Raw genomic sequence first — 57,671 nt, 5'->3', positions numbered from 1 at the left:
GCTTCTTTGCGTATAGATTTGTGTTTAAACCCGTGATGATTGTATTACTACTGACGTCGTCTGCGGCAATGTACGCCATGCTAAAATATAACGTCATGTTTGATTACGGCATGATTGAAAATATTTTCGAGACCAATTCAGGCGAAGCATGGTCATATGTCAGTCTCCCTTCCGTTGGCTATGTGTTGCTGCTAGGTATTTTGCCATCTATTTTGCTTTATCGCGCTAAATTAACCAGTGGCCCATCATTCGTTAAAGCCATCTTGCAGCGTGTTGGATTTACGCTAGTGAGCTTGGCAATAATCGGAGTTATGGTGCTGTTTTTCTACAAAGATTACGCATCGGTAGGGCGTAATAATAAATATCTTAATAAGATGATTATTCCGGCACATATTTTTAATACAGTTAAGTATTTAAATAACCGTTATTTTACTGAAAAATTAACCTTTAATCCTATTGGTCAAGATGCACACTTGCTGGCTAACAGTAATAACAAGCCGACGTTGATGGTCTTAGTTGTTGGTGAAACAGCCCGCGCGCAAAATATGGCTTATAACGGTTATCAACGTGATACCAATCCTTACACCCAAAATTTAGGGATTATTGCGCTGCAAAATGCGTTTTCTTGCGGGACTGCAACTGCCTACTCTTTACCTTGTATGTTTTCACGGTTGACTCACGATAATTACAACCGTGAAGCTGCTGATGCGCAAAATAATGTCCTAGATGTGATAAAGAATGCCGGTGTTGAAGTCACTTGGTTTGATAGTGATGGCGGTGATAAAGAAGTCGCAGCCCGCTTGACCAAGATTGATATTGCGCCTAACGATGATCCTATATTATGTGATGGTTCAAGTTGTTATGACCAAGTGTTAGTCAATAAGCTTAGTGCTAAGTTGAAGCAAGATGTTGAAAACCAAACTTCTTCAGGCAAAAACAGCTTAAATAATCAGATGATTGCTTTGCATACTATGGGGAGCCACGGCCCGACCTATTGGAAGCGATATCCTGAAAATATGCAGCGATTTTCACCAGCATGCAGTCGCAGTGATATTGAAAACTGTACTGATGAGGAGATCGTCAATGTATATGACAATACCCTAGCATATACCGACTATATATTAGCCGAAACCATTAAAGTACTGCAGCAATACCAAGATAAATATAATGTCAGCTTAGTGTATCTTTCTGATCATGGAGAGTCTCTGGGTGAAAACGGCATGTATTTACATGGCACACCTTATGCCTTTGCACCTAAGGAGCAAACTCATATTCCTTGGTTTATGTGGTTACCACAAGATTACACTCAAGCGAAAGGAATGGATCGTCAATGTTTGGTTAATTTAGCTCAAACAGGGACTTTTTCCCATGACAATTTGTTCCACTCATTGCTAGGGCTTTATGGGGTTGCAACTTCGGTACATGATCCAAAGTTAGACATCACCACAGCGTGTAAAACTAATTAAAGTGGCCGGATAAATGACCTCATCAATTTCAAATTCATCTTCTAGCCAGCGCAATGACGAGAGTATCAACATGGAAAAAATAGTGGTTAAACGTACCGGTATAATGCGTTTACTTTATACCTGTAAAAATACCTTTAATGGCTTAAAGTGGATGTGTCGCAATGAAGCAGCATTCCAACAAGAGTTACTGCTGTTTATCCCATTAACGATATTTGCTTGTATGGCCAATATTAGCGCACCACAATCGGCTATATTAGTGTTGGCATTACTGTTTGTGTTGTTTGCAGAGCTGGTTAACACCGCCATAGAGGTAGTGGTTGATCGTATTGGCTTAGAGTTTCATACCTTGTCCGGTTTAGCCAAAGATATTGCCTCGGCCTTTGTGTTTATTAGTATGTTAATGGCTGTCGTTGTATGGTGGGTTATTTTGTCGGCATAGCTGACTTAACCCTAGTTGCTAGCTTGTTATGCAAAATAGTTGCAATAAAGACTCATAATCGTTTTAGGTAATGGTTCTTTTTGCAACATTAATCGCGATGTGGATAAAGGCGTAATTATGATAAAGGACACTCAATGAAAGTGCTGTTAATTGAAGACTCAGAAGCCTTGCGTCGCGGCATTAGAGTTGGCTTAGATCATTTAGGCTATACCGTTGATGAAACCGGTGATGGTTCTGAGGGATTAAGCATGGCGCTGACTAACCAGTACGACTTTATTATTTTAGATTTAATGTTACCTAACGTCGATGGTATCAGTTTACTCAAAAGCATCCGTAAACTGGGTAATCAGGCTAAAGTCATTATTTTATCAGCTAAATCTCAAGCTGAAGATCGAGTCAATGGACTATTATCGGGGGCCGATGATTACCTGACTAAACCTTTTTCGTTTGACGAATTACAAGCCAGATTAATCACTCTTGGGCGACGGGGTGTACTTAATCAGCAAGTTAAATCGATTTGCATTGCTGACTTTGTTCTCGATACCAGTAATAAGTCTCTGCATGTAAACGGTCACTATATCGACCTGACTAAAAACGAATTTAAAATCGTTGAGTATTTATTTAACAACCCTAAGCAAGTGCTTAATCCTGAACAAATTAGCGAAGCCGTCGTAGGCTCTTTTAACCATTTGTCGAAAAATACTATTGAAGCGCATTTGTCGTCGGTGCGTAAAAAGGTCAAAGCCGTTGGATCAACGCTACCCATTAAAAATAAGCGCGGTTTTGGTTATTTTGTGGGTGATCACGAATGAAATCGTTAACCACAAATTTAGCCAACACCATGACCTATGTGGTATCGGCTATTTTGATTTTAGTTTTTTTTGCTATTGATATCAGTATAGATAATTGGGTTGATGCTGAATTTGATAATGCGTTAACCGACAAGTCTAATTATCTAAAGACCTTAGTTAAAGTCACTCCAAAAGGTACTGAATTTGATTTTTCTGGCGAATTTATGCCTGAATTTGGCTCATCAACCAAAGCGAGTTTCTTTCAATTATGGCAAGGCTCGAACGTATTCGAGCGCTCTGAATCGTTAACTCAATACAGCGATGCAAATTTACTCAAAAAAGACATACCACTTAACAGTGCGGTTTTTGCTGATGTCGTGTTGCCCGATGGGCGAGATGGTCGAGCAATGGTGTCCTACTTTGAGCCGCAAATTCCCAAAGCAAACCGCGCAATGATAAGCAAAGTCGAACCCATGTGGTTAACGATAGCCATTACAACGGAAGACTTAAGTCAAATTTCAGTGATTATTGATTCTACCTTAGGCATTGGTTTATTGCTGGTTATTGTGCTGATACGCTGGGCCGTCATTAAGGTTATTTATCGTGGTTTAACACCGCTAAACGAATTAAATATGTCATTAAAGACGGTCAATGTTAATGAAAAACATATTCCGTTGTCTTCCGACTCTGAGCGCTATCTTGAGATTGAACCCATACGCACAGAGCTCAATAAGTTTGTCAAAATTAGCCAACAATACTTACAAACTGAAAAGCGTATTACTGCTGATATTGCCCATGAGCTGAAAACACCTATCAGTGAATTGATCAGTTTGAGTGAAATTTACATTCGTTATCCAGACGATGAGCGCATTGGGGGAAGTTACAAACAAGATGTACTTAGTATTAGCTTACGGATGAAAACGATAGTTAATAATTTATTATTATTGCAACAAGCCTCATCTGAAAGCATTAATCTGCACTGCCAACCTATCAATATTAATGATCTGATGAGCCGCGTTATCGATGAGCTGGCCTTTAAGTATTCAGCCATTCATGCTCGTTTAATCATTGATAATCGTGCTGCGGATAAAAATTATCTTATTGATGAGTTTTCTTTACATCTTATTTTAACCAATCTGTTTGATAATGCGCTGTACTACAGTCCAGCAAAATCAATGATTCCAATACGATTAACGTCAAATAGCCAAGGGTTAGTGATTAGTATTGAAAACCAATTACTCACTTGTATTAATGCCAATGATTTAGAACGACTCACGTTACCTTTATTTCAAGCGGAACAATCACGTTCAAATAGCGATCGCCATGGGTTAGGTTTAGCCATTGTGGAAAATGTTGCCAAATTGAACGGGTTTACATTTAGCTTTGAGTTAGTGTCGACAGATAAGATTATGTTTACTTTACATATTCCAGTAAAAGCTGACCGTGAGACAGGATTATGTTAAGTCAGATCACATTGAAGAGATAAACGATTGAGCTGAATCGTTAATAAAAGGTTAGTATAGCCGCCCTTATCAGTGAACTTTGATAATGAATCAGAGTCTTAGACTAAGATAGTTTTAGATCCAATGATCCCTGTCTTTATGATTTTTCATTAATATATTGATAAGTAAGAGAATAAAATATTTAATTTGATTGAATAGATCAAATTATTAAGGCCTTATTCATCAGCATAATACGGGTAAAAATACCAACATTAGTCTGTTGTAAATAACAATCATGTTACGTTTGGCTCGTCTTGTTGCATCTAAATTGCGCATGTAGCAAAAAATAACAAAATATCGGAGCAATAAATGGCTGTAAATTCCTTTAGGTATAACGCACGTTCTGCGCTGCCTTCTTCATCACAACATTCGCGAAGCTTACTCCAAGCCATTATTATATTCAGTGTTATGTCACTTATTATCTTGAGCTTGAGTCGCCTAGGTTTGTCTTTGTGGCAGGCCGATCGCGTCAGTGATGCGCAAGGTTGGGGTTATATCTTTATTCAAGGTTTACGAGTTGATTTTGCTTCTATGTGTTGGTTATGGGGCATTGCAGCCTTAGGCACAGTCGTATTTTCGGGTGAGCATTTAGTTGGCCGAGTTTGGGTCACAATATTACGAGTGTGGCTAACGCTGGGCTTATGGGTGATCATTTTCCTTGAAGCATCATCGCCGTCATTTATTGCCGAATATGGTTTTAGACCTAATCGCTTGTATGTTGAATATCTGGTTTATCCAAAAGAAGTATTATCGATGTTATGGGCAGGGCGTAAAGCCGAGCTTATTTTGTCGGCAGTGATAACCATTGCGACCTTATGGGGTGGCTGGTGGTTTACTGGTAAGCTTACGCAGAATATTCGTTATCCTAAATGGTACTGGCGTCCTGTGCTTGCTGTGATTGTGATTGCTGTGACTATATTAGGTGCGCGTTCATCGTTAGGGCATAGACCACTTAATCCCTCATTAGTGGCTTTTTCTGACGATCCTTTAGTTAATTCTCTGGTACTTAATTCATCTTTTTCATTAGTTTTTGCGATTAAACAAATGGGTAACGAAGAAGATGCATCGAAAGTGTATGGCAAGCTAGCTGACCAAAAAGTGATTGATATTGTGCGCCGTGAAAGTGGCAGACCACTGAGTGCATTTACATCATCCGCCATTCCAACCTTGTCGTTCAATCAAGCTAGTTATACTGGCAAACCAAGGAATCTGGTGATCATTTTACAAGAAAGTCTTGGTGCGCGTTTTGTCGGCAGTTTAGGTGGTTTACCGCTAACACCTAATATTGATGAGTTATCTCAACAAGGGTGGTTTTTTGAAAACCTATACGCTACAGGCACACGCTCGGTAAGAGGCATTGAGGCGGTGACAACTGGCTTTACGCCTACACCAGCTCGTGCAGTGGTTAAGCTGGGTAAGAGTCAAACTGGCTTTTTTACCATTGCTGATTTATTAAAACAACATGGCTATACCACACAGTTTATTTATGGTGGAGAAAGTCACTTTGATAATATGCGCAGCTTCTTTTTAGGCAATGGTTTTACCGATATTGTTGATCAAGGTGATTATAAAGATCCTGCATTTGTCGCATCTTGGGGCGTGTCTGATGAGGACTTATTGTTCCGTGCTGATGAAGAGTTTTCACGCATGCATAAAGAGGGCAAACCATTCTTCAGTTTAGTGTTTAGCTCAAGTAATCATGATCCATATGAGTTCCCTGATGACCGTATTGAGCTGTATGAGCAACCACAATACACCATGCATAACGCGGTAAAATATGCCGACTATGCCGTGGGTGAGTTTTTCAAGAAAGCCAAAAAATCAGAATATTGGAAAGACACTGTATTTTTGATTGTGGCCGATCATGACAGTCGTGTTGGTGGTGCTGCACTAATACCTGTTTCTCGTTTCCGTATCCCAGGGCTTATTTTAGGTGACGGAATTGCGGTGAAGCACGATCCACGGGTGGTGAGCCAAATTGATATGTCGCCGACGTTAGTTTCGTTACTGGGTATTTCAGATAGTTATCCAATGCTAGGCCGTGATTTAACCAAAGAACCTGATTCTTGGCCTGGCCGGGCGATGATGCAATATGATAAAAACTTTGGCTTATTAGAAGGGAATAAAATGACTATTTTACAACCTGAATTACCGCCTGAAAGTGTGACTTATGATTTTGCGACTGAAAAGCTAACGCCAACCAAATTAGATGATGCACAAGCAGAAGCGGCATTAGGTTGGGCATTGTGGGGCAGCCTTGCCTATAACAAAATGTTGTATCGCTCAGAAAATACACAAGCAAAGCCGACGATCACTGATCTGGCTACTCCCGCAGTATCACGCTAAGATTTTTAACTGAGATTCAATATTTGGAGCGGATTGTTGTTGATAGAATTGACCAATCCGCTGACCAAATTGTTGGTATGCCGCACTTGATAAGCCAGAGTCTATCAACTGGCGTTGTTTGGGTTCTGCTGTTGCTTTAGGGTTATTTGGTTGGGTCTTTAACTGAATATCTTTACGTTGCAGCGCTGGAGTCTGACTAGCAATAATTCTGATGGTCTGAGGCCGAGCCATAGGTGAAGCGGGTATTTTAGATTCAACTGACTGCTGAGCGACATTTTGTTGTTGACGTTTAGTTTGTTCTTGCTGTTTTTTCTCTGCAACAATATACGCGTTAGCACGCTCATTTTGCGGATTTAATTGGCGTTCTTCATGGCCTTTGGTGGGTTCTTGTGGTGGAATAACCGGCGGTTTTTGTTGATTGTCCACACGAGCAAGATCCGTCGCAACATTTGAAGTTGCTAGCGGTATCTGCGGATAATGAGTGGTAATAATCATCTAGACCTTGTCCATAAGATGTGCTGGCTAAATTATAGTCAATATTTCACTAAGGCTAAAGTGTTATTAGGTTATTTTTGGCTGTATTTTATGATCCAGGGTAATAAATGGCTTAAAAATAGCTCTGGATGTGAAATAAAGGGCGCATGGGATGCTTTATGCAGTACGACGTCTTCAATGCTGTCACTTTGCGGTAATGCGCTGATGATCTTTCTCGGTACCAAACTGTCTAACTTACCCCAAATTCGTAACCACGGCTGTTGTATTTGAGCCATTCTTGTACGCAAATCTACTTGCGCTAACATATCCAATCCTTGGGATAATCCTTGTTGTGTCGGCAATGGTTTGCTTAACACTAAGCTTTTTATTTGTTGGATATCCGCTTTGGAATTATCACTTCCCATGGCTTGAATCGCCAGAAATCGTTCAACGGTACGAGATAAGTCACGGCTTAATTGGCTTGAAAATTGTGCCAATACATCTGGCTGGATACCAGGCCAAGTTGGATTAAGCTCATTTGCTTCCCGGCCCATAAAGCAGGGCGATGAGGCAATCGTCACTAATGCAGCTACAGACTCTGGATAATCAATGGCAATTTGACTCGCAATTAAGCCGCCTAATGACCAGCCAATCCAAATTGCCTGCTGTGGAAGTTGCGCTGCAAGTGCTTGTGACCATTGCGTTATGTCACCATCAATGTTGCCACTGAGGCCAAACCCCGGCAAATCCACATAATGCACTCTATACTGGTGCAAGGCGCTTTTTAACGGACTAAAGACTTGGTTATTCACGCCCCAACCGTGTAATAGCACTATGTCTTGGCCTTGTGAGCCTAGGGTATCAATATGCAATGCAGGAAAACTCACGGTTAACACCTCTTTTGAGTCTATTTAATGGAATGAATAGCCAATGCCGTCAATCAATAATTCAATCAACATCACCCACATATTACGTTTATGCGTCAAGCGCATTCAGCGTGCTAGGGTTATTTTACTAGGCAGTTTACCCAACCGTTGCTTGCTGTGCCAGCAAAGGATAGATCAAATGGATTATGAACAATTGTTTGCTAATCAAGTGCTCACTGGTGTATGCCAGGTGTGTTTAGCGGCAAGTTTGTACCAACATGAAGTGTGTTTAGGTTGTGGCCGTGAAATCGCACTGTTGCAAGCATATTGTGGTAAATGCCTTAAACATACGCCCAATGTTGTGGTGGCACCTTGCAGTTATCATCAAGGACTAGGCCCTCTGATTGCCGCGATAAAATACCAACAACAATGTGCACCGCTTAACGCGATAACTCAGCAATTAGCTTGTCGAATTGCCTTACTGATTAAACATGGCATCATTAGGCGACCACAGGTGTTGATCCCTGTGCCTCTGCATCCAAATCGTTTACGACAGCGAGGCTTTAACCAAGCTTGGTTAATTGCGAAACAACTTAGCCGATTAACGGGTATTCCGCTAGACGACAGTTGCTTAACTCGGGTGGTTGATACTGCGCCGCAAACAGGCTTAGCGGGTAAACAGCGGCGCAAGAACTGCCATGGCGCATTCCAGTTACAAGCGGAGATTCCTTATCAGCGTGTTGCGTTAATTGATGATGTGGTGACAACCGGTACAACCGTAGATGAAATAAGCCGATTATTTAGTGCACAATTTGTTCATGTACAAACATGGTGCCTTGCGCGGGCTGAGGCACCGGGATTATTAGATTAGCTCTATTGTAGGTTAGATTAATTCGACTTGAGTAATAACAATATTTTTTATAAATAAAAACAATTAGCTAATACCTGCTGCAAGCCCTGTTATAGTGCGTTTTGCATTTTTTGTGAGCTTAAAAAACGTTGAACTAGATCATTTTTTTACGATCAAATCTCATGGACACTACAAAGCTAATGCAACACAGAGTATCATAGGTCTAATTCTTACTAATTTACTCAGGTACTCCCTGACGGAGCAGGTTTTTATGATCACCATTTCCGATACAGCTCAGGCCCATTTCGTCAAACTATTGGCCGATCAACCTGAAGGCACTCACATTCGTGTGTTTGTTATCAGTCCTGGTACTGCACAAGCAGAGTGTGGTGTGTCTTATTGTCCACCAGATGCTGCTGAAGCTGATGATGTTGAACTGCCTTTTAATGGCTTTAGCGCCATGGTTGATGAAAAAAGCGCGCCATTTTTAGATGATGCTAGCATTGATTTCGTAACTGATCAGCTTGGTTCGCAGTTAACCTTAAAAGCACCTAACGCTAAAATGCGTAAAGTGTCTGGCGATGCACCTCTTGTTGAACGTATTGAATACGTTATTCAGTCAGAAATTAATCCACAACTTGCCAGCCATGGCGGTAACATCATGCTGGTAGAAATTACCGACGCGGGTGTTGCAGTATTGCAGTTTGGTGGTGGGTGTAACGGTTGTTCTCAAGTTGATATCACTTTAAAAGATGGTATCGAGAAGCAGTTACTAGACATGTTCCCTACAGAATTGACTGGGGTGCGTGACGTGACAGAACACCAACACGGTGATCATTCTTACGCGTAAGCATAACGAATTGCACACTACAAAAACGCGACCTCACCGGTCGCGTTTTCGTTTGTTACACTGATATATTCATGTCAATTAGTCGTCTCGAGTGAGCACTTCAAGTAATTCTATATCAAAGAATAAATCAGAGTTTGCTGGAATACGATCACCCATTTGACGCTCACCATAGGCTAAATGTGCCGGTACTGATAATTGTCTTTTACCGCCAACATTCATACCGATAATACCTTGGTCCCAACCTTTAATCACTCTGCCTGTGCCGATAACACATTGAAATGCATCTGACGCATCAAACTGAGTGCCATCGGCTAAACGTCCACTGTAGCGAGTGGTAATTAATGCCCCTTTTACTGCCGCTTTACCCTTGCCGATCTCAAGGTCAGTAATAATCAATTGTTCGGTCATGCTGTTCTCATTGTGACTAATTAGATAATAGTTAAACACTAAATTGGCTTTATTGTACTCCAAGATTAGCTGCTAAAAAGCGTTCTATTTCAATAAATGTAGTAAGACGGTGTTGGTTATTACTTAAGTAATGATCGCCATTTTCTAATTCGATATACTTTACTGGCTTCTGTAAATCCTTAAGCGCATCATACATTTTTTCACTTTGCTCTACGCGCACCACACGATCTTTCGTACCGTGGATTAATAACACTGGTACCTTAATACTGGCCACTTTGCTAATCGGTGATCGCTGATATAAATCGTCGTAATCATCACCAATTTGTTTTTTAACAATTTTACTATTGTCGTATCCACGCGATGATTTAACTAATTTTTCAAGGTCTGTCACGCCCGCAACACTAATGGCACATTGATACAGATCAGGTGTGATAGCCACACCCATTAATGCGGCATAACCGCCGTAACTCGCACCAACAATACACATGCGCTTAGGATCGCTAATACCTTGGCCTATCAGCCAGTGAGCACCATCCTCAATGTCGGTTTGCATCTCTAGGCCCCAGTTTTTAAGACCCGAGCTCATAAAGTTGAAGCCATAACCTGCCGAGCCACGAAAGTTCATTTGCAGTACCGCATAACCGCGGTTAGCTAAAAACTGCGCCCAATAATCAAAGGTGGTTGAGTCATAGCTAATTGGCCCGCCATGAGGAAAGATAATGGTCGGTAAGTTTTTGGCGATAGCGTCTTTTGGGGTGGTTAAAAAGGCTTCAATGGCTAAACCATCGCGAGCCTGGTAATTAACTGTTTTAGGTGTTGATAATAGCTCTGGTGGCAATTGGCTGTATCGATAAGCCACAGGGTAAAGTGCATTTTGATCTCTATTGCCAAAGTAATACGCCCCAGATTCAATTGGGCCAGTTGCATAAACGATGTAACGACGTTCATCATCACTGAACTGGGTGATGGCATTGTGTGACTCGGGTAATGCTGCCGTTAGACCATTATTTAACTTGATATAGTCTTGATCCCAGAACAGATATTCACCTTCAATGTCGGTGCTTAAACCAATCACTTTTTGCTTTAGTTCAGAATAAACTAACCAGCCTTCAACATCGTAATTTTCATTGTGAAACACCAGCTCTTTAGTCAATGTTGGGTCAGTTAAGTTGACTTTAAAGATGGCTTTTAGACCTTGATGATAGGCGCTGATATACAAGATATTAGGATCATGGTCGAAACCGATAGGCCAGATGACGTCTTCTGCTAGCGCTTCGAACTCCCATAATATACGCAGATCTTCACCCGCTGCTTTTTGCTCGTAAATACGGTAGCTTGTGTCATCGCGATAAATACCAATACGCACGTTGTGCTGCCTATCGGTTAACCAGTCTCCAATATGCATACGTGCCGGTTGTAATGTCTTGATAGCGCCGGTTTTTAAACTGACTTTAATGACGCTTTCATATTGTGGTTTAGAACCTAAGCCTTGAATTTGCATTAGGATATGACCGGGATCATTGTCAAGGTAGTCAATAACCGATGCTTGTAATTGCGGTAACCCATACCCGTAAAAGCGCGATAGCGAGTGATTAGAAAAGACACTTGTGGTTTTGTTGTCGCTCAGTGTGTATTTCATTAAGCGGGTTTCGGTTGTGGGTATGCCTCGACGAATAGAAGGATATTTAGATTCGATTAAGATGACATCATCATTTGCCCAGGTTAACGATAAGATGACAAATTTTTGGTTGTCAGTCTGTAATGGGAAAATATCTTTATTGGTTTTAATGTCGCGAATAGAGAGTACTTGACCTTCAAGCTCATTAGTACTGACTCGAATGAGTGATGCTATTTTTTTTCCGTCAGGTGATAAGCTAACAAAGCGGACATCTGGGATGCTGGCGAAGGCTTCTACAGGCAGGGGGTTGGCAAAAGAGCTATGCGAAAATAGACATAAACTAACAACAAGCCATAAAATCCGTTTCATTAAAGATCCGTTTGAAGAGCGATAAAATGTTGTTAGGATGTTACATTTTTATAGAGAGGTCTTCAATATATTATACGCTCACCAGTTGATACCTGAGTTTATAATAATAGTGCCAGCCGAGTGTTACACTTCGACATAGCATGAATATCGACATCGCAGCCCAAAGGCTGTGGTTGCCCCAAGCTTGCAACAGGTACCAACTCGGAAAGTAAACTGCAAAGGTTGCGATTATCATGCTATTTCGCATGATTTGTCCTTGTGCCGCGCCAATATATACCCCATCAAATAAATAGCAGCCAAACGCCAATATAGGCATAAAAATGAGCCAGATTAAGTAATTATTGGCAGTATCTTGCACCGCTTCTATGTTGGTTAATAGCTGAATTATCCACGGCCCTGCCAACCAAAATAGTAGGCTAAATAATCCTGCCACTATTGCCGACCAGCAAAAAGCTAACACTACGCTGTCATGGAGTAAGGTTGGATTTTTTTGCCCAAATGCGCGGCCCACTTCTGCTTCGGCGTAATAGGCTATGCCGTCTAATGCATAAGAGATCAGCATCAGTAAATTAAGCAGCACGGCATTAGCGGCAATAATATTGTCACCTAAGCCGGCACCATAAAAAGTCATAAAGCTAAACGCGGCTTGTAAGCATAAACTGCGAATAAAAATATCACGATTTAAGGTGAGTAAACGAGCATAACCGCGCCAAGATAAATGCGCGATAACCTGGCTAAATTTGAGTCCACCCATATCAATAAGTTGGCGTTTAACCATGACTAATGCCACTGAAAAAGCACAGATGTCAGCAATAACCGATGCCAATGCCGCGCCTTGCACATTCCATTTAAATACCATGACAAATACAATATCGAGAATAATATTGACGCTGTTGGCGATAATCAGCTGCCACATAGCCGCTTTGGGCTTTTGGCGCCCAAGCAACCAACCCAGTAGCACTAAATTGGTTAGGGCAAAAGGCAAGGACCAGATTCGAATCGACACATACTGGCGGCAATAGAGCATGACTTGCTCACTGGCATCACTGAGACTGAGCGCTAAATTGAGCAGAGGAGATTGCAGCATGACGCCAACGAAACCTAAGGTTAATGCTAAGCTGCAACCTTGTATCAGTAATTGTTGCTGAGTTGAGGTATCATTAGCCCCGAAGGCTTGCGCGACAAGTCCGGTGGTGGACATACGTAAAAAACCAAGCAACCATATCATCAAGGTGATGATGGTACTTCCTAAGGCTACGCCACCAAGATAATAAGCGTGTCCTAGATGCCCAATCACAGCTGTATCAACTAATCCTAAGAGCGGAATGGTAATATTAGACAGGATCATGGGTGTTGCTAATGCCAATAATTGACGATTTTTTTGGCGATTTAACAGTAGTGTACTAACTGACATAGGTATGAATAATCATGGTTAAGAAAATAGCGTTATGGTTGGCATTGCTCAGTTTGAGTTTATTGCATTTAGATGCCAATGCAGTGGTTATTTTACAGTATCATCATGTGTCTGAAAACACGCCTAAAAGTACCAGTGTGACCCCGAGTCAGTTTGCTGAGCAAATGCAGTATTTAGCTGATAATGATTTTACGGTTATTTCTTTAAGCGATGCTGTTGATAGTATTAAGCATAACACGACCTTAAATCATAAAAGTATTGTGATTACCTTTGATGATGGCTATGACAGCATTATTCAAAATGCGGCACCTATTTTAGCCACACACAAGTTTCCCTATACGGTATTTATTTCTGTTGCTCCGATTGAAGCCGGTTACCAAGGGATGATGAGCTGGCAAGATATTAACACTTTGTCAGAGCAAGGGGTGACAATAGCGAATCACAGTTGGGGGCATGAACATTTAATTCGTCGCCAAGGTAAAGAAACCCAAGACCAATGGCAAGCACGAGTTGAAGACAATATTCTTGCAACGGAAGCCGAGATCTTAAAACGTACCGGCCAAAGCGTAAAAATGTTTGCTTATCCATACGGCGAATACACTAGCAAGTTAGAAGCTATTTTGACTAAACACGGCTTTGTTGGTTTTGGTCAGCAATCGGGGGCCGCTGGAGAGTATGCTTCATTAACGGCGTTACCGCGTTTCCCTGTGGCCAATGCTTACGCTGATTTGGCGAGTTTAAAGGTTAAATTTTCCAGTTTACCTATGCCTGTAACTAAGCAAAATATAAGCGACCCTCTACTTGTATCCGGCCAATGGCGACCTAAGTTGATATTAACCCTCGATACTGAGGATATTTATCCACATCAGGTGATGTGTTTTATTCAAGGGCAAGGCCCTAAAAAGCCCATTTGGTTAAGTAAAAATCGCTTATCGATTCAGGCATCATCAGATTTAGCCCCAGGACGTTCGCGTTATAATTGTACGGCACCGAGCAAAACAAAAACCGGTTATTATTGGTTTTCACAAGCGTGGATCCGCCCACAAGATAATGGGCAGTGGCTCGAAGAATAATGTTATCTCAGTTAGTTAAAGTTGTGGTTAATGAGTCTGCGCTATTGCCTGGATTTTACTATTTTCTCAAAGTCAGCAATCAGTTCTGCATTAAGAATTTGCGCTAATTGGCCGGGTTGAGGTTTTGGTTTAAATACCGCAATCTTTTCTACTCGGGGCGAAACTAATACATAAGATGCGCTATGGTCTACCTGATAATCGCTACCGTCTCCAACCATAGCGTATACAAAGCCTAAGTCACGACTGAAGGGAAACAAATCAGCGTGTTGTGCAGTGACCGCTATAAAGTCTTGATTAAAAAAATTGATGTAATCCAAACGTTTCGCTTGAGTGTCGCGTTTAGGATCTGCCGACACAAACACCACTTGTATATTCTTGGCTATTTTTTGTAGCTGTGGATAAGCCGCGGCGAGTTTATTCAAGGTAGTAGGGCATACATCAGGGCAAGCAGTGTAACCAATAAAAAATAAGCTCCATTTACCTTGCAATGATTGGTTATTGAAGGTGTTGCCGTACTGGTCTGCTAATGTAAATGGTGCTAATGCCCGCTGTTGTTCAAATACATAACTGGTTGCCAGTACCATAGGTTCTGTTTGCATCTTTTGGTAAGCAACACCTCCGCCTATGGCTAATAATATCAGCCCTAATGCTATGATTATTTTCAATATATTTCCTTTTCTAGGTTAAGTGTTTACCCAAAAATAATGGTCTACTAATAGAACAATAAATAACACCATTAAATGATAAATTGAGAATTTAAACACCTGCATCGACAGTTCTGGATAATCATGAAACTTTAACTGCCACGCTTTATAGATAAAGCCACAACTGAGTAGGGTAGAGCCGACCAAATATATTGGACCACACATACCGACTAAAACAGGCAGTAAACAGGCAATGGCGAGTAAAATAGTGTAAAGCAAAATACAGGTTTTGGTAAATTCTACCCCGTGCGTTACAGGGAGCATTGGAATATCAACTTTGGCATATTCTTTACGGCGGTGAATCGCTAACGCCCAAAAATGCGGTGGGGTCCAAGTGAAGATAATAATCACAAGTAATAGGGCGTAACCATGCATTTCATTGGTTATCGCGGTCCAGCCAAGTAATGGTGGCATAGCGCCTGCTAATCCGCCGATAACGATATTTTGTGAAGTTGCTCGTTTAAGGTAAGCGGTATACACCAAGGCGTAGCCGATTAAACTGGCAAACGTCAGCCAAGCGGTTAGGGGATTGACTAAGGCATACAGTACCACAAAGCCTAGGGCTCCGAGAGACACAGCAAATGCAGCCGCTTTGGTTGTCGATATTTTACCTTTGGGTAACGGTCGGTTATAAGTGCGGGCCATCAAGCCATCAATTTTGCGATCGATTAAATGATTAAATGCTGCCGCTGCCCCCGCCATCATTGCAATGCCTGCCATACCAGCAACTAAAGGTTGCAGCGGCACTATGCCCGGTACCGATAAACACATGCCAACCAATACGGTAAGTAGCATAAGTGCAACTACTTTTGGTTTGGTCATTTCAAAATAAGCGCGCCATTGTAGGGTTAATTTAGGTTGAACCTGACTAATAGTAAGAGGTTTTGTCATGGTCGATCCTCGCTTATGCTTTACGCCACAGGGCGTAATTAATAAAGACTAAGGTAAGCAGCAATAAGGCTGCACCTGCATTGTGTGATACCGCGATGCCCAAAGGTAAATTCATCACCACATTGCTAATACCCAGTCCGACTTGGGTGATTACCAATAACAGTAATAAGTAACCACTGTTTCGCATTACATGTGATTGTGCATAACGTAATTTTAGCGCTAGTAGGATCAATGTTATGGCAGTAACAACGGCCCAAACTCTATGACTGACATGAATGGTCATTCGAGTTGCATAGTCTAATACCCCAAATTCAAAACTTGGATGATCGCCTTGGAACGGTGAAAAAGCATCGGCAATACGTAAGTTATCGACCCAGTTACCTTCGCAAATGGGTAACGAAGTACAGGCGAGAGCCGCGTAATTTGATGAGGTCCAGCCGCCGAGTACAATTTGAATGACTAATACTCCTAGACTGACTAAAGCTAACGGAACCAGTTTGCGGGCATAAGTATCACCTCCTGGGATCCGTAATGGCTTAAGCCTAAGGTACAGCAGTAGTAACAAGGCAAATAGACTAAAACCGCCAATAAGATGTGCCATTACCACAATAGGCATTAGTTTCATTGTGACAGTCCACATGCCAAGCGCTGCTTGAAATACAATTAAGACGGCTATAAAACTGGGGAGTTTTTTCGGTGCATGAGGTTGTTTAAGGCACAATACAAGGATAGCTAATACCATTAATCCTAATGCACCGGCTATGTAGCGATGGATCATTTCAAGCCATGCTTTTTCTGGCTCTATGGTCATTTGTGGAAAATGCGTTTCGATTTTTGCTAAGTCATGGCTTGCACTGGGTACCGCTAAATGGCCATAACATCCAGGCCAATCAGGGCAACCCAGTCCGGCATCAGATAAGCGTGTGTAAGCCCCCATTAAAATGACCGCTAAGGTAAATACCAAGGTAAATTTTATCAGCCGATTAATGGTCATTAGCCCACCCTCGATAATTTAAGCATTTTGCGTAAATCAGCAATCATGGCTTTACCTTGGGCAATATTGGCGTCGTGGCCAATCACATTGTCATATTGCATCACCAGGCTGCCAAGAGGATCGACAATGATCAGCTGTTGTTCAGTCAACAATGTTGCAAGTGCATCATTGGCATTGACTTGATCAAAGCCGATATTCAATTGTTTGAGTATCTTGGTGTCGCTGTGATTATTCACCACTATGATCGGGATAACGCGATCTCTATCTTTGCCTAGTGCGATATAGCTCTGGTGTAAAATATATAGACGTTCTTGACACTGCTCGTTACACTGCTCGGGGAGAAAAAAAAGTACCTGCCAAATATGTGGTTTAGGGTTTTCCATGGCTAAGTTGGCATAACTCACTTCGGGAGTGATCAGTGCCCCCTTGTTCGTCGCCGCACCATTATAGAGTTCTAGGCTTAGCACTAACTTGGCTATTGCAACCGGTAAAATAAACACCAGCAGTAATACTATTAGCGCTTTATTGCTCTTTTTCGGTAGGGAGTTCATTCCATCTCCTCTTTATCATATTGATATTATTGTTAAGTTATTTATTCACGACGAGAGTTAACGTCGATATTGTCGATATGCTATCCAGCTCATTAATCCTAAAAATACTCCTGCCATAGTGAACCATTGCAAGGCATAACCTTGATGCTTCTGCGCCGATAATGGGATCGGCACCCAAGGTTGCGGTAAGTTGTAACGCGGGACATTTTCAGGTTGTAGCACTACAGGTATTAGCGAATGTTCTAACATGTCAGCTAATGCTGCAGTGTTGATGTTTTGAAAACGTATTGGCGCATCGGCGCGTTGTTCAGCATCTAACTGATCACTAAATGGATTGGTTTGTTTTTGATATACCCGTCCATAGAGGGTGTAGTAGCGTATTTCTAGTGGTTCAAGTTGAGGCAATATTCGACGGTCTTTGTTGGCAGCAACAAAACCTAATTCAACGAGTATCCAAGGCTGCTCTGGGGTTATTTCAAACACTTGGTAAGCTAAATATCCCACTTGCCCCTGATACACCTGATTGTCTAACAGCATTATTGTGTTATTAACGGGTTTTGCCAAAATCGATAAGCGGTAACCTGTGAGCAATGCCGCCTCTGACTCAGACCCAGTGGGTAACTTTGATAAATTAACCAGTGCTAACATTGCCTCATAATTGAGTGCATGCTGCTGTTGGCGCACAAGTAATGTGCTTTGCCACTCTTGTTTAAACGCTGCCCGTGATAATTGCCATAATCCTAACTTGACCAATAAGCCAAACACGACCAAAGTAATCATTACAAATAACACCCGAGACACACCCACACTCCTAAAAGGATTGCCTGTGACAACACCTTTCATTGTTAAGTTAGTTTTAGTCTCGTTGCTTGTATTCATATTATTTAACTTAGCTAGAGCCTTATTTATTATGGTCAAAGGGCAGCATCAACAATCAATGAGCCATTATCTTGGTCGTAGAGTGTTATTTTCTGTTGTCGTGATTGTGGTGCTGCTGGTGGCCTTAGGGCTAGGCTACATTCAACCTAACCCCAGACCTTATTAGTGCTGATTTACAGCACATAAACAAAAATGAATAAGCATAACCAAACCACATCAACGAAGTGCCAATACCAACTACCCGCTTGAAATGCGAAATGTTTATCGGGGGTAAAGTGACCCTTGATAATTCTGAGTAATAAAATAATCAAGAACAGGGTACCAATCGTCACGTGCATGCCGTGAAAACCGGTTAATAAAAAGAAGGTGTTACCGTACACTCCTGAAGATAGGGTTAGGCCCATTTCTTGATAGGCATGGCTGTATTCTTCGACCTGTAAACTGAGAAACGCAATCCCCAAAATCACCGTTAACGCTAACCAGATTATCAACGGTTTACGATTGGCCTTTTCGAGATTGATATGGGAAAAATGCAAGGTAACCGATGAGGTTAACAGGATGATGGTGTTGATTAATGGCAAACCCGTCCATGGCATCGCCTCGGTTGCACTCCCATCAGGTGTTTTCACCAAAGGCCAAATTGCTTCAAAGGCAGGCCACAGTACCTCATGAGTCATGGCATTGTTCGATGCGCCACCAAGCCAAGGTACTGAAATCATACGTGCATAAAATAATGCGCCAAAAAAAGCCCCAAAAAACATAATCTCTGAAAAAATAAACCAGCTCATTCCTTGCCTAAATGAACGATCCATTTGTGGTGAGTAAAGTCCTGCCATTGATTCATCAATAACGGTTTTAAACCAACCAAAAATCATAAAGATAATCACGGCAAAACCAGTGATTAATATGTAACTTCCTGAGGTTTTTTCAGTGGCTAATTGTTGTACATAAGTGCCTGCGCCAAATGCAATTAAAAATAAGCCTATAGCACCGATTATCGGCCAAGCACTTTGGTTTGGCACATAATAAGTTTGATACTTTGTGGTCATTTTGCTGCTCCTTGCTCTACGACGATCGTCTGTTTATCGGTGATGTCATAGAGGGTATAAGAGAGAGTCAATGTATTAATAGACGCGGGTAAATCCGGGTCCACGTAGAAAATCAATGGTAATTCTGCTGTTGCTGATGCGGCCAATGGTTGTTGGTTAAAGCAAAAACATTCCGTTTTATTGAAGTACGCCGCTCCTTGTCCAGGTGATACTGAAGGGATTGCTTGGCCTACTGTGTCGTGTGCAGACAGGTTTTTAACCAAAAATTGTGCGTGAGTGAGCTCACCAGGATGCACGCTTATTTGGTTAACTTTAGGGCTAAATTCCCACGACATATCTGACTGAACTTGGGTCACAAATTCAATGGTAACGGTACGGCTTTTATCAACCACTACCGCTTCATAGCTACTGGCGCTATTTTGGGTTTTGCCATTAATACCCAATGTATCGCAGAGCACGTCATAAAGCGGTACCAATGCAAAACCAAACCCAAACATACCAATTGATCCAGCAATCAGCATGATTAATAACTTACGATTTGATTTTGTTGGCTGTGTCATCTCATTTTATCTCCGGCGGAGTGGTAAACGAGTGATATGGCGCTGGACTGGCAATGGTCCATTCCAAACCTTCTGCAGCTTCCCAAGGGTTATCGCCAGCCGGTTTGCCACCTTTGATACATTTGAGCACCACAGCGAGAAAAATAAACTGCGATAAACCAAATGCAAATCCACCAATCGAAACAATTTGATTCACATCGGCAAACTGTACTGCGTAATCTGGGATTCGACGAGGCATACCCGCCAAGCCCAAAAAGTGCATTGGGAAAAACAGCACGTTGACAGAGATCACTGAGCACCAAAAATGCCACTTGCCTAAGGTTTCGTTGTACATATTACCGGTCCATTTTGGCAGCCAATAATATGCCGCCGCCATAATGGAAAATATCGCCCCAGTCACCAGCACATAATGAAAATGCGCCACTACAAAGTAAGTGTCGTGATACTGAAAGTCCGCAGGGGTGATTGCCAGCATCAAACCGGAAAAGCCACCAATGGTAAACAGAATGATAAACGCCACCGCAAATAGCATTGGTGTTTCAAATGTCATCGAACCGCGCCACATGGTAGCAACCCAATTAAACACCTTAACCCCGGTGGGAACCGCAATTAGCATGGTGCAATACATGAAAAACAACTCGGCGAATACCGGCATGCCTGTGGTAAACATATGATGTGCCCATACTAAGAACGACAGCACAGCAATACTGGCAGTAGCGTAAACCATAGAGGAATAGCCAAATAATTTCTTGCGGCTAAAGGTCGGTATAATGGCGGAGATAATGCCGAATGAGGGTAAAATCATGATGTAAACTTCTGGGTGACCGAAGAACCAGAAAATATGCTGGAACATCACTGGGTCACCGCCACCTGCAGCATCGAAAAAGCTGGTACCGAAAAACTTGTCGGTTAACACCATAGTCACTGCGCCTGCGAGCACTGGCATCACCGCAATTAATAAAAAGGCAGTAATTAACCAAGTCCACACAAACAAGGGCAGTTTCATCCATGTCATGCCAGGAGCGCGCAGGTTAACAATGGTCACGATAACGTTAATCGCGCCCATTATCGAGCTGATACCCATGATATGGATGGCGAATACAAATAGAGCTGTGCTATCAGGGCTATAAGTGGTTGATAGCGGTGCGTAGAATGTCCAACCAAAGTTAGGACCACCGCCTTCCATGAATAGCGAACTGAGTAATATGGTAAACGCGAACGGTAAAATCCAGAAGCTCCAATTATTCATCCGCGGTAAAGCCATGTCTGGTGCACCGATCATCATTGGAATTAACCAATTAGCTAATCCGGTAAAAGCCGGCATCACTGCGCCAAATACCATGATAAGACCATGAACCGTGGTCATTTGATTAAAAAAGTTAGGTTCTACTAGCTGTAATCCAGGCTGAAATAACTCTGCCCGAATGACCATTGCCATGGCGCCACCAGTGAGAAACATAATAAAACTAAACCATAAGTACAGCGAACCGATATCTTTATGATTAGTTGTGAGTAGCCAGCGCATGAGCCCTTTCGGCGCTCCGTGATGATGATCATCATGAGCGGTAGCTAGTGTATCGTGCGTTGTTGTGCTCATTGTCTTCCCCTACTGTCCATGGCTAGCGACATCGGCAGGTTGCACCGCCTCGCCAGAATTATTGCCCCACGCATTGCGCTCATAAGTAATCACCGCGGCCATCTTTTGTGGGCTAAGTTGACTACTAAATGCCTGCATCGCGGTGCCTGGTTTACCGTGCATAACGATATCGATATGTCCGCTAACCGGTCCGGTAACCACAGGGCTGCCAATAAGTGAAGGGAAAGCGCCTGGCAAACCAGCACCAGTGGCTTGATGACATGCGGCGCAAGTGGTGGCATAAACCTGCTCACCTTCTGTGATTAATTGCTCCAAGGTTAAGGTGGGCAGATCTTCAACGGCAACAACCTCTGGCGTTACAGCCTTTGCGACGGTTTCAAGAGCCTGAGTCGCTTTTTCTGTCGCAGTATTGGTACTCTCAGTTGCTGTTGCGGCCATTGTGCTTTCAGTCTTATATGCTTCAGTACTTGCTTCATTGCCGCCAGAGAAATTACTCACATCAGCAGCTTGCACAACATCACCGGTATTATTGCCCCAAGCATTACGCTCAAAGGTAATCACTGCGGCAATCTCTTGGGCGGTAAGTTGCTTGGCAAAGGCTTGCATTGCGGTTCCTGGTTTACCGTTTAAGACGATGTTGAGGTGACCTGCAACAGGACCTTTTATGATAGGACTGCCAATTAGTGATGGGAATACACCTGGAAGGCCCGCACCATTAGGTTGGTGACAAGCGGCGCAACGAGCAAGATAGATCTGTTCACCTTGGGTGGTTAACTCTTCAAGAGATAAGGTTTGTGACAGTGATGCAGCCGCCGCAGCAGCGGCATTACTGGCCAGTTGCTTTTGCTCTACTAACCAGTTATCAAAATCTGTCTCTGATAATGCTTGCACCACAATGGGCATAAATCCATGGTCTTTACCGCACAATTCGGCACATTGGCCACGATAAATTCCGGGCTTATCAATGCGGGTCCATGCTTCATTAATAAAGCCTGGATTGGCATCTTTTTTAACCGCAAAAGCCGGAACCCACCATGAGTGGATCACATCATCTGATGTCATTAAAAAACGCACTTTTTGGTTAATGGGCAGTACGAGTGGTTTATCGACTTCAAGAAGATAATGCTCTCCTTTAGCCTCTATGCCATCGATTTGATCTCTGGGGGTCGATAATGTGCTGTAAAATTCGATGTCTTTATCAAAATAGCTGTAATGCCATTTCCACTGCGACCCAGTAATTTTGATGGTGAGATCCGCATTGCTGGGGTCTTCCATGGCAATTAAGGTTTTAGTGGCTGGAATGGCCATGGCGATTAAGATGATGAAAGGAATGACGGTCCAAGCTATTTCCACTTTAGTACTTTCGTGAAAATTTGCCGCAACAGCGCCTTTTGATTTGCGATGGTAAATCATTGAATAAATCATGATCCCAAACACCACTAACCCAATGGCACAACAGATATAAAGTATCGTCATGTGGAGGCCATAAACCTTACCACTGATATCTGTCACGCCTTGAGTCATGTTGAGGGACATTTCTGATGCCCCAAGCGGAAGTGCTATAAACACCACCAGTAAACAATACCACCATTGCTTCACAAGACTGCTCCTCTGTTCATTGCAAATAGCAATTACAAAGAAAAGTCACACAGTAATTCTCTGCTCTATGCAAACTTTTCGGTTCCCGAAAAAAGTTTGATGACCTCAAAGTACCTTGGTGGCAGTAAACAGGTTGTCTACGGTTTTATTATTAGCGGTGCACCACGCTTGTACCTACTACTGAACTTATCAATATTGAGTTGGCTCATTTGTCTGAAAGTAATCTTAATCACTGTCATTCATGTCCAATTAAAGATGAATATTATTTCATCCTTGGGAACAACATTAGCTGTAGATTAAACATTGATCAAGATCACTTTGTTGGCTAATTGACTGAAAAAAGATGAAAAAAAAGCCCTGAATTCAATACAGGGCTTGGTAAGTAAGGGTTAATGCTTAGTGAAATGAGCAAAAATTACTTGTTCCATTTATTAATGTAGGGCTAACAAGTTGATGTTTGTGAGGTAAGTGAGCATTCACATCCTCAATTACCACACCTAAAGCCCGTGCACTTTTAGCTACAATTTCTAATCGACGACTATCACGAGCGTCAAGTGAGCTTGTCCAAGTGACGACAGCACTTGATGTTCCACTGGTAAGCGCTTTTTCCATCGCCCATAAGGTTTCGACTTCGTCTTTAGTGTGCACCAGTAAAATACGGTCCATTCTCACGCCAGCATTTGCCAGCATATGTTTATAGCCAATGTGTGGTGGGCTAATTAACACAATCCATCGACCTTGTTGGCTCAATGTGGCGAGTTGACTACACAACTGGCTCAACTCAGCTTCACCTTGGGTGACTGTTTGTAATGTGCGAATGGTTTGGTTGCCATGCAATTCTGTTTCAGCTAAATCTACCCATAAGCCTGGGTGACGTGGCGCGATGCCCATTAGTTTGTTCATAACCAATCTCCATTACGGATAACGCCAACGGCAAGCCCTTCGATGGTTAGGCTTTGGCAACTTAAATCAACTTTAATCGGGGTGTAATCGTCATTTTCTGCGTGCAGATAAATCACATTACCTTTTTGTTCAAATCGTTTTACGGTGACGTCATCATCAACACGCGCCACTACAACTTGGCCATTACGTGCTTGTTGCATTTTATGAACCGCGAGTAAATCGCCTTCTAAAATACCGATGTTCTTCATGCTGTCACCACGAACGCGCAACAGAAAGTCTGCGGCAGGTTTAAACATGCTCGGGTCGACTTGATAATACTGTTCAACGTGTTCTTGAGCCAAAATAGGCTCACCAGCTGCAACTTGTCCAATCAGAGGCAAACCGGTTTCAATCTGTTCTTCATGAGGTAAGCGAATACCTCGAGAGGTACCAGGCATGATCTCGATAAAGCCTTTTTTGGCTAATGCTTTTAAATGCTCTTCGGCAGCATTAGCACTTTTAAAGCCAAGACGTTTCGCAATTTCAGCACGAGTGGGTGGCATACCTGTTTCGGCGATATTGTTTTTAATTAAGTCTAATATTTCTGCTTGGCGCGGCGTTAACGGTCTCATGATGATTCCTGTCTTTTTATACAGTGACTGTCATTATATACAGTGTTTGTGTTCGTGCAAGTATTAACCAACTATTTTTTGTGTTTTATTGGTTTTTTGTAACTTAAATTAATGTTTTTATTGGTTATTATATATGTTTTATCTTGCACTATGTCTTAAAGTGAGAGCTTACACGTAAAGATAAGTTGGCCAGATAGTGTAAGCAGGGTGGTTTCTGGTATCCTATACGACAATATTACAATGGCTTATGTTGCGAAAATAACCATGTCAAAACCAGATTCAATATTTTTACAAGCATTAAAATGGGTTCAGAAATGGATGGTACAGACCATTGTGGTGCCCCATGATCCGTTTGATGACCTCAATATAGATCCGACCAAGCCCTTGGTTTATTTGATGAAAACGGAATCTATTAGTGATATTGCCGCCTTGAGCGAAATCACTGAAGGATTTGGTATGCCAAGTCCTTATGAGCCGTTACAGCTTGATGGTTTAAGAGTACCTCGAGTGGTGTGTTTAGAGGGGCGTAAACCTCTATTTGGTAAACGTGAAAGTGGTGAGAAGTTCCTTAATTATTTTACCCGTTTATTATCGCTTCATAGTGAGAATGCTGACCTCGATATTCAATTAGTGCCAGTTTGTCTTTATTGGGGACGTACTCCTGGTAAGGAAGAAGACAGCATGACAGCGGCTGTTTTTGAAAGAGAAAACCCAACTTGGTTACGTAAGTGGCTGATGATTTTATTTTTAGGGCGACATAATTTTGTGCAGTTTTCTAATGCGTTATCGCTGCGCCATATGGCTGATGAGCACGGTACAGATAAAAGAATTGCGCATAAATTAACTCGTGTCGCGCGAGTACATTTCCGTCGCCAACGTAAAGTTATGACAGGGCCACAATTACCTAATCGTCAAATGCTATTTGCCTCTTTATTAAAGTCAGATTCAATTAAAAAGGCTATTGAAGAAGAGGCGGTCAACAAAAAAGTATCTCCTGAAAAAGCCCGTGAAACTGCGATTGAATACCTTGATGAAATTGCCGCAGACTATTCAGATAGTTTAGTGCGCATTGCCGAGCGTTTTCTCACTTGGTTATGGAATAAATTATATAGCGGTATCAATATCAAAGGTGCTGAACAGGTAAGACAGCTTCACCATGATGGCCATGAAATTGTCTATGTGCCTTGTCATCGCAGCCATATGGATTACTTGTTGCTGTCATACATTTTGTATTATCAGGGTATGGTTCCGCCGCATATTGCGGCCGGTATTAACTTGAACTTTTGGCCAGCAGGGCCAATGTTCCGCCGTGGTGGAGCATTCTTCATCCGCCGCAGCTTTAATGGTAATAAACTGTATACCGCAGTATTTCGTGAGTATTTAGATCAGTTATTTGCTAAAGGTTATTCGGTTGAGTATTTCACCGAAGGTGGGCGTTCGCGTACAGGACGTTTACTTGCGCCTAAAACCGGCATGTTGGCAATGACCATAAACAGTGTACTACGCGGCATAGAGCGCCCAGTGACGTTAGTACCAGTGTATTTAGGTTATGATCATGTGATGGAAGTGGCCACTTACCACAAAGAATTAAGCGGCAAGAAAAAGAAAAAAGAATCTGTTTGGCAGTTATTTGGTGCGCTGCGTAAACTCGGTAATTTTGGCCAAGGTTATGTTAATTTTGGTGAGCCGATTAACTTACAGCACTTCTTAAATCAACAAGCGCCAGAATGGCGTAGCGAACTGGCGAAAGAGCCTGATCAAAAACCATCGTGGTTTACTCCATCGGTTAATTTACTCGCTAACCGCGTGATGACCAATATTAACGGTGCTGCCGCCGCGAGCTCGGTAACATTAACCAGTTTAGTGTTATTAGCCTCAGAGCAAAATGCATTAGAAAGAAGTCAGTTAGAACGCCAACTTGATCTGTATTTAGCCTTATTGAAAACCGTACCTTATACCGATTACGCATCGGTCGCCGAGGGTGATGGTAAGTCGATTGTTGATCATTGTTTGTCGTTAAATAAGTTTGTTAGTACCAAAGATTCTATTGGTGAGATTATTTCTGTTGATGAAAAAATTGCCATCACCATGAGTTATTACCGTAATAATATTATTCATTTAATGGCGATACCGTCATTAATTGCCAGTTGTTTATTGCGCTATGATGACTGCGATCGCGCGCGCATTCATGCCATCGTGATGGATTTTTATCCATTGTTGAAAGCAGAGTTATTTATGGGCATTGATGATGTGCCTAAATATGTTGATGGCGTTTTAGACTTTATGCTTGAGCAAGGTTTGTTGAGCGACAATGATAACTTTGTTATCACGCCTCGTCATATTACCCAAGTGTTACTTCTGGCTGAAACGATCAGTGAGACCTTGCAGCGTTATGCCATTATCTTCAATTTACTGGCGATAAAGCCTGAGCTTGAACGTTCTGCTCTTGAAACCGACAGTCACTTGTTGGCCCAACGACTAGGCGCACTTCACGGGATTACCGCTCCAGAGTTTTATGACAAAAAACTGTATAACACCTTGAGTGTTAAGTTAAAAGAACTAGGTTACTTATGCAGTGTTGAACATCGTGACGAAGTGATCAGAATTCGAGATCATGCCAACAAGTTGCTGAGTTCGTCAGTAAAACAAACCATAGTAGACAGTGTGGATGCGGAGCACGGACAATAATGGCAAACCATATGAATGCGGCCAAGCATCGCACTAGTGGTAAGTCAGTATTGGGTGGGGCGATGATCATTGCTGGCACTACAGTGGGTGCGGGAATGTTTTCCTTGCCAGTTGTTGGTGCAGGGATGTGGTTTGGTTACTCAATAGCGATGTTGCTCGGCGTCTGGTTTTGCATGCTAATGTCGGGTTTGCTGTTATTAGAAGCTAACTTGCATTTTGAACCCGGTGACAGTTTCGATACCTTAACTCGAGTAACCCTAGGGCAGTTTTGGCGAGTCATTAACGGCGTCTCTATAGCCTTTGTGTTGTACATTTTAACTTATGCCTATATCAGTGGTGGCGGATCGATTGTTAATCACAGTTTATCGGCATTGGGTGTCAGTCTACCTCAGAGTGTGGCAGGGTTAGTGTTTGCCGTGGTGCTGGCGCTAGTGGTATTTGTCAGTACTAAAGCGGTTGATCGCATTACCACCATCATGCTTGGTGGCATGGTCATTACCTTCTTCTTGGCCATTGGTAATTTATTGATCGATATCGATACCGTGAAACTGGTATCACCCGATGGTGAGTCGCGTTACTTACCTTATCTGCTCGCTGCGATTCCTTTTGGCTTAGCCAGTTTTGGTTATCACGGTAACGTACCCAGTTTAGTTAAATATTACGGTAAAGATGCTAAAACCATTGTTAAGGCCATCATTAGCGGAACCACAATCGCATTAGTGATTTATGTGTGTTGGTTAGTGGCAACTATGGGTAATATTCAGCGCAGCCAGTTTGCCGATGTTATTGCCCAAGGCGGTAATATTGGGGTGTTAGTTGCAGCGTTGTCGGGTGTTATTGCCAGCCAATGGCTTGATAGCATGTTGACACTGTTTGCCAATCTTGCCGTGGCATCATCATTTTTAGGTGTCACATTAGGTCTGTTTGACTACCTTGCAGATCTATTTGGTTTTGATGATTCGCGCACCGGACGGATTAAAACTGCAGCGGTTACGTTTATCCCGCCAACAATATTGGGCTTGCTGTTTCCGAATGGGTTTATCCTCGCTATTGGTTTTGCTGCACTTGCAGCCACCATATGGGCTGTGATTGTTCCAGCTTTGCTGGCTTATAAAGTGAGGCAGCAGTATCCCGATTATGTTGGCTTTAAGGTGCCAGGCGGAACGCCACTGATTGTGCTTGTGGTGTTGTTTGGGATAGTGACCGCAACATGTCACTTACTGGCAATGGCAGATATCTTACCGGTATTTAAATAACCGCAACTTGTTATAATCGAATCATAATTATTCAGAAAGCCTTCGTTTGAAGGCTTTTTTGTTTGTGACTATTCTGGCTGATGTTTAACAACCAATGGTATGTTGGTCAATAAGCTATTTGCTGGCATGATAGCAATAACCATATCTGTCAATTAGATGGTTTATGTTGCCGTTGATGACGCTGATACTTCAATTGCAAAGCGCTATTTTGGGCATCATCGTGGTATCTGTAATAGATACTCATTAAGTGTATTTAGGCAAGGATGAGCAAATGACACAGAATAACACCCAAGCTGAGTTGGCTAGAATTCATCGCAGTATGATGATAGTCGCCTTAATTGATTTCCCTGGAGCATTGTTGTTTGGTCTAGGAATTTACGGTTTAGTTGCCGGATTTGACCAAGATTTTTTACCTATACTCGCTAACCAAGCTGTCATTGTTAATGTCATGTTGCTTTTAGGTGCTGTGATTATGGCATGGGGCATGTTTCGCATGGTAATGCTTGCTCGTGAAAAGCAACTCATATTACAACAACGTGTGTGAGATATTGATTAACTTAGCTTATTTTGTTCGGTTAAGTTTGATTAATCACATGATTTAATCGCTACTCACTAGCTGCTGCAAGTGTGCTACAGGATAGCGAATGTCGCGATTACAAAGATGTCATAGAGCGGCTTAGTGCTGACTTACTTTTGTCCATTTCTAAGTCAAGGAAACGAACTCGTTGTGCCTCAAAGTTTGTAGGCCTTCGAATGAAGGTTTGGCATTTTTATGTTTGGTTTAGTGGTGTTTAGCTGAGTGGGTGTTGGTTAAATGGGTTTGAAGCTTGTACCTTCAATGCAGTTAATCACCTGCAGTGGGATTATGTGCAGATACTGCTTCGGGACGCTTTGCGCCATCCATGGCCGCTTAACGAAAAAATCCCTGTTTTCGATACCCTCAGTCGCATCTTCACTGGGTCATTCTATCTCTTCGATTTAGCTTCATTTGGTACGAATGGTAAGTTAAAAACTAACCTGGTTTTGCCCCCAAAGTTTTAGGCCTGCTAATAAAGGTTTGGCATTTTTTATGTTTGGTGAGTCGTGTTTAGCTGAGTGGGTGTTGGTTAAATGAGTTTGAAGCTTTTACCTTCATTGTAGTCAATCACCTGCAGTGGGATTATGTGCAGATACTGATTCGGGACGCTTTGCGCCATCCATGGCCGCTTAACGAAAACGTCCCTGTTTTCGATACCCTCAGTCGCATCTACACTGGGTCATTCTATCTCTTCGATTTAGCTTCATTTGGTACAAATGTTAAGTTAAAAAACTTAACAGGTTTTGCCCCATTCCTTGCTAGGGATGCCAATTCGCCGATTTCAACTTACTGAATAATTTTCAGTCTATTCGGGTAATAAAGGTTTGCTCGTCATCCACAAAAGCTACAAAGCCGCCGTGATAGATAAATACCCGACCACGCCCCTCAACTAAGCAGGCAAGCTGTGGGTCCAAATCTTCTTCGTTACCCTGTCTTTGATATGTGCCGATATCGGTGATTACGCCGCTGAGAGTAGGCAAATATCTATAAGTTCGCTTTGCTTGATCAACTAGGTTCAATTCGCTGGCGGTAGAGAAGCAAGAGGGTATCGTACCGGCTTCTTCGATAAACATAGTTTTCAGTTCTTCAAAAGCTGTGATCACTAGCCAGTCGATGCCGTTAACATGATGGATAAACATTGAGTTTCTCGGTAATTCTGATGCGGAGATTTTAACATTATTAGGGGTAGAACTTAGTAGAGATTTAGTAATTCTGTGCAATTCTGTGCAATTTACGGTCATTCACTAGGCCACCTTGAAACACGTCTTTGCCCCAACGTTGGTTAGGCTATGACCTGTGGCCACAAACGTCGTGGCGCTTCGCCCACACCAGACCAAGAGGAAATCAACGGCTATTCCCTCTTGGAACTCCCAGCCGCCCCCGCAACATTTTCGCTATTTACAAAACAACAGCTGCGAAAAGGTCGCCATGGGGATTAAACAAGCTTTTAACTTCATTTGAAACCGGCTTCGGCCCATCTTGTAATCAGGAGTGAAAATGCTAACGCTTCCGATGGTACATCCTGTACCGCGAAAGCTAGCCTGGCGTCCTGTCAGGCTCACGCATTCTTTTATAAAGAGTCTTCAACGGCCTCAAGTTCAGAGTTGAACCGGTCCATTTCCAAGTCAAGAAAACTAACTTGGTCTTGCTTCTTTCTAAGTTAGGAATAACGTTCTATTACATTTATGGATCATCATTTCTCTTTAATAAAAAGATCATAATACCTCTGTAGCTAAGACCATTTATTGTTAATTTAATGAACTGGTAAGGCCTGAGACTTATAGACACTTTTTACCCAAAAAGCGCTCCTAATCCGCCTCGAAATGCCCTAAAAACCCCAACAGATCTGTATTTAAAGTAATAATCTAGAAGCCACTAAATAATTGAATCAAAATAGGAAATCAGATATTGTTGGTGCATTAATCAAAATAAATTTTAAAGCGAGTAATTCTACAGGCTCGTTAGCAACCCCTTGTAATCGAATTACCTTTTACGCTGAGGAATATATGAAACTAATAATAAACATGACAGCTGAAGAGGCTTCTGAGTTCCTTTTAAAACATGAGAGCTATTGTAATTTCCCTCTGCCACCATATTTTGATTTTTCACCAATTTTGCTGGCAACAAAAGTTGGATTAGATGCAAAACAAAATGGATTAAATGATATAGGGTTAAAAAAGGCATCAGATTTTGATAATGTTAACTATATCTTACAAACTAACAAAGATGGTCATTATGCGTGGCGACCATTTCAGCTAATTCATCCTGCTTTATATGTTCATCTGGTATCGAAAATCACAGAAGATGAAAACTGGAATTTGATTAAAGACAGATTCGAATATTTCAATAGTAATGAAAAAATATGTATCGCTAGCATACCTCGTAAAGCTGGCGAAAAATCGCCATCAGATACAGCCGAATCTGTTATGGGGTGGTGGAATGATGTTGAGCAACTATCAATTGAAAAATCATTGGACTTTAAATATATATTCCATACGGATATAGCGAACTTTTATCCTTCAATTTATACGCACTCAGTTTCATGGGCAATCCATACAAAAGAAACAGCAAAAATCCCCAATAACAGAAGTAAAATTAGCTTAATTGGTGTTTCCATCGATAAAACTATTCAGCATATGCAAAATGGACAAACTAATGGCATCCCGCAAGGTTCTGTTTTGATGGATTTCATTGCTGAAATAGTACTGGGTTATGCAGACAGTGAGTTAACAAAAAAGTTAAATTTTTTAGGTGTCGAAGATTATTACATAATTAGGTATCGTGATGATTATCGGGTTTTCACAAACTCTAAAGAAGATAATGAAGCAATTGCAAGGCAAATTACGCTCACCCTTCAGGATCTTGGATTGCAACTTAATGCATCAAAAACGAGTTCAAGTGAAGACGTTGTACTTAACTCTATTAAAGACGATAAGCTTGAAGCACTTTCCCTTTTTAATAAAAATCAATCTGAAACAACTATTCAAAAGTCATTGTTAAAATTAGTTATGTTTTCTAGAAAGTACCCTAATTCAGGCCAACTTTCAAAACAGCTGGCTAAACTAAGCAAAAAACTTGAAACAAAGAAAACTTTGAAAGAAAACCCTAGGGTAATAGTCAGCATAATTACCGATATAATGATTAATAACCCACGTACTTTTGCATCATGTGCACTTGTGTTGAGTAAAGCTCTAAAGTTTATTGATAATTCAGCTGAGAAGTTAGAGTTATTGAAAAAAATTAGACATAAATTTAAACCTATTCTTGGAACTGGTGTACTAGATATTTGGCTACAGCGTATTTCTTATTCAATTCAACCTGACATTGAGTTTAATGAACCATTATGTAACATCACAGCTAATGTCCAAGGTATAAATATTTGGGAGTCTGACTGGATTACCGATAATAATTTTAAAACTAATTGTTTGTCTACATCAATTATTAATCGAGATACTCTTGCTAAATGTGATGCAGAAATATCGGAGGATGAAGTGGTACTGTTTCCTTATGATATTGAATTTCATGCAGAAGACGAAGAGTACTCATAGTTCTGTGTGTAGGTTGCCAACAAGGAGTTTAAGCGTTAAAAAAACAGTTGGTTATGTTCCTTTCTGCTACACATTTTAACCCACTATTTTTGTCGCTTAATGCGGCGTTAAGCACCCTATGAAAATGAGCCACGAAGAATATATCGAAACGAAACGAAACGTAAGCGTGACGTTGAAGTTGCAAGTGGAATGATTGATGGCACTATTCACTCTCTAGAGAGTGCAATTGAACTGTCTTCACTAAGGTTTGAGGTCGGCCTGTCCAAAGATGATAAAGATTTTCTGGCATCGCCTCAGAAATCGATCATTTACCGATTGGTACATCAAGGCAATATTGGCCTAAAGATGCCCTCGAACGGCACGAGCCAGAAATACAGCAATCTATTAAGTGGGCAAAGGATGTTTCTTTGTCAGAATGTAAATCTATCGTAGCGAGGTTCAATGCTTAACAAGGCCAAGTAGCATCGCTAGCAAATCTGGCTGGACCTCGCTACGCTCGGCCGCTGTTGGCTGCGTTATGTGCTTCCATCTGTAGCTGCAACCTGAGGTGTTATTTAATGAAGAATGAAGTATTAAATGCTCTAAATAGATCGCTAATAAGAATTAAGGAAGGATATCCTGTTGATCGGGAGGTAGACTTTCAATCGGTACTATTTGGCGAGCTATATAAAGAATTACCCAGCGCAATAATTCGTTTCGAGCACACATTGAAAAATGACTATCAATCATATGCTCAGCGAGGAAGTTCAACAAAAAATCGAAAAAGCTGTGTTGACCTCCATATCACTGACGCTGGTAAAGCTATTGTAATCGAATTGAAGTATTTTAAAGGTTCGAGTAAAGAAGATTGTGCCGACATGATCGCTGACCTCGCAAAAGTAGAGCGAATTGTCGAGGCGGGCGAGGCTAATGAGGGTTTTTGCATTCAACTTATTAAGGAAGGCGTCATAGATCGATTGCCTACAATAATTGAGAAAAAGGAATACAGTTTCGAAGTTGGTCGGTGGGATTACAACTTTGAAATTAAGGGTAAATATCAAGTAGTTTCAAGCAAATCTCCATGCGGTAGATTTTTAATCTGGCATCATATCAAGTGATAAAACCGCATATGACAAGCAAAGTCACTGCGATCAAATACTCTCCACTTCGCTTTTGTGCAGAGAGATACTCGCACAAAAGCAAAGCTCCGGTATTTGGCGCGTGCTTTGGGCGTGATAAGCCAAGGAAAGTATGAGTATATCGAGGGAACAATTAGCAAAAGTTAGAACTCCATTCAGATTGCTATCAGGCTTTATTTTTGTGTTGTCACTTTTGCTAGTCCCAATAATAATCTTTATTGCTTATACAGAGCCGTATGATCATTTCATTTGGGGTATTACGGCAATTACTTTTTTAATGGGCTATATATCTGGTCGTGTAACAATCACGGGATATGCCCCAAAACTTTTACTGTTTATACACGGTTCTAAAAAAGGCTTATAACAAGTTGCTCAAGTTCGTTCGTAAACTCACTGGGACAATTAACAGTTGGCTTGGCGCTTCGCGTAAGTATAGCCAATTGTTAATTGTCCCTTAGCAAAGCATTATACGTACAGGAGATTTCGGCACATGGAAAGTTTTATTCCGTTAAGCATTATTATTTTACTTCTTTTTATTCAAATCAAGCTATTCAAAGATATGTGTAAATATTTATCTTCGGCTTATTCAGAAGAGTGGGAAAAATTATCCGAAAACTCTATGGAGGGTTCTAAATGGTCAGTGACAAGCGCTAATTTATCAGAGTCACTTAAGACTGGTTTTTTCTCTACTGTTTCTGATGCTAAAGTTGTAAAGTTTGTAAAAGCTAGAAAATTAATTATGTACATAATGGGGGGCATAATTCTCCTACAATTTATAATGGCATATATACAGTAATGTACGTATAACAAGAGACTATGGCGTTAATAGATAATTTTATCCTTTGGCACATCCCATAAAACACCATCCCTTAATATCGAATTTAAGATTACAACCATCTTCCTGATACTGGCAATAATAGCCACTTTCTTAGGTTTTCCTGCGGCTACTAATCGCCGATAAGTCCCTTTGAAAACGGGGTTCGATTATATTGCTGACATCATGGCCATGAATTTAGTGGGGAGCAGCGTAAACTTTATGTCATTGCACTCAATCCGAAGCTCTAAAGCACTTCTGTCCAGAATTGAGCTAGTTAATCAGTCTGGGGTAGAGTTAATCACACGCCAAAACCAGCCTGTTTGCGTTGGCTTCGGGTTAACCAGATTTTGCCCCAAAATTTGATAGAACCATTTTTAGTAATGATACAGAGTGTCCAGTATTACTGGATCAGATCATCTCACCAATTTCCGCATATAGTGTAGAGATCAATTCGATTCGTTGATGTAGTATTTTTTAGTGGCCTGAGTAACGGTGGCGATTCAGATTGAGATTTCCAATCTCAGTTCGCTAAAAAAATATTTAACTCAGATTGGTACTTTAGGTTCGGGATCGATTAGCTTTGCAAAGCACCAGTTAACAAGATCGGAGAATAGTATGATGGTTGAATTTACAGAGCTTAACGCATTTGAGTATTTAGGGGGGCTGCTAAAGGAGGCCGCCGAGGGGAAAAGGCATCGTTCTGACTATGCGGTAATTAAGAGATTTATAGAACGGTATTCAGAACTTGAGCCACATGTAAAGGTGATGTATCAAACCCTAACAATTCCTCAAATGAATCGTTTCATTGGCCTTGTAATTGACGCAGTGGCATTCGGAAATAAGAGTGAAGTCGAGGAAGTCAGAACTGCCCCAAAAGAGTTGAAAGCGATTAATGACAAAATTTACAAGCTTGCATTTGAACTAGCCGAACAACTGGATAAGAGAACTCAATTACATGAAAGTACTTCATTTACAAGCAACACTCACTATGCTCTATTCAAACTTATAGAAGATGCAGGACAATCAAATTACATGTTTGAAAGTTATTTAAAAGAATCATTGAGAAATACTATTGGCCCGTATGACCTAAGATATTACCCATCGATTAGTCAAATAGTCACTCAACTGGGGATTGATGCTCAAAATGCCTTAATTGAGACGAGTTCAGAACTAGATCTGATTCTCACTAGAACCGAGCGCCCATCTAGCGCAGATCAAATCAGGGCAATATTAAGAACTGTGCAGTTTTCTAAAGAAAATGATGGAGACTATTGCTACTTTAAAATACCTGATGATTTTGAATTATCGAGCCAAGCCATTGCCGCTTTTGCGAATGTCGCTTTTGACATTCCATTTGATAAGTTGGTTGATGATCTACAGGTAAGAAATGCCAAGCGGAAATATAAACAGCTTAGTGAAGAAGATTAATTCCGAAAGCTGGGGGGCTAGATGTGCCATACTTTTGGTAATCCGAGATACCGCTAAATCAATCCAAATCATAACTCAGAAATGTCCAGAAATGAGTTAACTCATGTTCTTGTATAGCACTTTTCCATAGCCATCAATGAAGTTGAATCGAAGAGATAAAATTCAGGTGTAGATAAGCTAGGGAGTATCCAAAACACGGATGTTTTGGTTGAGCCCACAAGGATGTGCTTGCGGCGTCTCACTGGATTATCTGCACTAAAGCCTGCGGCAGGTAATTAATAACATTGAATTAACGATTTAAAACAAACTAGTAGATATGAAATAGGTTGGGCATTATTCGGACGAAAGTTTAACTACCAGCCAATAATGGGCCACAAATAAGTTAGTTTTCTTGGCGTAGAAATGGATAAGTAAACTCTGAACTTGAGGACTTTGTGCTGCTCAACTAAATCCATAGACACCTTTTACTCTAAGGTAAAAAAGGCCTCAACCGGTTACGTTAAAGCCTAAACCTGCCTAATTTACATCGTCGTTGTCTGAGTTAATAATCGATTAAGCCGAATTTAACTTCACCAAAGCAAGGCTTATACAACAATCCCCAAGTCATAAGATGACTTGGGGATTGTTGTTTTTCGTAAATATTTCTGCTGTAAATATTTCTGCTGTAAATATTTGTAGTCTATATCTACTTGGCGTTAACGTTTCCGCTATTGCTTAGGCAACTTGCGACCATATATCAGTAAGTAAATTGCGGGGATAACAAATAGCGATAATAGCGGCGCAGTCATCATACCGCCGACCATAGGTGCGGCAATTTTTTGCATGACTTCATTGCCAGTACCGCTACCCCACATAATTGGCAGTAAACCAAAAAATATGGTGGCGACTGTCATGGCTTTAGGGCGAATTCGCATTACGGCACCCTCAACTAAGGCGGCAGTTAAATCCGCTCTACTGTGGTAGTTGCCGGCTTGTTTATAGGCCTTAATACTATTATTAAGGTATACCTGCATTACTACGCCAAACTCGGCGGCAACCCCAGCGAGGGCAATCATACCGACCGATACCGCAACGGAAAAGTTAAAATCCAGCCCATAAAGTAGCCATGCACTACCTACCAATGAAAAAGGCAAACTTAGCATGATCACCGATGCTTGTATGACCGAATTAAATGTCATCATTAGCAGCATAAAAATCACCGCAATCATTAATGGGATCACCATTTTCATCTTAGCATCAACCCGCTGCATGTACTCGTATTGCCCCGCAAAGCTATAGTTGTAGCGCGGAGGCAGAGTAATTTGTTGCTTAAGTGCCTTTTCAGCCGCAACGATATATTCACCAATAGAAATGTCTTTGAGATCGACAAACACCCATGAGATCAGGCGGCCATTTTCACTGGCTAACATGGGGGCACCATCACTGATTTTGAGATCAGCTAAATAGCTTAAGGGTAAGTATTTCCCTGTTTTAGTCAGCACAGGTAAGTTTTTGAGTTTCTCGATATTATCTCGTAACTCTCGCGGGTAACGTATGTTGATGGGATAGCGTTCTTGGCCTTGAATTGACTCACCAATGGTCATGCCACCAATAGCCATTTGCACTACATCTTGGATATCTTTTAAGGTCATGCCATAGCGTGCAGCATTTTTAAGATCTGGGGTAATATCAATATATCGCCCACCGCTACTGCGCTGTGAAAATGCTGACACTGTGCCAGGTAATTGGTTTACTACCGCTTCTATTTCAGCGCCAATACGTTGCAGTTCTTCGACATTCGACCCCGATATCTTTATGCCAACAGGTGTTCTCACCCCAGTAGATAACATATCGATACGAGTTTTAATCGGTTGCACCCAAGCATTGGTCATCCCTGGAATACGCACGGTTTTTTGCAGTTCTGCAATAATGCTTTCTAAGGTTACGCCATCACGCCATTCTGCTGTGGGTTTGAGCATAATAGTGGTTTCGAGCATGGTGAGCGGTGCAGGATCCGTTGCGGTAATGGCGCGGCCCACTTTGCCAAATACCCGTTTAACTTCGGGAACGGTTTTTATTAGTCGGTCAGTTTGCTGCAATATTTCTGCCGCTTTACCCGCGCTGACACTGGGCAATGTGGTTGGCATATAGAGCAGATCACCTTCTTCCAAGGTGGGCATAAATTCTGATCCCATCTGGCTTAATGGGTAGTAAGCACTGAATAGCACAATAATCGCCAATCCAATGGTGATTTTAGGGAAGTTCAGTACCCATTTAAGTAATGGCTGATAGATAGCAATCAATACCCGACTAATAGGGTTTTTACGCTCATCAGGGATTTTTCCGCGGACAAAATAGCCCATTAATACCGGAATTAAGGTGATTGCTAAGATTGCAGATGCGGCCATGGCAAAGGTTTTAGTAAAGGCCAGTGGATGGAATAAACGTCCTTCTTGCGCTTCAAGGGCAAAGACTGGAGTAAAGCTTAATGTAATGATCAATAAGCTGAAGAACAGTGCTGGGCCGACCTCAATTGAGGCTTCTTTTACCAGTTGCCAGTGATCTTCTCCCTCAGGAGCCTTACCGTGTTTTTGACGATAATGCTCTAAATGTTTATGAGTATTTTCGACCATCACAATAGAGGCATCAACCACAGCACCAATAGCAATGGCAATACCGCCTAAGCTCATAATGTTGGCATTGACTCCAATAATATTCATGGCGATAAAGCTGACTAAAATTGAAATAGGTAAGGTGATAATTGCCACTAAGGTTGAGCGGGCATGCAGTAAAAATAGTAGGCAAATAAGCCCAACTACGAGCATTTCTTCAAGCACTTTATGGGTAAGGTTATCGACTGAGCGCAAGATTAAGTCTGAGCGGTCATAAGTGGTGACTAACTCGACACCATCAGGTAGTCCATTACTGATTTGCTCGAGTTTTTTCTTCACATTATTAATGGTTTCAAGGGCATTTTCACCATAGCGCATTACGACAATGCCGCCGACGACTTCGCCTTTACCATCAAGTTCTGCAATACCACGGCGCGCTGCCGGGCCGGTTCTTAATTGCGCGACATCTTTCATTAATACCGGCGTGCCGGTTTCGGACAAAATACCTAAGGGAATTTCAGCAAAGTCAGCAATGGTCTGGCGATAACCACTTGAGGTGATCATATATTCTGCTTCGGCCATTTCAATCACCGAGCCGCCAGTCGAACTATTGGAATTATCTAAGGCATTTTTAATGGTCATTAAGTCGATTTGATACAAAGCTAGCTTATGCGGGTCGACGACCACTTGGTAAGTTTGTTCCATACCACCGACGGTAGCAACTTCAGATACTCCTGCAACACTTTGTAATTCAAGCTTTAAAAACCAATCTTGTAATGAACGTAATTGAGCTAAATCATATTGTCCGTTGCGATCGACTAAGGCGTATTGAAAAATCCAACCTACACCAGAAGCATCTGGCCCAATGCTTGGCGTAACGCCGGCAGGCAGTTGATCTTGGGTTTGAGACAAGTATTCTAATACCCGTGAACGTGCCCAATAAATGTCGGTGCCGTCTTCAAAAATGACGTACACAAATGAATCGCCAAACATTGAAAATCCACGCACCGTTTTAGCTCCGGGCACGGCAAGCATGGCCGATGACAATGGATAGGTAATTTGATCTTCAACCAATTGCGGTGCTTGGCCTGGGTATGACGTTTTAACAATAACTTGCACATCGGATAAGTCGGGAAGCGCATCGAGTGGTGTCATGCGCATCGCTTGATAACCCACTAAGGCGATAACGGCCGTGAGTACCAACACCATAACGCGTTGTTTTATTGAAGCACTGATAATTTTTGCTAACATTGTTGTGCTCCTTTAGTGCTGGTGAGCATCTGTCGCAGTGGCATTTATTGGCGCATTACTTAAACGCTGTAAACTGCCTTGAATACTGGCTTCTGAGTCCAATAAGAACTGCCCTGAAATAACCACTTTGTCATGTTCATTCAGTCCCTCTAAAATTTCGGCTCTACCGTCTGCCATCATACCAATTTTGACTGGCACCGAAGCAAAGCTGGTATCACTGCGCTGCACCACAATACGGTTTTCACGTCCGGTAAGAATCAGCGCTTCAGTTGGTACAGTGAGCACGTTATTTTTAGGCAAACCATATAAGGTCACATCCACTAAGCTACCGGGTCTAAGCTTGTCGTGATGATTATTCAGTTTGATCCGCACTCGCATTGCGCGTGTGACTGGGTCTAATTCGGGGTAGATGTAGTCAATGGTTGAGTCGATATCAAACAGTCCTTGCGCCGCGGCACTCACAGTGACTTTACGACCTTGTTGTAACCAATTTTGTTCGTTTTCAAACACATCTGCAATCACCCATACGCTGTCTAAATTAACGATTTCAAACAAGGTATCACCTGGCTGAATGTACATACCATCGCGAACGGTTAACTTACTGATAAAGCCATCTTGCGGAGCATAAAAAGGTACTTTAAAAATGGTTTCACCGGTTTTTTCTAAGTGCTTGATTACAGAGCTATCAACACCGAGTAGTTCTAAGCGTTTGCGTGCTTTGCGTAATAAACTACTGCCCCGTTTTGTATCTTGTTTAAGGTAGTCTTGTGCTTGGGAATAGTCGTCTTGGGCAGTGACCAGTTCTGGCGAGTACAGCTCATATAAAAGTTGGCCCTTTTTTATTTGTTGTCCCACGTTATTTACCGTTAGCGTTTCTATCCATCCGGTTGCGCGTGTATGCACATGGCCAATTGCATTCTGGTTATATTCTACTGTGCCTATGGTGTTAACTTGGCGAGATAAGCTCGTTCTTTCAACGACATGACTTCGCATGCCTAATGCCTGCTGCATGCCGCCAGATACACCGACCACAATTTCTTGGCTTGGGTCTGTTACGGTCACTTTTTCAAGGTTCATACCACAGATAGGGCAAGTTCCAGGTGCATCGGATATCACATGTGGATGCATAGGACAGACATATTTTACATTGGTGCTATCGCTCTGATTGGCTGTCGGCATTAATTTAGCGACTAATGCGGGTTCAGGTTGACTAAACACCTTATCTGCTTGGCTTTTTTCTACAGAAGCAGCACTTTGCATGTTTGCCATTGGCGCTTGAGTGTCGTCAACTGTGGATTCTTCTTCTTCCTCCTCTTTGACGACGAGAAACATATTACAAATGGGACAGGTTCCCTCTTTATCACTGATCACTTCAGGGTGCATCGGGCAAGTATAGGTTTTACCAGCTTGTACCTGATGCTGGGCATGATCGTGCTCTGCGCCATAAACGACAGGTGATGTCATAGTAATAGGGATTATTACCCCAACAAACGCGCCTAGTAGCACACTAGAAAGTGGTAATTTCTTCATAACAACCTCGATATTCATCATGACGATACTGACGATCGTCATGATGAGAAACACTAAAAACAATTATATTGAACGTACGCAATGCACAAGAATAATCAATTAAACTTGTTTGCTATGCTTTGTTCTACTGGGATAGCGTTTTGCATGTTTGTCATTGGATGCTGCATGTTTGCCATTGGATGATGAGTGTCGCCAGCGCTGGACTCAGCTTGCTCCTCTTTGACGACGAGGAACATATTGCAGATGGGACAGCGTCCCTCTTTATCGCTGATCACTTCAGGGTGCATCGGGCAAGTATAGGTTTGACTGGCTTGCGACTGATGCTGGGTATGATCGTGCTCTGCGCCATAAGCAACAGGTGATGTGAGAGCTGCTGGGATGATGACACCAACGAATGCGCTTAATAGCACGCTAAAAAATGGTAACTTTTTCATAATAACCTCGATATTCATCATGATAATACTGACGATCGTCATGATGATAAACGCTAAAAAACAATAGTATTGACTGTGCTCAACGCACAAGAATGATCAATTGAATTAAGCGATAGGAGGGCGGAACGCAGGAGGGAAAGCGATTGATACACGGTTAACAACCATCGCAAGCGGTGCAGGATAGACCGGAATATTAAGCATCGCCAATGGCATATCAATTAGGTTAGCGGTAAACGAAATAGTCAAACAGTGGTTACAATCCGGACTACAAACACCGGAACCATTACAACAGCTGGTTTGCGGTAACGATGCAGCAATGGATTCATCCACATTATTGACAGCACTTGGCATATCATGGCAATTCTTCATTGCCCCGTGCGTCATAGTTGTTGAGGTGTTGTCAGTGTTAGCGGACATTTTTTGAGCCATTTCTGCATGGGCCATTGGCACCATCAAACTGTCATTAGTCAGCAACCCCTGTCCGACAAGTGCGAACAAAGTGATTATAATGATCCAATAGTTTGACTGCTTTGCTCTCATTTAGCCTTAACCAAGTCGTTTTATGGGGTTAGCTTAACAGACCTTTACTTCAGTAAACATCTTTCAAGTAATAACACATTATATTCATTAATCTGAAAATGATGATAACGCTTTTATGACCATTATCGTGTGATACACATTCCATTTCATTAATTTAGGGTCCACTTAGGTTTAAAACGGCATTATTTACCTTTTAGTTTGAGCCGATACCTGTTGCGCTTGAGCATATCAATCACCCAAATTAATCCACTGAAGATTAACCATAAAGTGATAAATGCAAACATCATAATAGGGATGTTATTAAAACTGCCTTGATTGGTGTAATCCATAAAGTGCAGCATAAAAAATACATCGGCTAAACGTGTATGTTCATCACTGTGGCCGACGAGTCGACCCGACTGCGCTTCAATATACACGCTGGTGGTAATGTTATCGGCAAAGTTTATCTGCCAAGTGTCATTGTGCTGTTTTGGAAAGTCGTCTAATGGTGGGGTGAGTAAGCGAGTTGAACTGATTTCGGCCTCTCCGGAGTAGGACGCTTTGGCCAGCTGTTGTGCCATTGTGGTATCAATTACGACTGGGTTACCGTCATACGCATCAACTAAGGTGTAGTCATGGTTGAGATTATTGTATAAGCCTTTTTCATGGGTTAATAAGTAGTAAGGCTTACCTAATAAAGTAATGAGGTTCAGTGACACGCTAGGCTTAAATGTGGCCAAAATAGTACTAGGTTCAAGCAAACGATGAGTTTCTATTACCACGTCAGCGTGAGTATCGTTAAGATGAGTCCGTCCTTGGGCTTTATTGTGATCCATGAGATTAAAATATAGGCCGCTGATTAACCATAGCAGTAACTGAATCCCTACAATGACAGATGCCCATTTATGCAGTTTTCTGACCCAAAGCATTAGGCAACCCCACTGTGTTTACGCTTACTCAACATAGGCTTGCGTTTGTTTTTAGTACGACGTAATACCCTGAAATACGTCAAGGTTAACCCGCTAACGGTAGCTAAAGTTGAGAACAGTGCTATCCAGAATAATAATTGATTATCGATTTCTTCAGCATCGCCATAATCCATCACATGAAAGCGAAACATCCAGTCGAATAAACGCCAAAATGCATGGCGCTTTGCTACTACTAATCCGCTGTCAGCAGAGATATAAATTGATGGTGCGGAAAAGTGGTCGAAATTAATTCGCCACGCAGGTAAGTGGCGAGTACTAAGTTCAAAAGGCGGATTATCGGTCAGTAAACTCACGTCGGTAATCGGCTCATTACCAAGGTAATAATATTGGGCTAATGCAATGGCTGTTGTTTGATTAAGTGGCGATAAACGTTCCCCTGTCTGGGCATTTAGCATTAGCTGCTGAGTTGCTGTTTTGGTTGGAATGGCAAAGCGGTATACGTCTTGTTGCATCAGTTTACCGACGCTTATTTGCTCTGCTTTAGGGTAAGTTTGTAACAGTTTTACCAATGAATACTCTAGTTTATCGGGGTTGATTTTTGTTTGGGGGTTACTGATCAGCGAATCACCATGAATATAGTCAATATGCATAAACACCATATATGTTCCTGTCACTGACCAAATAACGAACTGTAGCCCGAGAAAAAGCATTAGCCATTTATGGAGTGTTCTTGCAGTTTTATGCATTCAAATTAACCTTATTATTTTTGTTGTTGGTTTGGTTAAAAAGCGTTTTATGCGAGTCAATCAGGCTTTAAATGACCATCGAGTTAGCATTAGCGGTTAAGTGACTCATAGTTTGCAGCAATTTATGTTAATCGTGAAGCTAAACAAGTGCTGTCAACGGACGACAATAGCCGTACCTTTATCAAAGAAAATGCATTGACTTAAATTTGCTGTGGTTAATATTTTGCCTTAAGTGTTATCAGCCGCGAGGCAAGGGCGAAGGCTTATACCCGTAGTCAAATTAGGTGGCATTTAACTCATTTTGTCGCTGAGCATTATCTTTATTGACCGCTTGGTTAACTAAATTTAGTCATCGATATTTATTTCGGTCATGTATGTGCAAAAGTCGAGACCTAGCTCGCACTTTAGACATTTTTTAGATAAATAATTCTCAAAATAGCGACTAAAATCAATTTTATAATTTCGAATAATCCTAAACTAGACTTATAAATATTAGAAATTCCTTTTTTGCTATTACGGAGATTGAACAATGAACTGGCGTGCACTATTTAAACCAAGCGCGAAGTACTCGATTATTGCCCTTATAGTGGTTGGTGTAATAGTGGGTGTCGTAGGTTATTTCACAACACAACAAACTTTGCATGCAACAAGTACCGATGCTTTTTGTATGACATGTCACCGTGACCATTCGTTAAGAGATGAGGTTATGGCGTCAGCTCATGGTGGTGGTAGAGCAGGTGTCACAGTGCAATGTCAAGATTGTCATTTACCACATGGCCCATTTGATTATTTAGTTAAAAAAATTATTGTGTCTAAAGATTTAATTGGTTTAATGACCATTGATGGCTTTATGACGCAAGAATGGTTAGATGAAAACCGTAAAGAACAAGCTGATTTAGCATTAGAATACTTTCGCGGAAATGATTCAGCTAACTGTCGCCATTGCCATACTCGTATTTATGAAGATCAGCCAGATACGATGAAGAAAATGGCCGTAAGAATGCACAGTATGAACTTTAAAAAAGCACCAGAAGACAGAAAGACCTGTGTCGATTGTCATAAAGGTGTCGCGCATCCTTATCCTAAAAAGTAATGTGCCGATATTGTTAACTAAAAAACCTCGTTAAATAACGAGGTTTTTTTATACCAATGGTTCAGCTTATCACCGTTTGATTATTTGTTGATGCTGTTAATAAGCGGGCTAGAGTGCTGTGAATGATAGTGCTCAAATAGCGCAAATACTCCCCAAAGTAAAATTGCCCGATAATGTGCCGCAGGCTTGTTGTTACGGGGATTTTTTAAGAATGTGATGAGTACTAGTAGCAGGTGTATCACCGCGGTAATACAGGCTAATACATTAATAAAGAGCCAAACGTCTGCGCTGAAAATAAACCAGCCGTAAGCCATCAAACACCACATCGACAAAGTAGCCGTTTTACCAATAAGTACAATATCGTTTATTGATATCGGCATTGACTTAATCGGCCGATAATTCGGTATTGTTCGGCTGGTATTGGTACAGTCGATAACATACTTGACCTGCCTTTTTTTCTTTTAAGGCAACCCAGGTTGCTGGCACATCGAATGAGGTCAATTCTGATTCGGTTTCGAGATAAATTTGTGCATTGGGGTTTAACCATTGATGTTGCATCAATAACTCAATGGTGTTGTTTACTAAATCTTTACGAAACGGCGGATCGATAAACACCATATCAAATCCTGTTGTAGTGCCTTTTGCAAGTATTTGTAAACTATCGCCATTAATAACCTCTGCATTTTGGCATTGCAGGGTGGCAAGATTTTGTTTTAGCTGATTAGCCGCATTTTTTTGCAGTTCAATCATGGTTGCAAAGCTGGCATAACGGGATAAAGCTTCGAGGGATAATGCGCCACTGCCAGCGAAGCAATCAAGTACTCTGGCGCCACGAATATCGTTAGCAAGCCAATTAAATAAGGTCTCGCGCACACGATCGGTTGTTGGGCGTAAACCTTCAAGATCATGTATGGGTAGCTTTCGAGATCGCCATTGACCTGAAATAATCCGCACCTGACCGCTGCTGGTATTTTTTTTAGCCATCTCATCCTCGTGATTTTGCCTGAACAAAGAAAAAAGAAAGTGGTAGACTATGCCACAATCTGAACCGTCGTTATTTTATATCAAACTTGTGATTAAATGTGAGTATTCATCATTTTACTGGTTAGAGATGCAACAAACGGCTTCAACTGAATTTTTAAGCATATAAATACTGGTAGCAAACATGGCAAAGAAAGGTTTTTTTTCCTGGTTTCGTAAAGATAAGCCCGTCCCTGAAGGTGAAGATCAACAACAGCTTGATGTTGATAAACAGCATGACATTGCTACAGAGGCTACTGAACAACCCCAACATGCTGAGCTGCACAAGCAAGCCGATGACACCGCCCGTATAGAAGAAACCGAGCGACTGGAACTTGAGCGTATCGAACATGAGCGCCTCGAGCATCAGCGTCTAGACAATGAACGCGCTGAGCAAGCTCGTATTGAGGCTGATCGTATTGCTGCAGAACGTCAGGCCGCAGAAGTGCTAGCAGCCCAAAAGCTGGCAACCGAACAGGCGGAGCAACAACGGCTTGAGCATGAGCAAGCAGAGCAGGCTCGTATTGAGGCTGATCGTCTTGAGGCCGCTCGTATTGCTGCAGAACGTCAGGCCGCAGAAGTGTTAGCAGCCCAAAAGCTGGCAGCCGAACAGGCGGAGCAACAACGGCTTAAGCATGAGCAAGCAGAGCAGGCTCGTGTTGAGGCTGATCGTCTTGAGGCCGCTCGAATTGCAGCAGAACGTCAGGCCGCAGAAGTGTTAGCAGCCCAAAAGCTGGCAGCCGAACAGGCGGAGCAACAACGGCTTGAGCATGAGCAAGCAGAGCAAGCCCGTATTGAGGCCGAGCATATTGCTGCGCAAATCTTAGCTACTGAAGCGCTAGCCGCCGAGCAGTTAGTTGAGCAACAGGCTCCAATAGAGTCGATTGCGTTAGAAGAACAAGATGAGCCTCAAGCTAAACCGCAGAAAGAAGGTATGTTTGCCCGTTTAAAGCGTGGCTTGATGCGCACCAGTGAAAATATCGGTTCAGGTTTCATTGGCTTTTTCCGCGGTAAAAAAATTGATGATGAGTTATTTGAAGAACTTGAAGAACAATTATTGATTGCCGATGTTGGCGTAGAAACGACGACTAAATTGATCAAAAGCCTCACCGAACATGCATCACGTAAACAACTTAAAAATGCCGAAGCACTTTATGATTTAATGCGTGAAGAAATGCAAAAAATGCTCGATCCGGTAGCCGTTCCTTTGGTTGCCGAAAATGCTAATGGCCCGTTTGTTATTTTAATGATTGGTGTCAACGGCGTGGGCAAAACCACCACCATAGGTAAGCTCGCTAAACAGTATCAAAGCCAAGGTAAATCTGTCATGTTAGCTGCGGGTGACACTTTCCGCGCAGCAGCGGTAGAGCAGTTACAAGTATGGGGGCAGCGCAATAATATTCCGGTAGTGGCACAACATACTGGTGCTGACAGTGCTTCAGTCATATTTGATGCCTTACAAGCTGCTAAAGCACGTAAAGTTGACGTATTGATCGCCGATACCGCTGGGCGTTTACAGAATAAAAGCCACTTAATGGAAGAGTTAAAAAAGGTATTGCGAGTAATGAAAAAACTCGACCCTGATGCTCCCCATGAAGTGATGCTAACCTTGGATGCGAGTACCGGGCAGAATGCCATTAGCCAAGCACAACTCTTTAAAGAAGCGGTTGGTGTGACCGGTATTACCATCAGTAAGTTAGATGGTACCGCCAAAGGTGGGGTTATTTTTGCGATTGCCGATAAATTTTCTATTCCGATCCGCCATATTGGTGTGGGTGAGCAAATTGATGATTTGCGTACTTTTAACGCCAATGATTTTATTGAAGCATTATTTAGTCAGGATAAAACGGACCAATAATATATGATCCAATTTGAGCAGGTCAGTAAAGTCTATTCAGGGGGCCAAAAAGCCCTTATGGATGTCAATTTTCATCTTCGACAAGGTGAAATGGCCTTTTTAACTGGCCATTCTGGTGCCGGTAAAAGCACTTTGCTCAAATTGATTACCGTGATTGAACGTGCCACGGCAGGTAAGGTGTCTATTAATGGGCATAATATTGCGAATGTAGGGCCGAAACATGTGCCCTATTTACGACGTAATATCGGCATGATTTTCCAAAATCATCACTTGCTGATGGATAAAACTGTCTTTGACAATATCGCCTTACCGTTAGTGATTGAAGGCTTTACCCATGGTGAAATTCGTAAGCGTGTCGCAGGTGCTCTCGACATGGTCGGTTTATATGGCAAAGAACGACATTTACCGATAATGCTGTCTGGTGGTGAGCAACAACGCGTCGGTATCGCGCGCGCTATTGTTAATAAGCCTCCTTTACTGCTAGCCGATGAACCTACGGGTAACTTGGACCCTAAATTATCGATGGATATTTTACGCTTATTTGAGGCCTTTAATGACTCAGGTACCAGCGTGCTTATTGCCACCCATGATTTAGGTCTCATCGCGCGCATGAAATACCGTACTTTTACGCTGCGTGAAGGACGAATGCTTGGTGGGGAACGTTCAGCTGCTGAGGAGAATATGCGATGAGTAAAAAACCGAGTATTACTCAAAGTAAATTACCCTTGAGTGGCCGAATCGTGATGTTTTTTATTCGTCATGTGCAGCAAGGCATGTCGAGTATGGGCGAACTTTGGCGCAACCCAGTGTCATCTATTATGACCATGGCTGTATTGGGCGTGAGTTTAAGCTTACCGGCTGCACTGCAGGTATTGGTTAAAAATGCCGAAAATATCACTCAGTCTTGGAACAGTGCCGCAGAAATTTCATTATTTATTAACAAAGGGCGCAGTGAACAATCTATTCAAAGTCTATTGTCGCGCATTAAAGCTTTTCGTGAAGTTGAATCAGTCACTTACATTAGTCGCGAGCAAGCACTAGAAGAGTTTCAGCGTTTATCGGGATTTGGTGAGGCGCTTTCATATTTAGATGAAAACCCATTACCTGCTGTAGTTACGGTAACGCCCTCGCTTAAATACTCTAGTCCAACAGGTGCACGTGAGTTATTGGTAAAATTAGAACGCGAATCCGAAGTTGATTTTGGTCGTTTAGACATTGAATGGCTAGAACGTTTGCAAGCATTGCTTAAGTTACTTGAAAAAACCGTGCTAGCGATTGCCACTTTATTAGTACTCGCAGTGGTATTAGTGATTGGTAACACCATTCGTTTGGCGATCATGAATCGTCGAACCGAAATTGAAGTCATGAAACTCGTCGGCGCGACAGAAGCCTTTATCCAACGGCCATTTTTATATACTGGGATTTGGTATGGCGTGATAGGCGGGATTTTGGCGTGGCTGATTATTAATGTGTTAGTGTGGTATCTTGATGGTGCTTTAGCCGAGTTATTGGGTTTATACGGTAGTGAGTTAACGATTCAAGCATTAACATTTTCTGAGTTGATTAAGCTGGTATTATTGGCCTCATTTTTAGGCTGGTTGGGTTCGTATTTGTCTGTACGTCAGCACTTACGTAGCATTGAACCGTCATAATAGCAGGCGTATAATTATCAGCAGCTGATAATAAATGAACCTTTGTTCACTTGCTTTGTGGCTACCTTGCGGTAAAAATGTTCACCTAGTTGAACCTTATTTGACATATGATGTCATATAGTTGATAGTTTATCGGCTAAATCGAGTGAGCCTCGTTTCTTTCTCAACTACAGTGTTGTTAGCTGATAGTGTTGTGAACTAACAGACTCGACTCATCGTATTGAGTTAGCTGAAATATATTTTTGAATGTAGTAGGAGAGCGAATGACTTATCAAACGCAATCAATGGCGCTGGCTGTACCACACAGCACTAGCAGTCTAGAAGCGTACATCCAGTCTGTGACCAGCATTAACATGTTGGATGCGGATACCGAGTACGACATCGCCAAGCGTTTACAAGAAAATGGCGATCTACATGCTGCAAAGCAACTAATTATGTCCCATCTTCGTTTTGTTGTGCATGTTGCCAAAGGTTACTCAGGATACGGTTTGCCGCAGGCTGACCTTATTCAAGAAGGTAATATTGGCTTGATGAAAGCGGTTAAACGCTTCGACCCTGATGTCGGGGTGCGTCTGGTGTCTTTTGCCGTGCATTGGATTAAAGCTGAAATTCATGAATACGTGTTGAAAAACTGGCGTATTGTGAAAGTTGCGACCACAAAAGCACAACGTAAGTTATTCTTTAATATTCGTAAATCTAAAAAACGTCTAGGTTGGTTTAGTGACGCTGAAGTGACTATGGTTGCGGAGAATTTGGGAGTATCGAAAGCTGACGTGACCGAAATGGAGTCGCGGATGGCAGCCCAAGATCCGGCTTTTGACTTAACCAATGACAGTGATGATGATAATCATGATTTTGCCCCAGCATTGTATCTAGAAGATCATTCTTCAGATTTGGCCGATCAGGTTGAACATGCTAATTGGGAAGCTGATTCTCAAGCACGTTTATTATCAGCTATCAAAACTTTAGATGAACGCAGTCAGCACATATTACGTGCGCGTTGGTTAGATGATAATAAAGTCACCTTGCAAGAGCTTGCATCGACTTATCAAGTGTCTGCTGAACGTATTAGACAGCTAGAAAAAAATGCTATGAACAAGCTTAAATCTTGCATGGAGTAATACTCCGGCCTGTTTGTTGCTCAATTAAAACCTGCTACGGCAGGTTTTTTTATGGCTAAAATTTGCAGTGTCGTTTACGCGGCATTATCTGTTGCAGGTAACGTGAGTCTAATAAACTGCTATGGCTGATAGCCACTTTGTTTAGGGTATCGCTATGAATTACTGCGCTGTTTTTGATGCGTTTATCTGCGGTTGAATTGCCGCAATAATGCTTTTTCTTGGCACTTTTAACCCACTTGAAACCACATTTTGTGGCCAGGTAAAAAACTGCCTAGGACGCTTGAAGCGTGCCAGTGTTGATTCTACTAGCTGACTCAGTTGCAAGTTGACAACGTCTATATCGATCGCCATTTTATGATGGTCACAATGGTGGCTATGGCTACTCCCAACGTTATGGCTATTGTCTACTGCGCAATAATCAATAATAGCGCCAGGTAAGTGACCAAACGTCGCATCGGTTACTGCAAATACAATTGCCTGGGCGACATTTGGATGGCTTAATAACACAGCTTCAATTTGTTCTGGATGAATATTTTCACCGCCACAGATAAACATGTTATCCACTCGCCCTAAAATACTGAGCTGCCCTTCAGGATCTAATTGGCCCTTATCATTGGTACAAAACCAGCCTTGATCATCTAATGGTAAGGTTAACCCTTGCTCGGTTAAATAGCCTAAAAATAAACACTCGCCTTTGACGTAAACAACGCCATCTTTCAAGCTAAGCTGTCTCGAAGGTAAAGGATACCCATGATGGCCTAATAAATTCGCTTTCGCTGTGGTAATTTGCGAACTCATTTCTGTCATACCATAGCTAGTGTAAGCATTAATGTTTTGCTGCTTTAGCGTCTCAATAAGAGCGGGTTCTATGACGCCACCACCTAAAAGTAAGGCGCTGATATGGGCAAATGCATCAGGTTGCTGTTGCAGTATCTGAATCGCTTGGGTGGGCACTAATGACACATGAGTAATATGGTTGTCAGTCAGTTGCTCAGCCAGTGGCTGTGCGGAATTTCGTAGCACAATGCAGGCGCCGGCTAAGGTGCAGCGATGAATAATGGCTAAACCACCAATGTGAAATAGTGGCAATGATAATAACCAAGTGTCAGATACCTTAAGAGCAATGAAGCTCGCAGACCCTCTGGCGCTGCTCAGATGGTTGTTTAAACAATGGACCGCTGCTTTTGGTGGGCCACTTGAACCAGAGGTGAGAATAATGTTTGAAGCTATATGGGGTGATATTTCAGCGCTGTGGCTGGCGCCTTGAGGTAAGGTTTTAGGTAGATCGATATCGAGCCAATGGCGGATTTTTATTAGCGTTTTTCTGGTGGGAGTATCGGTCCAGAGCCATTGCAGATCAAAGCGTTCAATAAGCTGATTGATCTGCATATCGGCAAATCTAGGCGACAGAGGTAAAAATACCCACCCAGCATCAACGCAGGCCCAATACAGACAGATCATCTCAATATTATTGTGGGATAAACATGCCACTATGTCGCCTTGCTTGACGCCTTGAGCTTGTAATTGTTGCCCTACATGATGGACTAAACCACTTAAGCGAGCGTAGTTAATACGAGAGTTCACATCTTGGTCTAAAGTGGCCTCTTCAATGGCAATGGCGTTCGGGTAATTTAACCCTGCTTTATGCAAAGGTGACATCATGATTAATTCACCTTGTTTGAGTCACGTGCTTGGCCTATATGCATCAGTGGCTCTAGTACTTGCTCATTGAGTTGCGGTGATAGTTCTGATGTAGCCAACAGCAAGGGCTGTGTAAAGGCGCTTAATGTATCAAGGCCCGGTGACTCATCAGGGGTTAAAGCTTGGCTTACCAAGCGTAAGTCGTTAATGCCCATATTCGCTTCTAAGCTTGAGCTTAATATACAACGTACCCCCTCAAGATGAGCTTGGCTTATCATATTCTGCAATTTCTCCAGCGAACCCAATAACATGGGTTTGATGATTAATGCGCCTAAACCGGGTTGTTGTAAGGCGACATCTAGATCAAACTGAGGCGAGTTGAGTGATTCATCAAGCGCATATTTAATCCCTAATTGGCGATATATTTGTCGATTATCGTTAGGGTTAATGCAAGGCTCTTCAATATATTCAATTTTGTGTTTGGGTAAGCAGGCTAAAAAGTCGATAGCTTGTTCAAGACTAAAGCCTGCATTGGCATCTAAACGTAAAGTGACGTGCGGTGCGATAGCCAGTATTTGATACACAAATTGGATCTCGCTTGCCATGTCGGTTTGAGCCACTTTAACTTTAACGCTGTTTATGTCGCCTTGTGTTAGGAGCTTTTGGGTCATAACCTCGATTGACATACCATCATAAAGTAATGGAACTACAGCTGATTGAGTATGAGGATTATCGATGCGAATAGGCAATTTATGAGTTAATTTTGCATCCAATAAGCTCAATGCAAATGCTAGCGATGGTAGCGACATCTGCTGGGCCATGTCATTTAATATCGCCAAGGGTTGATCAATTAAATTTGCTAACACATGCTGCAGTTGCCATAGCACCTCAGCAAGGGATTCTTGGCTAAACCCGCTGATCACTTGGCTATTAATGTCCAAGCCTGACAGAGGCGCGATTTCAACCCAAGTTGTTTGCTGGTTATTGAGTTGGATCTCGAGCACCAAGCCTTTACGACAATCAATTCGTTGCTTACCTACAGGTAAGTAAGGGGTAAGCTCAATTTGATACTGATACAGGCTACAACGGCTGATGGTTAAGTGGTCAAGTAATGACATTATCGCTCCTTTAAACCGGTTAACGGTTCTGGGCATAATAACGCCAGTAAGGTATCGGTAAATAAGTCAGGGTGCAGGCTGTGAATATTATGCCCTGCGGCATGCAATGGCTTTAGTTGTAAGTGTTGAGCAGAATCGGCGAGTGAAGCCTGCCAATCGATAGCCACTTGTGCAAACTTTTTATCATCTACACCATAAATAAAATGACACGGGCAGTTAAGGCGCTCAAGCACCGTTCGACAGTCTTGTTGCAAGCTCAGTGAGGTTGTTATGAAGCAATTAGCCAAGCGTTGGGGATCGTTAATCCGCCGTATAGCGATAAGTTGTTGTTTTTGATGTTTACTCAAGTCGCTAAAAACAGCTTGCTGATACCACAGGCTGAGAAAGTCCGTTATGGGTAAATACTTGAGTTTGTTCGCCCACAGGTTATCGCTTTGTGATCGAGCCGCTTGCTGCTGAGAGTCTTGCAAACCAGGATGAGCAGATTCGAGGGTTAAGCTTAAGAGTGAATCTGCAAAGTCATCGGCAATATGCAGTGCAATTCGACCCCCAAGAGAATAGCCGAGTAAATGAAACTGCCTATAGCCCATGGCATGTATTTTATTGACTATCAGCTTTGCTGCTTGGTGCAACCCCGGCGACTTTAAAGTGTCGATATTCTCGCCATGACCAGGTAAATCAATACAAATACAATGAAAATATTGGCTTAAACGTGGCATTAAAATAGACCAGTCGTCTTTGCTGCCCAAAAAACCATGCAGCATGAGTAATGCGGGTAATTGTGGTTGGCCAAAACGACGGATCATCACCATTAGTGTTGTTTCACCCATTGGTTGATTTGCGTTATTTGATCGCTCGCTTGAGTTGGGCTGACATTAACTTCAATGACTGACGCACAATTGAACTCAAAGGCTTCATGATAAGCCTGATTAAACGATTCAATGTCATCTGCTTGTCGATATGCCAAACCAAACATGGCGGCACCATAGCCAAACTCTAAACCATGGCTTAAGCGGTAAAAATCATTACGCAGGCTTTCATTAGGCACAGGCAATAAATTAAAGATATTGCCGCCATCGTTGTTGAGAATAACCAGCACAAATGGTTGAGTCATTTGCTTCAAGAGTGCCAATGAATTGAAATCATGCAAGCAAGACAAGTCGCCCATAACTAGGGTAGTTGGTGCATTTTTATCTGCAGCAATACCACAAGCGGTGGCAATTAAACCATCAATACCCGACGCGCCACGATTGGTATAAATTGCCGGTGTGTTAGTGGCAATTGGCGCATACATATCATAGAGGCGAATCGGTAAACTATTACCAATAAACAGTACATCTTGGTCTGTTTGCGCTAAAGCGATTGCACGTATCACTTGCGCTTCACCAAAGGTTGTATTGTCTATTTGTTGTTTCAGTAGCGACTCTAACGACTCATTTAGCGGTAATAATGCTAATGCCCAGTTGGCCTGTGATGAGCGTGGCCAAGGGAGCTGGCATACGGCTTGAACACTGGCTTGGAAAAAATCTTTAGCTTGATGGGCCGGATCTAAACGATCGCTGTACTTACCTATTTGCCAATAGCTATGCCAATTTTGCTGGGCAATATATTGAATTAATCGTTTGGAAATAAATCGCCCACCAAACACTAATATCCGCTCAGCTTGTTCAAGTTGTTTGTTGGCTTTAGCGTTTAATAATAACTGATCAACGTGACCAATTACCCCAGGATGCTGGCGCAATTGTGATTGCGCATCGACCAATACTGGCCAGCCCAACTTTTGCCCTAATGCGACGATTTGCTGAGCATTATCCTCTGGAGCTAAAGTTCCTACTACTATCACGCCTTTACCATGAACAAAGCGCATTAAGGTGTCGGTAGACGGTAACTCAGCACTGGCTGGACGAGCATAACGAGTCAGTGGCTTTGTGGTTTCAAACCATTGGTTTAAGGGCGCAAGATACGTTGATGTTGTTACACTAGCCGTTTTCTTCACATGAGCTAATGTGACCAATTCAGCGGGGTATAGAGGCTCGCGGTACATACAATTTATGTGTACTGGTTGATGCTGGTTGGCCACAGCGTGATCAATAGTACTCAGTAATGCACTCGCCGGATAACCCAGATCAGGCGTCGGTAAATTAACTTGCTTGGCATATTGCGCAAATATGGCGGGCTGAATAATCGATTGATTAGCACCGCAATCAATCAATTCAGGCGGTCTGTCACCCGATAAAATAATCAAAGGTACATGGGTTAACCATGCTTCTACAATGGCCGGGTAAAGGTTTGCCACCGCAGTACCTGAAGTGGTAATGATGGCAACAGGCGCATTACTAGCCTTTGCCAGTCCGAGGGCCATAAAACCTAATCCACGCTCATCAAAATGAATGTGGCGTGTCAGTAAGGTTTGACTCGCAGCGGCCAATGTTAACGGAGTAGAGCGAGAACCTGGTGCCATACAGACATGCTTAACTCCTAAGCGTGCCAGTTCCTCCAAGATCAATTGACCCCATAACAAATTCATATCGGCGCTGGTTTGTTGTTGCATATCGGCTCATATTACAAATAAATAATCGAATATTAGTGTAACGCTAAGTTAGCGTTACATCTAAGATTTAGTGCAGGTTTTTATCCAAAAATGACGAAAAAAATGCTTAACGTTTCAATCAAACAGCAGCCATATTCGGTCTTGTTTTATTTTTGTTGTACTACAGTTACTAATATGATTTAAATAAGACATTAAAAACAATAACAACAAGGACACTATAAATATGGAATCAGCGGCATTATTAAAACGAGTCGATGAATTACCCCGTTTACCTAAAGCGGTTAGTGAGCTGTTAGATGCGGTAAACAATGACAATAGCACGGTAAAAAGTATTTCTGCGAAAGTTGCTCAAGATCCTTTAATTAGTGCAAGGGTATTAAGACTCGCTAATTCTGCCCATTTTGGGCGAAGCCGCGAAGTAGGCAGTATAGATGAAGCCGTGATCCGCTTAGGCATGCAAACCTTACGAACCTTAGTTATTGCTTCTGCGGTAATTGGTGCCATTCCCAATGTTGATGGTGTTGACTTAGCTGATTTTTGGGGCGAGACATTTGAAGAGGCGCTATATGCGCAAGAAATGGCTAAGCGCTGTGGTGTTCCTCCAGATGAAGCCTTTACCTGCGCAATTTTACATAATATTGGCGATTTATTAATTGCTGTCGTTGAGCCTAAGATGTCAGCTAACATTCGACTCGCAGTGCAAGCGGGTGGGGATAAGCAGCAACTTGAAACCGAATTACTCGGCTTTGACTCTCCTGCTGTCGGGGCATTATTAGCTAAGACCTGGAAATTTACGCCATCATTGGTACAAGGCATTCAATATCAACGAGATCCGTTAGCGGCAAAACCTGCATCTAAACTTGCTTCGGTGATTTATTTATCGCACCAAGTCTTTCGTCACTGGGATGATGATCGAGATGAAGAATCTTTTACTGCTTGGTTAGCCGGAAAGGCCAATCATGAAGCGGGTATCATCAAGATGGATATGGATGGATTAGCCGACCGATTCGATGAATTACGCGGTAAGGGTTTAGAGATAGGTAAACAATTAGCCTAGTCACGAGACTTAACTATTAAGCTCTGTTTATACAGAGCTTTTTTTATACAGAGCTTTTTTTATGCTTGATTGTTAATCCACTCGCTTAATACCACATGAGTTTTTATTTTGACTATGTCAGCCTGAGCATCGATAAATTCACGGATTTCATGCAATCGCTGCATTGAGTTAGCATGTACATAGACCAGTAAATCCATGTCTCCTGTGATGCCTTGGCAGGTAATCACTTCCGGTATTGTGGTAAAAATATGAATCACTTCAGCGCAACGGGCGCAACGATGCTGAATTTCAAAGTAGGCTGATACTCCTTGCTTTTGCGACTCA

At 42.1% G+C, this 57,671-nt stretch carries 52 protein-coding genes and 1 pseudogene (2 of these 53 cut by a window edge); 22 read left to right on the top strand and 31 right to left on the bottom strand.

Annotated elements, in window-relative coordinates; translation table 11 throughout:
• The 5 genes from H5164_RS10620 to H5164_RS10600 all read left to right on the top strand — a co-directional run.
• On the top strand, window positions 1-1,466 hold the 3' portion of the coding sequence (locus H5164_RS10620) for a phosphoethanolamine transferase (protein ID WP_259395284.1). The gene continues 205 nt to the left of window position 1, outside the view; 1,466 of the gene's 1,671 nt are visible here — the last part of the coding sequence; its start codon lies beyond the left edge, outside the window; the stop codon is at window positions 1,464-1,466.
• Between the two features lie 70 nt (window positions 1,467-1,536).
• Complete coding sequence (locus H5164_RS10615) at window positions 1,537-1,905, top strand: diacylglycerol kinase (protein ID WP_182756091.1); 369 nt, start codon at window positions 1,537-1,539, stop codon at window positions 1,903-1,905.
• A 134-nt stretch (window positions 1,906-2,039) separates the two neighbouring features.
• On the top strand, window positions 2,040-2,717 hold the full coding sequence (locus tag H5164_RS10610) for a response regulator transcription factor (protein ID WP_182756005.1): 678 nt from the start codon (window positions 2,040-2,042) through the stop codon (window positions 2,715-2,717).
• A complete protein-coding gene (locus H5164_RS10605) occupies window positions 2,714-4,159 on the top strand; it encodes a sensor histidine kinase KdpD (protein WP_182756003.1) in 1,446 nt (481 codons plus the stop codon). Before H5164_RS10610 ends, H5164_RS10605 begins: the two co-directional genes overlap by 4 nt.
• 447 nt (window positions 4,160-4,606) lie before the next feature.
• Entirely contained in the window at window positions 4,607-6,544 is a 1,938-nt protein-coding gene (locus H5164_RS10600; RefSeq protein WP_259396796.1) for an LTA synthase family protein, read from the top strand.
• Here H5164_RS10600 and H5164_RS10595 read toward each other — a convergent pair.
• Window positions 6,536-7,039 (bottom strand): hypothetical protein, encoded by a 504-nt coding sequence (locus H5164_RS10595; protein WP_182756001.1) that lies wholly within the window; start codon window positions 7,037-7,039, stop codon window positions 6,536-6,538. The genes H5164_RS10600 and H5164_RS10595 overlap by 9 nt on opposite strands.
• A 71-nt stretch (window positions 7,040-7,110) precedes the next feature.
• A complete protein-coding gene (gene bioH, locus H5164_RS10590; RefSeq protein WP_182755999.1) occupies window positions 7,111-7,905 on the bottom strand; it encodes a pimeloyl-ACP methyl ester esterase BioH in 795 nt (264 codons plus the stop codon).
• A gap of 43 nt (window positions 7,906-7,948) precedes the next feature.
• Between bioH and H5164_RS10585 the strand changes: the two genes are divergently transcribed.
• Window positions 7,949-8,755: a ComF family protein gene (locus tag H5164_RS10585; protein ID WP_182755997.1), complete on the top strand. Its 807-nt coding sequence runs from the start codon at window positions 7,949-7,951 to the stop codon at window positions 8,753-8,755.
• A gap of 250 nt (window positions 8,756-9,005) precedes the next feature.
• Window positions 9,006-9,584: a Fe-S biogenesis protein NfuA gene (nfuA, locus tag H5164_RS10580; protein WP_124018258.1), complete on the top strand. Its 579-nt coding sequence runs from the start codon at window positions 9,006-9,008 to the stop codon at window positions 9,582-9,584.
• Between the two features lie 78 nt (window positions 9,585-9,662).
• Here the strand turns inward: nfuA and H5164_RS10575 are convergent, their stop codons facing one another.
• The 3 genes from H5164_RS10575 to H5164_RS10565 form a co-directional block, all read right to left on the bottom strand.
• Window positions 9,663-9,992 carry an FKBP-type peptidyl-prolyl cis-trans isomerase gene (locus tag H5164_RS10575; protein WP_124018259.1) on the bottom strand — a complete coding sequence of 110 codons (330 nt, stop codon included), beginning with the start codon at window positions 9,990-9,992 and terminating at the stop codon, window positions 9,663-9,665.
• 49 nt (window positions 9,993-10,041) lie between these two features.
• Window positions 10,042-11,979, bottom strand: a complete 1,938-nt coding sequence (locus H5164_RS10570) for a S9 family peptidase (protein ID WP_182755995.1) — start codon at window positions 11,977-11,979, stop codon at window positions 10,042-10,044.
• 70 nt (window positions 11,980-12,049) lie between these two features.
• The gene (locus H5164_RS10565; protein ID WP_182755994.1) at window positions 12,050-13,393 is read right to left on the bottom strand and encodes an MATE family efflux transporter; all 1,344 of its coding nucleotides are present in this window, start codon (window positions 13,391-13,393) and stop codon (window positions 12,050-12,052) included.
• A gap of 14 nt (window positions 13,394-13,407) precedes the next feature.
• On the opposite strand from H5164_RS10565, the gene H5164_RS10560 reads away from it, so the two are divergent.
• On the top strand, window positions 13,408-14,466 hold the full coding sequence (locus H5164_RS10560; protein WP_182755991.1) for a polysaccharide deacetylase family protein: 1,059 nt from the start codon (window positions 13,408-13,410) through the stop codon (window positions 14,464-14,466).
• A gap of 41 nt (window positions 14,467-14,507) precedes the next feature.
• Here the strand turns inward: H5164_RS10560 and H5164_RS10555 are convergent, their stop codons facing one another.
• From H5164_RS10555 to H5164_RS10535, 5 genes are read right to left on the bottom strand one after another with little or no spacing between them, the layout of a single operon-like run.
• On the bottom strand, window positions 14,508-15,134 hold the full coding sequence (locus H5164_RS10555) for an SCO family protein (RefSeq protein WP_182756087.1): 627 nt from the start codon (window positions 15,132-15,134) through the stop codon (window positions 14,508-14,510).
• 15 nt (window positions 15,135-15,149) lie between these two features.
• A complete protein-coding gene (gene cyoE / locus H5164_RS10550) occupies window positions 15,150-16,061 on the bottom strand; it encodes a heme o synthase (protein WP_124018264.1) in 912 nt (303 codons plus the stop codon).
• Between the two features lie 13 nt (window positions 16,062-16,074).
• Window positions 16,075-17,055 (bottom strand): heme A synthase, encoded by a 981-nt coding sequence (locus tag H5164_RS10545; protein WP_124018265.1) that lies wholly within the window; start codon window positions 17,053-17,055, stop codon window positions 16,075-16,077.
• Window positions 17,055-17,606: a hypothetical protein gene (locus H5164_RS10540; protein WP_124018266.1), complete on the bottom strand. Its 552-nt coding sequence runs from the start codon at window positions 17,604-17,606 to the stop codon at window positions 17,055-17,057. The genes H5164_RS10545 and H5164_RS10540 overlap by 1 nt, the downstream gene beginning before the upstream one ends.
• Window positions 17,607-17,663: 57 nt before the next feature.
• Window positions 17,664-18,407 (bottom strand): SURF1 family protein, encoded by a 744-nt coding sequence (locus tag H5164_RS10535; protein ID WP_235781657.1) that lies wholly within the window; start codon window positions 18,405-18,407, stop codon window positions 17,664-17,666.
• Window positions 18,408-18,432: 25 nt separating this feature from the next.
• Between H5164_RS10535 and H5164_RS10530 the strand changes: the two genes are divergently transcribed.
• Complete coding sequence (locus H5164_RS10530; RefSeq protein WP_124018268.1) at window positions 18,433-18,651, top strand: DUF2909 family protein; 219 nt, start codon at window positions 18,433-18,435, stop codon at window positions 18,649-18,651.
• 7 nt (window positions 18,652-18,658) lie between these two features.
• Here the strand turns inward: H5164_RS10530 and H5164_RS10525 are convergent, their stop codons facing one another.
• The 6 genes from H5164_RS10525 to lexA all read right to left on the bottom strand — a co-directional run bounded on the left by H5164_RS10525 (window position 18,659) and on the right by lexA (window position 24,804).
• Entirely contained in the window at window positions 18,659-19,534 is an 876-nt protein-coding gene (locus H5164_RS10525; RefSeq protein ID WP_182723023.1) for a cytochrome c oxidase subunit 3, read from the bottom strand.
• On the bottom strand, window positions 19,531-20,094 hold the full coding sequence (locus H5164_RS10520) for a cytochrome c oxidase assembly protein (protein WP_182755989.1): 564 nt from the start codon (window positions 20,092-20,094) through the stop codon (window positions 19,531-19,533). Before H5164_RS10520 ends, H5164_RS10525 begins: the two co-directional genes overlap by 4 nt.
• Before the next feature lies 1 nt (window position 20,095).
• Window positions 20,096-21,691 carry a cytochrome c oxidase subunit I gene (gene ctaD, locus H5164_RS10515; RefSeq protein ID WP_124018271.1) on the bottom strand — a complete coding sequence of 532 codons (1,596 nt, stop codon included), beginning with the start codon at window positions 21,689-21,691 and terminating at the stop codon, window positions 20,096-20,098.
• Window positions 21,692-21,700: 9 nt separating this feature from the next.
• The gene (gene coxB / locus H5164_RS10510) at window positions 21,701-23,290 is read right to left on the bottom strand and encodes a cytochrome c oxidase subunit II (RefSeq protein ID WP_182755987.1); all 1,590 of its coding nucleotides are present in this window, start codon (window positions 23,288-23,290) and stop codon (window positions 21,701-21,703) included.
• Between the two features lie 396 nt (window positions 23,291-23,686).
• Complete coding sequence (locus tag H5164_RS10505; protein WP_124018273.1) at window positions 23,687-24,193, bottom strand: cell division inhibitor SulA; 507 nt, start codon at window positions 24,191-24,193, stop codon at window positions 23,687-23,689.
• Window positions 24,190-24,804 (bottom strand): transcriptional repressor LexA, encoded by a 615-nt coding sequence (lexA, locus tag H5164_RS10500; RefSeq protein WP_124018274.1) that lies wholly within the window; start codon window positions 24,802-24,804, stop codon window positions 24,190-24,192. The genes H5164_RS10505 and lexA overlap by 4 nt, the downstream gene beginning before the upstream one ends.
• A 264-nt stretch (window positions 24,805-25,068) precedes the next feature.
• Here lexA and plsB point away from each other — a divergent pair, with 264 nt between their 5' ends.
• The 3 genes from plsB (at window position 25,069) to H5164_RS10485 (ending at window position 29,292) form a co-directional block, all read left to right on the top strand.
• The gene (gene plsB, locus H5164_RS10495; RefSeq protein ID WP_124018275.1) at window positions 25,069-27,492 is read left to right on the top strand and encodes a glycerol-3-phosphate 1-O-acyltransferase PlsB; all 2,424 of its coding nucleotides are present in this window, start codon (window positions 25,069-25,071) and stop codon (window positions 27,490-27,492) included.
• A complete protein-coding gene (gene mtr, locus H5164_RS10490) occupies window positions 27,492-28,748 on the top strand; it encodes a tryptophan permease (RefSeq protein WP_124018276.1) in 1,257 nt (418 codons plus the stop codon). Before plsB ends, mtr begins: the two co-directional genes overlap by 1 nt.
• 271 nt (window positions 28,749-29,019) lie before the next feature.
• Window positions 29,020-29,292, top strand: coding sequence for a hypothetical protein (locus H5164_RS10485; protein WP_182755984.1), 273 nt, complete (start codon window positions 29,020-29,022; stop codon window positions 29,290-29,292).
• A gap of 833 nt (window positions 29,293-30,125) precedes the next feature.
• Here H5164_RS10485 and H5164_RS10480 read toward each other — a convergent pair.
• The gene (locus H5164_RS10480; RefSeq protein ID WP_124018459.1) at window positions 30,126-30,464 is read right to left on the bottom strand and encodes a cytosolic protein; all 339 of its coding nucleotides are present in this window, start codon (window positions 30,462-30,464) and stop codon (window positions 30,126-30,128) included.
• Between the two features lie 867 nt (window positions 30,465-31,331).
• Between H5164_RS10480 and H5164_RS10475 the strand changes: the two genes are divergently transcribed.
• From H5164_RS10475 to H5164_RS10465, 3 genes are all read left to right on the top strand, one after another.
• The gene (locus tag H5164_RS10475) at window positions 31,332-32,873 is read left to right on the top strand and encodes an RNA-directed DNA polymerase (RefSeq protein WP_220492686.1); all 1,542 of its coding nucleotides are present in this window, start codon (window positions 31,332-31,334) and stop codon (window positions 32,871-32,873) included.
• A 557-nt stretch (window positions 32,874-33,430) separates the two neighbouring features.
• Window positions 33,431-33,970, top strand: a complete 540-nt coding sequence (locus H5164_RS10470; protein ID WP_182755981.1) for a hypothetical protein — start codon at window positions 33,431-33,433, stop codon at window positions 33,968-33,970.
• Between the two features lie 511 nt (window positions 33,971-34,481).
• Complete coding sequence (locus H5164_RS10465) at window positions 34,482-34,787, top strand: hypothetical protein (protein ID WP_182755980.1); 306 nt, start codon at window positions 34,482-34,484, stop codon at window positions 34,785-34,787.
• A gap of 26 nt (window positions 34,788-34,813) precedes the next feature.
• Here the strand turns inward: H5164_RS10465 and H5164_RS10460 are convergent.
• Window positions 34,814-35,002 (bottom strand): annotated as a pseudogene (locus tag H5164_RS10460) (IS110 family transposase); the annotation flags it as partial.
• Between the two features lie 421 nt (window positions 35,003-35,423).
• Here H5164_RS10460 and H5164_RS10455 point away from each other — a divergent pair.
• Window positions 35,424-36,236: a hypothetical protein gene (locus H5164_RS10455; protein ID WP_182755978.1), complete on the top strand. Its 813-nt coding sequence runs from the start codon at window positions 35,424-35,426 to the stop codon at window positions 36,234-36,236.
• A gap of 707 nt (window positions 36,237-36,943) precedes the next feature.
• On the opposite strand, the gene H5164_RS10450 is transcribed toward H5164_RS10455, so the two are convergent.
• The 6 genes from H5164_RS10450 to H5164_RS10425 all read right to left on the bottom strand — a co-directional run bounded on the left by H5164_RS10450 (window position 36,944) and on the right by H5164_RS10425 (window position 44,236).
• On the bottom strand, window positions 36,944-40,078 hold the full coding sequence (locus H5164_RS10450; RefSeq protein WP_182755975.1) for an efflux RND transporter permease subunit: 3,135 nt from the start codon (window positions 40,076-40,078) through the stop codon (window positions 36,944-36,946).
• Between the two features lie 12 nt (window positions 40,079-40,090).
• On the bottom strand, window positions 40,091-41,608 hold the full coding sequence (locus tag H5164_RS10445) for an efflux RND transporter periplasmic adaptor subunit (protein ID WP_182755973.1): 1,518 nt from the start codon (window positions 41,606-41,608) through the stop codon (window positions 40,091-40,093).
• Window positions 41,609-41,703: 95 nt separating this feature from the next.
• Entirely contained in the window at window positions 41,704-42,042 is a 339-nt protein-coding gene (locus H5164_RS10440; RefSeq protein ID WP_220492552.1) for a heavy metal-binding domain-containing protein, read from the bottom strand.
• A gap of 105 nt (window positions 42,043-42,147) precedes the next feature.
• On the bottom strand, window positions 42,148-42,516 hold the full coding sequence (locus H5164_RS10435; RefSeq protein WP_182755971.1) for a hypothetical protein: 369 nt from the start codon (window positions 42,514-42,516) through the stop codon (window positions 42,148-42,150).
• A 248-nt stretch (window positions 42,517-42,764) separates the two neighbouring features.
• On the bottom strand, window positions 42,765-43,490 hold the full coding sequence (locus H5164_RS10430) for a PepSY domain-containing protein (protein WP_182755969.1): 726 nt from the start codon (window positions 43,488-43,490) through the stop codon (window positions 42,765-42,767).
• On the bottom strand, window positions 43,490-44,236 hold the full coding sequence (locus tag H5164_RS10425) for a PepSY domain-containing protein (RefSeq protein ID WP_182755967.1): 747 nt from the start codon (window positions 44,234-44,236) through the stop codon (window positions 43,490-43,492). Before H5164_RS10425 ends, H5164_RS10430 begins: the two co-directional genes overlap by 1 nt.
• A 529-nt stretch (window positions 44,237-44,765) precedes the next feature.
• Between H5164_RS10425 and H5164_RS10420 the strand changes: the two genes are divergently transcribed.
• Complete coding sequence (locus H5164_RS10420; protein WP_124017396.1) at window positions 44,766-45,329, top strand: NapC/NirT family cytochrome c; 564 nt, start codon at window positions 44,766-44,768, stop codon at window positions 45,327-45,329.
• An 80-nt stretch (window positions 45,330-45,409) separates the two neighbouring features.
• On the opposite strand, the gene H5164_RS10415 is transcribed toward H5164_RS10420, so the two are convergent.
• Both H5164_RS10415 and rsmD read right to left on the bottom strand, forming a co-directional pair.
• Window positions 45,410-45,709: a hypothetical protein gene (locus tag H5164_RS10415; protein ID WP_182755965.1), complete on the bottom strand. Its 300-nt coding sequence runs from the start codon at window positions 45,707-45,709 to the stop codon at window positions 45,410-45,412.
• 4 nt (window positions 45,710-45,713) lie between these two features.
• Window positions 45,714-46,313 (bottom strand): 16S rRNA (guanine(966)-N(2))-methyltransferase RsmD, encoded by a 600-nt coding sequence (rsmD, locus tag H5164_RS10410; RefSeq protein WP_182755963.1) that lies wholly within the window; start codon window positions 46,311-46,313, stop codon window positions 45,714-45,716.
• 181 nt (window positions 46,314-46,494) lie between these two features.
• Here rsmD and ftsY point away from each other — a divergent pair, with 181 nt between their 5' ends.
• From ftsY to rpoH, 4 genes are all read left to right on the top strand, one after another.
• Window positions 46,495-48,207 (top strand): signal recognition particle-docking protein FtsY, encoded by a 1,713-nt coding sequence (gene ftsY, locus H5164_RS10405; RefSeq protein ID WP_182755961.1) that lies wholly within the window; start codon window positions 46,495-46,497, stop codon window positions 48,205-48,207.
• Between the two features lie 3 nt (window positions 48,208-48,210).
• Window positions 48,211-48,897, top strand: coding sequence for a cell division ATP-binding protein FtsE (ftsE, locus tag H5164_RS10400; protein ID WP_124017400.1), 687 nt, complete (start codon window positions 48,211-48,213; stop codon window positions 48,895-48,897).
• Complete coding sequence (gene ftsX, locus H5164_RS10395; RefSeq protein ID WP_124017401.1) at window positions 48,894-49,859, top strand: permease-like cell division protein FtsX; 966 nt, start codon at window positions 48,894-48,896, stop codon at window positions 49,857-49,859. The genes ftsE and ftsX overlap by 4 nt, the downstream gene beginning before the upstream one ends.
• Before the next feature lie 263 nt (window positions 49,860-50,122).
• Window positions 50,123-50,980 carry an RNA polymerase sigma factor RpoH gene (gene rpoH, locus H5164_RS10390; RefSeq protein WP_124017402.1) on the top strand — a complete coding sequence of 286 codons (858 nt, stop codon included), beginning with the start codon at window positions 50,123-50,125 and terminating at the stop codon, window positions 50,978-50,980.
• Window positions 50,981-51,139: 159 nt separating this feature from the next.
• On the opposite strand, the gene menE is transcribed toward rpoH, so the two are convergent.
• The 4 genes from menE to menD are packed head-to-tail and all read right to left on the bottom strand — an operon-like array spanning window position 51,140 to window position 56,290.
• Complete coding sequence (menE, locus tag H5164_RS10385) at window positions 51,140-52,642, bottom strand: o-succinylbenzoate--CoA ligase (protein WP_182755959.1); 1,503 nt, start codon at window positions 52,640-52,642, stop codon at window positions 51,140-51,142.
• Window positions 52,643-52,644: 2 nt separating this feature from the next.
• Window positions 52,645-53,739: an o-succinylbenzoate synthase gene (gene menC, locus H5164_RS10380; protein ID WP_182755957.1), complete on the bottom strand. Its 1,095-nt coding sequence runs from the start codon at window positions 53,737-53,739 to the stop codon at window positions 52,645-52,647.
• Window positions 53,739-54,569, bottom strand: a complete 831-nt coding sequence (menH, locus tag H5164_RS10375; protein ID WP_182755955.1) for a 2-succinyl-6-hydroxy-2,4-cyclohexadiene-1-carboxylate synthase — start codon at window positions 54,567-54,569, stop codon at window positions 53,739-53,741. The genes menC and menH overlap by 1 nt, the downstream gene beginning before the upstream one ends.
• Window positions 54,551-56,290, bottom strand: coding sequence for a 2-succinyl-5-enolpyruvyl-6-hydroxy-3-cyclohexene-1-carboxylic-acid synthase (menD, locus tag H5164_RS10370; protein WP_182755953.1), 1,740 nt, complete (start codon window positions 56,288-56,290; stop codon window positions 54,551-54,553). Before menD ends, menH begins: the two co-directional genes overlap by 19 nt.
• A gap of 223 nt (window positions 56,291-56,513) precedes the next feature.
• Here menD and H5164_RS10365 point away from each other — a divergent pair, with 223 nt between their 5' ends.
• Window positions 56,514-57,347, top strand: a complete 834-nt coding sequence (locus tag H5164_RS10365) for an HDOD domain-containing protein (protein WP_124017407.1) — start codon at window positions 56,514-56,516, stop codon at window positions 57,345-57,347.
• Between the two features lie 59 nt (window positions 57,348-57,406).
• Here the strand turns inward: H5164_RS10365 and H5164_RS10360 are convergent, their stop codons facing one another.
• Window positions 57,407-57,671, bottom strand: the 3' portion of a protein-coding gene (locus H5164_RS10360; protein ID WP_124017408.1) for an Lrp/AsnC family transcriptional regulator. It continues 164 nt past the right edge of the window; the window shows 265 of its 429 coding nt (coding positions 165-429); the start codon falls outside the window, past its right edge; the stop codon is at window positions 57,407-57,409.

Source organism: Shewanella sp. SG41-3 (assembly GCF_014164545.1).
GTDB lineage: Bacteria > Pseudomonadota > Gammaproteobacteria > Enterobacterales > Shewanellaceae > Shewanella > Shewanella vesiculosa.
The sequence above is the reverse complement of the archived record's forward strand: the minus strand, read 5'-3'. Positions and strand labels throughout refer to the sequence as shown.

What these genes read in the sequence shown, in the direction of transcription:
- H5164_RS10470 (WP_182755981.1), top strand. Translation starts at nt 33,431, where the DNA reads ATGAAGAATGAAGTATTAAATGCTCTAAATAGATCGCTAATAAGAATT.
- menH (WP_182755955.1), bottom strand. Translation starts at nt 54,569, where the DNA reads ATGGGTGAAACAACACTAATGGTGATGATCCGTCGTTTTGGCCAACCA.
- H5164_RS10575 (WP_124018259.1), bottom strand. Translation starts at nt 9,992, where the DNA reads ATGACCGAACAATTGATTATTACTGACCTTGAGATCGGCAAGGGTAAA.
- H5164_RS10485 (WP_182755984.1), top strand. Translation starts at nt 29,020, where the DNA reads ATGACACAGAATAACACCCAAGCTGAGTTGGCTAGAATTCATCGCAGT.
- H5164_RS10570 (WP_182755995.1), bottom strand. Translation starts at nt 11,979, where the DNA reads ATGAAACGGATTTTATGGCTTGTTGTTAGTTTATGTCTATTTTCGCAT.
- H5164_RS10585 (WP_182755997.1), top strand. Translation starts at nt 7,949, where the DNA reads ATGCCGTCAATCAATAATTCAATCAACATCACCCACATATTACGTTTA.
- rsmD (WP_182755963.1), bottom strand. Translation starts at nt 46,313, where the DNA reads ATGGCTAAAAAAAATACCAGCAGCGGTCAGGTGCGGATTATTTCAGGT.
- H5164_RS10595 (WP_182756001.1), bottom strand. Translation starts at nt 7,039, where the DNA reads ATGATTATTACCACTCATTATCCGCAGATACCGCTAGCAACTTCAAAT.
- H5164_RS10560 (WP_182755991.1), top strand. Translation starts at nt 13,408, where the DNA reads ATGGTTAAGAAAATAGCGTTATGGTTGGCATTGCTCAGTTTGAGTTTA.
- H5164_RS10615 (WP_182756091.1), top strand. Translation starts at nt 1,537, where the DNA reads ATGGAAAAAATAGTGGTTAAACGTACCGGTATAATGCGTTTACTTTAT.
- ftsY (WP_182755961.1), top strand. Translation starts at nt 46,495, where the DNA reads ATGGCAAAGAAAGGTTTTTTTTCCTGGTTTCGTAAAGATAAGCCCGTC.
- H5164_RS10415 (WP_182755965.1), bottom strand. Translation starts at nt 45,709, where the DNA reads ATGCCGATATCAATAAACGATATTGTACTTATTGGTAAAACGGCTACT.
- ftsX (WP_124017401.1), top strand. Translation starts at nt 48,894, where the DNA reads ATGAGTAAAAAACCGAGTATTACTCAAAGTAAATTACCCTTGAGTGGC.
- H5164_RS10600 (WP_259396796.1), top strand. Translation starts at nt 4,607, where the DNA reads ATGTCACTTATTATCTTGAGCTTGAGTCGCCTAGGTTTGTCTTTGTGG.
- H5164_RS10450 (WP_182755975.1), bottom strand. Translation starts at nt 40,078, where the DNA reads ATGTTAGCAAAAATTATCAGTGCTTCAATAAAACAACGCGTTATGGTG.
- H5164_RS10545 (WP_124018265.1), bottom strand. Translation starts at nt 17,055, where the DNA reads ATGACCATTAATCGGCTGATAAAATTTACCTTGGTATTTACCTTAGCG.
- H5164_RS10440 (WP_220492552.1), bottom strand. Translation starts at nt 42,042, where the DNA reads ATGAAAAAGTTACCATTTTTTAGCGTGCTATTAAGCGCATTCGTTGGT.
- plsB (WP_124018275.1), top strand. Translation starts at nt 25,069, where the DNA reads ATGTCAAAACCAGATTCAATATTTTTACAAGCATTAAAATGGGTTCAG.
- H5164_RS10525 (WP_182723023.1), bottom strand. Translation starts at nt 19,534, where the DNA reads ATGACCACAAAGTATCAAACTTATTATGTGCCAAACCAAAGTGCTTGG.
- H5164_RS10430 (WP_182755969.1), bottom strand. Translation starts at nt 43,490, where the DNA reads ATGCTTTGGGTCAGAAAACTGCATAAATGGGCATCTGTCATTGTAGGG.
- ctaD (WP_124018271.1), bottom strand. Translation starts at nt 21,691, where the DNA reads ATGAGCACAACAACGCACGATACACTAGCTACCGCTCATGATGATCAT.
- H5164_RS10445 (WP_182755973.1), bottom strand. Translation starts at nt 41,608, where the DNA reads ATGAAGAAATTACCACTTTCTAGTGTGCTACTAGGCGCGTTTGTTGGG.
- H5164_RS10475 (WP_220492686.1), top strand. Translation starts at nt 31,332, where the DNA reads ATGAAACTAATAATAAACATGACAGCTGAAGAGGCTTCTGAGTTCCTT.
- H5164_RS10565 (WP_182755994.1), bottom strand. Translation starts at nt 13,393, where the DNA reads ATGTCAGTTAGTACACTACTGTTAAATCGCCAAAAAAATCGTCAATTA.
- nfuA (WP_124018258.1), top strand. Translation starts at nt 9,006, where the DNA reads ATGATCACCATTTCCGATACAGCTCAGGCCCATTTCGTCAAACTATTG.
- H5164_RS10605 (WP_182756003.1), top strand. Translation starts at nt 2,714, where the DNA reads ATGAAATCGTTAACCACAAATTTAGCCAACACCATGACCTATGTGGTA.
- menC (WP_182755957.1), bottom strand. Translation starts at nt 53,739, where the DNA reads ATGTCATTACTTGACCACTTAACCATCAGCCGTTGTAGCCTGTATCAG.
- H5164_RS10480 (WP_124018459.1), bottom strand. Translation starts at nt 30,464, where the DNA reads ATGTTTATCCATCATGTTAACGGCATCGACTGGCTAGTGATCACAGCT.
- cyoE (WP_124018264.1), bottom strand. Translation starts at nt 16,061, where the DNA reads ATGACAAAACCTCTTACTATTAGTCAGGTTCAACCTAAATTAACCCTA.
- H5164_RS10610 (WP_182756005.1), top strand. Translation starts at nt 2,040, where the DNA reads ATGAAAGTGCTGTTAATTGAAGACTCAGAAGCCTTGCGTCGCGGCATT.
- menD (WP_182755953.1), bottom strand. Translation starts at nt 56,290, where the DNA reads ATGCAACAACAAACCAGCGCCGATATGAATTTGTTATGGGGTCAATTG.
- H5164_RS10365 (WP_124017407.1), top strand. Translation starts at nt 56,514, where the DNA reads ATGGAATCAGCGGCATTATTAAAACGAGTCGATGAATTACCCCGTTTA.
- mtr (WP_124018276.1), top strand. Translation starts at nt 27,492, where the DNA reads ATGGCAAACCATATGAATGCGGCCAAGCATCGCACTAGTGGTAAGTCA.
- rpoH (WP_124017402.1), top strand. Translation starts at nt 50,123, where the DNA reads ATGACTTATCAAACGCAATCAATGGCGCTGGCTGTACCACACAGCACT.
- menE (WP_182755959.1), bottom strand. Translation starts at nt 52,642, where the DNA reads ATGATGTCACCTTTGCATAAAGCAGGGTTAAATTACCCGAACGCCATT.
- H5164_RS10540 (WP_124018266.1), bottom strand. Translation starts at nt 17,606, where the DNA reads ATGAACTCCCTACCGAAAAAGAGCAATAAAGCGCTAATAGTATTACTG.
- H5164_RS10455 (WP_182755978.1), top strand. Translation starts at nt 35,424, where the DNA reads ATGATGGTTGAATTTACAGAGCTTAACGCATTTGAGTATTTAGGGGGG.
- H5164_RS10520 (WP_182755989.1), bottom strand. Translation starts at nt 20,094, where the DNA reads ATGACACAGCCAACAAAATCAAATCGTAAGTTATTAATCATGCTGATT.
- H5164_RS10425 (WP_182755967.1), bottom strand. Translation starts at nt 44,236, where the DNA reads ATGCATAAAACTGCAAGAACACTCCATAAATGGCTAATGCTTTTTCTC.
- H5164_RS10505 (WP_124018273.1), bottom strand. Translation starts at nt 24,193, where the DNA reads ATGAACAAACTAATGGGCATCGCGCCACGTCACCCAGGCTTATGGGTA.
- H5164_RS10420 (WP_124017396.1), top strand. Translation starts at nt 44,766, where the DNA reads ATGAACTGGCGTGCACTATTTAAACCAAGCGCGAAGTACTCGATTATT.
- lexA (WP_124018274.1), bottom strand. Translation starts at nt 24,804, where the DNA reads ATGAGACCGTTAACGCCGCGCCAAGCAGAAATATTAGACTTAATTAAA.
- H5164_RS10465 (WP_182755980.1), top strand. Translation starts at nt 34,482, where the DNA reads ATGGAAAGTTTTATTCCGTTAAGCATTATTATTTTACTTCTTTTTATT.
- ftsE (WP_124017400.1), top strand. Translation starts at nt 48,211, where the DNA reads ATGATCCAATTTGAGCAGGTCAGTAAAGTCTATTCAGGGGGCCAAAAA.